This window comes from Streptomyces sp. NPDC093097, assembly GCF_044754325.1.
In the GTDB taxonomy this organism is placed as follows: Bacteria; Actinomycetota; Actinomycetes; order Streptomycetales; family Streptomycetaceae; genus Streptomyces.
Genome location: NZ_JBIVOW010000005.1, coordinates 169,632 through 226,639, shown reverse-complemented (window position 1 = coordinate 226,639; position 57,008 = coordinate 169,632). Strand labels below are relative to the sequence as shown.

Sequence of the window (57,008 nt, the reverse complement as noted above, 5' to 3'; positions counted from 1 at the left end):
CTGGTCGGACAGGCCGAGGGTGACAACGCCTTCACTGCCGCAGACCTCGGCGGCGACACCGCATCCGCCTACTGCGCGCGCGACGCGCACCGCATCCCCGCCGAGGACACCGCACAGAACTTCTCCTTCAGTTCCGCCGCCAGCCTCCGCGTCCAGCAGACGGTCAAGGACTCGCCCTCCAGGGCACCGCTGCTGAGGCAGTCCCGGACGCCCGCGATGCTGATGATCGCCGAGTGCTCCTCCCAGGTCCGTCAGTGGGAAACCACCGTCCTTGCCGATGACCCCGCCATCCAGCGCACGCAGTACATGCCCGGAGTCGGACACCACATGTGGAACGGCCTCGACGACAACAACGACCGAGCCGCCGCTGTCATCACCGCGTTCCTTCAGAACAAGCCGGCGCCCCTGCCGAACTACCCGACCCGCGGCGAGATCCCTGCCTTCCTGCGCGACCACAAATGAAGGCGTTGCGGCCCGTCACCGGTAACGGCTGGTTGGACGCCGACGGTCGTGAAGTCGGGGACGGGTGAACGGAGTTCGCGGGTGGTGTCGCGCAGCATGCCTCCGTGGGTGACGGGGACGTAGACGATGCCGTTGGCGGGGCCCGCTTCCGCACGGGCCGTCGGCTCGCCGGGGCCGCGGCCTGAGCATCGGACCCGGTGAACCTTCCGGGTTCAGAGCCGAATTACGCGTCAGGCGTTGGAATGGACACCGATGCCGCCGGAGACGGTGAGGTTGTCGCCGGTGATGTAACCGGCGGCGTCCGAGGCGAGGAAGGCCACGGCTTCGGCGATGTCGGCGGGAGCGCCGATGCGGCCGAGCGGGACGTCCCGGGCCCAGGAGTCGATCATTTCCTGGGAGATGCCCAGCTTGCTGTAGACGGGAGTGTTGGTGATTCCCGGGCTGACCGCGTTGACGCGGATGCGGCGGGGGGCGAGTTCGAGCGCGAGGGACCGCATGAGGGGCAGCAGGGCGCCCTTGGCCGCTGTCATCGCGGCCCCGAGCCCTTCGGCGGCGCCCACGGTGAACACGACCGAGGCGCCCTCGTTGAGGAGCGGCAGCGCCTTTTGCAGGGTGAAGAAGTTTCCCTTGACGTTGATGTCGAACAGGGCGTCGAAGGCGTCTTCGTCGGTTGATTCGATCGGGCCGGGGCGGGAGATGCCCGCGTTGAGGAAGAGCAGGTCGAGGGAGCCGAGTTGCCGGCGCGCCTGGTCCATCGCCTGGTCGAGGTCCGGCAGGGACCGTGCGTCGGCCCGGACAGCCGTGACGCCTTCGGGAAGTCCGGCGTCGGCGACCTCGCCGATGCCGGTGACCATGACGCGGTAGCCGCGGGAGTGGAGTAGTTCGGCGGTCGCCTTGCCGATGCCGCTGGTTCCACCGGTGATCAAAGCTGTAGGTGCAGGCATGATGCGCTCCTTTGCGTACTTCTGGGCGAGGTGAGCGGCTCTGCCCGCGGGGCAGTGGGCAGAGCCGCGCCACCACTCCTGGCACCGTACGACAGTTTGGCAGCGACTGCCAAGGGTGAGGTGACTGTCGACCTGGCAGTGCTGGGCTAGCCTGGTGACATGAAGCAGGAAGCCAAGTCAGCAACGGACGCACCGGCCACGCTGTGGGACCGGACACGGCAGCTGGCTTCCCAAGAGATCCTCAAGACGGCGCTGCGCCTGTTCACCGAGCAGGGCTACGACGAGACGACCATCGCCCAGATCGCCCGAGAGGCCGGCGTCTCCCAGCGCACCCTCTTCCGCTACTTCGGCGGCAAGGAGGACCTGCTCGGCGGCGGCCAGGACCGGTTCGGGCAGGTCCTGATGGACACGATCGGTGAACAGCCCGCCGATGCCGGTGTCTGGGAGGCCCTGCGCGCAGGGGTTGCCGCCGTACTGGCCTTGCACGACAGCCGAGAGCAGGCCCTGGAGCGGTTCCGCCTCCTGCACAACACCGCCTCGCTGCGCGCCGGTTGGCTCGAAAAGCGACTGCGGTTCCAGGAGAACCTGCTGCCGCTCATCGAGCCCCGTATAGGCGCGGCTACCGGCAAAGAGGGCGTGAAGGCCCGCGCGGTGATCGCGACGGCGTTCGCATGCCTGGATGCCGCATCGATGGCTTGGGTCGCCAACGGCGGCGAGGGTGAAATCATGGACCTGTACGACGAGTGCATGGCTGCGGTGCGCGGCTGACCCGCAGCGGCCGACCAGCCCGGAAGCCGTGGACGGAGACCGGGCGCATCCGCTGCCTGAGCTTGTCCCGCTTTGACGGACGCCATTGGTGTGGTGGTGATGCCGAGAGGACGGCTTTGTGCTCGGCGGGGCTGCGGTGGCCGAGGTTGCTGTGAAGAAGGACTCGGCGAGTGCATTGTCCCAGTGCTGGCCGGTGCGGCCCTCCGATAGGTAGATGCCGAACGCGCGGGCGGCGTAGGTGAATTCACGGCTGGTGTATTGGCAGGCGCGGTCGGATGTCGCGTCACTTGGACGGCGGCGGGACGCAAGACAGCCCCCGTTTCCCGACTTTCCTCGGGACGGGGGCTGTTCGTCGTTCCGCGACGCTAGGTGGAGATGAGCTGTACGCCCTCCGGCCTTTCTGACACGCGGAGATTCTTCAGTAGTTGGGACAGGGGGAGGTCGGTGAATTCTCCGGGCACCTCCGCCTCGGCCACGCTCTGGCCGTCTCCGGGGAGTGGCCGGCAGGCGATACCGCCGGTCGGATTCTCTTCGATTTCCGCGAGCGCGACGATGCTGCCGTCCTGCTCGTAGGCTACGTGGACGCGCATGAGTGCCGGCCTTTCGTCAGTCGACCTGGATGGAGTTGAAGATGAAGTCGGCCGTGCCGTTCGTCACCTGCAACGTGAGGTCCCAGGAATGTGAAATCCCATCGGGCCGGTCGAGGTTGAACGCGGATTTGTGCTCGGTGACTTCGACGCGGGTGCCGTTGTCGCTGAAATTGACGAGGGCGACTTCGAACCGGTTGAAGGTGGTTGCCTGAACGACCGGCTGGTTGTTGTACCACAAGTTCCAGAACGCGGGCTTACCCGGTTGCTGAGTTGCTCTGGGGCCCGAGCGGTGTGTGACTGCCATGGCGAGGAGCATTCCATTTCCGCGGGGGCAGGGGAATCTTCTTCAGTCGAATCGGTGAAAGGTATCTCGATCCGACAAATGTCGTCCGCATGTGTCGCTCGGTATGGCGTCCGACGGTCCCGGCGGTGACGGGCAAGGGCGGCGGGCGGCATGTCGCGGGAGCCGCGTCAGGCGTCGGCGACGGCCCGCAGGGGGCTCAGGGCGGCGGCCCGTCGGGCGGGCAGGGCGGCCGCGGCCGCGCCGACGGCGAGGGAGAGCAGGACCACGAGGGCCAGGGTGGGCCAGGGCGGCGAGAAGGAGTACTGCGGGATCGCGCCGTTGGCCAGTCCGCTGACCTTCCATGCGCCGAACAGCCCGCCGGCCAGTCCGAGCAGGGTGCCGAAGGCGGCGACGCAGACGGCCTCCAGGAGGATCATGCGGCGGATGCCGGAGCGGTCCATGCCGATGGCGCGCAGGACACCGATCTCACGGGTGCGTTCCGAGACCGACATGGCAAGGGTGTTGACCATGCCGAGGGCGGAGATCAGTACGCCGATGGCGAGCAGCCCGAACACCATGGTCATCAGGTCGCCGGCGACACCGGCCTGCTCCTGGACGAGTTGGGCGCGGTTTTGGACCTTCAGCAGCGGGCTGTTGCTCACGGCGGCGCGCAGCTGCTTCTCCAGGTCCGCGGAGACCGCGCCGTCGGTGGTGCGGACCAGGATGCGCTGTACGGAGTCGCGCAGGTAGCTGTGTTGTTGCACCTCGGTGCGGTAGCCGAGGACGTCCTGGGCGGTGGGGTTGTCCTGGTAGACGCCGACGACGGTGTAGGGCTTGTCGCGGTCGCCGGTTCCGGGGCCGATGCTCGCCTGGATCTGCTCGCCCGTGGTGACGCGGTGGTCGCGGGCGAAGCTGTCGGAGACGGCGATCCTGCCGGGGCCGAGGTCCTTGGCGGAACCGCTGCGGAAGCTGAGCTTCATCACGTCGTCCACGGTCTTCGGGTCGGCCCCGGAGATCGACTTGATGGTGGGGCCCGCACTGAGGGTGGAGTCGGCCACGGCGGAGGCGGTCCGCACACCGGGCACGTCGGCGACGCGCCCGACGGCGCCGGCGTCGATGGCGGTGGTGGTGTTGCGGGTGCTGATGACGTAGTCGGCGCTCAGTCCGGCGGCTGCCTGGGCGTCCAGGGCCTGACGGGCGGACTGGTCGATGACTGCGAGACCGGAGACCAGCGCGGTGCTGATCACCAGGGTGGCGGCGGTGGCGGCGGTACGGCGGGGGGCGCGCAGGGTGTTCTCGCGGGCGAGCTCGCCCACGATGCCGATGCGGGCGGTGAGCCGGCCGAGGAGGCGGATGACCGGGCCGGCGAGCAGGGGGGCCAGCACGATCAGGCCGACCACGAGGATGCCGGCCCCGAACATGGCGGTCTGCAGGTTGTCGTCGGTGGCGCTGGTCGCGTCGCTCAGCGAGAACAGCAGCCCCGTGCCCAGGATGATCAGGGCCAGGCCGATGAGGCCGCGGATGCGGGAGACCGTGGCGGACGCCGGCTGCTCGGCCGTGCGCATCGCCTCGATCGGGGCGATCCGTGCCGCGCGGCGCGTCGGCAGCCAGGCGGAGAGCACGGTGACGCCGACGCCCACGGCGAGCGCGGCGAGGATCGTGGTCGGGCGGATCACCAGTGGCCCGCCGGGCAGCCGGTCGCCGGAGGTGTCCAGCACGCTCGGCAGCACCGTGGCCACTCCCAGCCCCAGCAGGAAGCCGAGAACGGACGCGGCGAGACCGACCAGGGCCGCCTCGGCGAGAACCGAGCGGACCACCTGGCGGCGGGTGGCGCCGATCGCCCGCAGCAGGGCGATCTCGCGGCGGCGGCGTGCCACGAGCATGGTGAAGGTGTTGATGACGAGGAAGCTGCCGATGAACAGCGAGACGGCGGCGAAGAGCAGGGGCAGCCGCTCGTAGCTGTGGGTCGTGGCGTTGATGAAGACGGACTGCTGGTCGGCCTGGGCGGTACCGGTGGTGGCCTCGGCGCGGTCGGGGGGCAGGACGGCGCTGACCTGGTCGGCGAGTTGGGGCTGGCCGGTGCCTGGCACGGCGGTCAGATCGATCTGGTTGTAGTGCCCCGGGGCGGCGAACAGCCTCTGGGCGGTGGCCTTGTCGAACACCGCCAGGGTGCCGCCGGCGTTCACCCGGCTGTCCGTGGTGGTCACCAGGCCCACCAGGCGCAGCTTGAGGACCGGTCTGTCCGTGGCGAGGGTGACGGTGTCGCCCAGTGCGTAGCCGGCGGCCGCCGCGGTGCCGCGGTCCAGTGCCAGCTCACCGCCGTTGCGGGGGGCGCGGCCGGCCGTCAGCGGGTAGCGGCTGTCCTTGCCGTCGGGGCCCGGAAGGTAGGAGACACCGAACTTTCCGCTCATGCTGTCGGCCCGCATCGGTGTGCCGTCCTTGGCGGACAGGGTGACCGAACCGTTCGCGGCCGGGCGGGCGGAGGCGACGCCGGGGAGGGTGGACAGCTTGTGTACCAGGGTGTCGTCCAGTGCGCCGTACTGCTCGCCGGCGGGGGCGCCCGGACGGTATTGCGGCGTCACGCTCACGGCGATGTCCGCGTAGCTCCGGGACATGGCGGCGCGGTGGGCGGCGGTGGTGGAGTCGGCGAAGACCAGGGAGCCGGAGATGAATCCGACGCCGAGGCAGACCGCGAGCACGGTCATGAGCAGACGGGCCTTGTGCGCAAGGACGTTGCGCAGGGCTGTTCGCAGCATGGTGAGCTTTCGACGGGGGAGAGAAGGACGACGGCGGGCTGACGGATTCGGTCAGGAGGCGCGGCCCTGGGCCTCGAACGCGAGCATCCGGTCGAGGACGGCGTCGGCGGTCGGGTCGTTCAGCTCGTCCACGAGCCGGCCGTCGGCGAGGAAGACCACCCGGTCCGCGTAGGCGGCGGCCACCGGGTCGTGGGTCACCATCACCGCGGTCTGGCCCAGTTCCCGCACCGAGTCGCGCAGGAAGCCCAGTACCTCCGCACCGGAGCGGGAGTCGAGGTTGCCGGTCGGCTCGTCGGCGAAGACGATCTCCGGCCGGGAGATCAGGGCACGGGCCACGGCCACGCGCTGCTGCTGGCCGCCGGAGAGCTGGGCCGGGCGGTGCGCAAGCCGTCCCGCGAGGCCGACGGTGGCGACGACGGTGTCCAGCCACGCCTGCTCGGGCCGCCGGCCGGCCAGCCGCAGCGGCAGGGTGATGTTCTCCAGCGCGGTCAGGGTGGGCAGCAGGTTGAAGCCCTGGAAGACGAAGCCGACCTTCTCCCGCCGTAGTTCGGTGAGCTGTCGGTCGTTCAGGGCGGACAGTTCGACGCCGCCGATCCGGGCCGAGCCGGAGGTGACCGGTTCCAGGCCGGCCATGCAGTGCATCAGCGTGGACTTGCCGGAGCCGGAGGGGCCCATGACGGCGGTGAACCGGCCCCGTGCGAACTCCACGGTCACCGCGTCCAGTGCGGTGACCCGGGTCTCGCCCGTGCCGTACGTCTTGGCCAGGCCGGACGCGCGGGCGGCCGGCTCGGCGAGGGGTGTGCTGGAGGAAGGGGACGCATGTGTCATGAAGAACTCCGCCTGGGATGCAACGACTCGCCAGGAGTGCCGCGAGTCGGGGACGGATCCATCCTCACGGCCCTGAACTGTGCAAACGTCGTTCTGGAGGCGGGAGTTGGCCTCTGTCGAAGGTCCAGCACCGGCCGGCCGCTCTCTGTCGGAGGTCAGAGATCCGGCCGGGGGGCCTCTGCCTTGGGGGAGGCGACAGAGCGGGAGGGCCGCCTGTGCCCGGGCGGCTGCGTCAGGAGGCCAGGCCGGTGCGGTGCGCCAGCAGCGCGGCCTGGACGCGGCTCGCCGAACCGGTCTTGTCCAGGATGGCGCCCACGTGGGTCTTCACCGTGCCGACCCCGATGCCCAGCCGCCCGGCGATGTCCTGGTTCGACATGCCCTGACCGAGCATCGCCAGGACCTCCCGCTCCCGGCCGGTGAGCCGGGCGATCCGCTCGTCCGCCGGCGAACTCCCGGCGTTCTGCGGGGCGTTGGAACGCAGCATCCGGGAGACCACCGCCCCGGTCACGCCCGGCGAGAGCACCGCGTCGCCGGCGGCGGCCGCCCGTACCGCGCTGATCAACTCCTGCGGCCCCTCGTCCTTCAGCAGGAACCCGGCCGCGCCCTCCCGCAGCGCCCGCACCACGTTGTCGTCGTCGCCGAAGGTCGTCAGCATCACCACGCGCGGCGCGGGGTCGAGGGCGAGCAGCGGCGCGATCGCGGCCAGCCCGTCGCACACCGGCATCCGGATGTCCACCAGCGCCACATCCGGATGGTGCGCGGCGGCCTCCTCGACCGCCGTACGGCCGTCTGCGGCCTCGGCGACCACGTCGATGCCCTCGGCATGGCGCAGGATCAGGCGGACCCCGTGCCGGATCATCGCCTCGTCGTCGGCGAGCAGGACACGGATCGGCGCGGTGGGCCGGGTCATCGGTTCTCCCAGGGCGGGGCGTCCCGTACGGACGGGACGGTGAAGCGGTCGATGGAGATGAGGCGCTGTGCGGCGTTGAAGCAGTAGCGCGTGAGGGCGAAGACGCCGGGCCGGGGGCCGCGACCGGCCTGGGGGTAGACACAGCCCACCGTGCCGGCGGGGCGCGGCGGTTCGTGTCCGGTGGCCGCGGCGCGCTCGGCCGGACTGTCGAAGATCCCCGGCAGGTCCTGGTACGCCATGCCCAGGCGCGGCTCCGGAGGCCGGACCGTGCTCCTCGGCTGGCTGTGGACCAGGCCGATCGCGAGCGTCATCAGCACCCACAGGGCCGCCGCACCGAGGACGAACGTCCACGCCCTGGCGGTTCGCGGGGCGCGTGGCAGCGCCACCGCGCCATCGTCCACCCCGCCTCGTGGGGAGGCCGCGATGTCGCCTGCGGCCGATCTCCTCGTGACGGCCTCGGCCGGCTCCGTCGGGATCGCCGCGACCACCTGGAACCCGCCGGACGGCAGCGCGCCGGCCTCGAAGGTGCCGCCGAGCAGCTCGACCCGTTCCCGCAGGCCCGGCAGGCCGCGCCCGGTCCCGGCCTCGGCCGGTGTCGCCGTCGACGCGCCGTTGCGGACCGTGACGCGTACCGTCCGCTCGTCGTGCTCGACCCGCACGGTGACATGGGCGGCCGCCGCGTACCGGTGCACGTTCGTCAGCCCCTCCCGCACCACCCGATGCACCGCGCGCCGCACCTGTGCCGGGCGGACGTCGAGGTCGGAACCGCTCCACTCCAGCCGTACGGCGATCCCGCCGTCGCGGGACTCCGCGACCAGGGCCTCGACATCGGCCCGGGTGCCGGTGGCGTCGGTGAGCGCATCCGGTCCGGTGTCCCGGCCGAGCGGACCGAGCACCCCGAGCGTCTGCCGCAGTTCGCGCATCGCGTCCCGGGTGGTGCGCCGGACCAGGACGGCCTCCTCGCGGAGTTCGGAGTCGGCCTGGCCGAGGGCGAGTTCCAGGCCGCCGGCGTGCAGGGAGATGAGGCTGAGCCGATGGCCGACCAGGTCGTGCATCTCGGCGGCGATCCGGGCCCGCTCGTGGGTGCGGGCCTCGCTGTCCGCGGACCGGCGGGCCCGCTCGGCCGCGTCCCCGCGTTCGCGCAGTGCGCGCAGCAGCCGGGTCTGCTGTCCGTACACCGTCCCGACCAGGCCGGGTACCACCACGGCGGTCACCGCCAGCACCAGCCCGAGCTCCACGCCGTATACGGCCGTGCCGGCGCCGAGTGAGGGGCCGGTCGCGGTCGCGGACGCCATGAGGAGCAGACTCGCGCCGCCGAGCAGCCGGGCGCGATGGCGCGGACGGACCGTACCGAGCGCCACCGTGTACGCGGCGGCGGCCGTCACCGGGCCGATGACGGCCGCCAGCCCGGTAAGGACGGCGAGGACGAGGAGCACGGCACCGGGCCGGCGCCGCCGCAGCGGGAAGAGCGCGACGGCGATCGGGACCACGCCCAACTGGAATCCGGCGTGCGGCAGATGCCACAGCCGCAGGGCGACTGCCCACAGACCCAGTGCGGCCACCGCCACACCGGCCGTCTCCGCAACGACCCGACGAACCCCTCCCGGACGCGCCGGAGCATCCGGCCCGGGGCGGGCACCCTGACGGAAACGGCTGATGAGCAACACATCGCCCAGTATCGATCGCCCCGGGGGAGGAGGCGTGGACCTCAGGACCGATCCGGGCCTCTGCCTTTAGACAGAGGCCCACACATGTCTGGCCGCCCTCGCCGGGCAGTCGTGCTCCGCCCCTGGACGAGCCGAGGGCTGCGACCATGCGGCGGCGAGCCGAGCCGAAGCGAGGCGACTGGCTCCCGGACCTCGCCTGAACTGGCCATGCTGCCGCAGCCATGGGGCCTTCGTCGGCCGCACCGTCACCGGGCGATACCCGCCGCAGTCGGCCCCGCGACTCCGGAATGCCGCCCACGGCATCTGTGGAAACATGGAACATATGGCGCTTGGTGCTGAAGACAGGCAAGAGGAGCGCATCATGATTGCCAGGCTGCTCAGCAAGCTTTCCTTCACCCGCCACTACGGTGCGTACGGGGAACACGACTGGACCTGACCGCACTGCCTCGGGCGCCCTCGGGCGCCCGCCGGCTCCCGGCCGCGCTGCCGACGATATGGGCCTGGCCAGGTGCGGGAGTCAGGGACGCTCTCATGGACCGCAGGAAGGAGCCGCCGCGGTTGCCCGAAGGCGGCTTCGCAGCCTGGAACCGCGACCGGCTGGCACTGGCGCGCCGCGGCGCTGACGAGTGCGGGGACGTATGGCAGCTGGAGCCGGGTGTCTACGTCGCTGCTACGGCCGGGCCGTGTGAAACGGTCCTGTGCCGCGCGCAGGACTTCCTCAAAGTACCCTCGCCGCTCTTCCCGCCGTTGAAGCGGTCGAGCGGAGCGCCGACGCCTGAAGAGCGCGCGCACGCTCACGCCGCCCGCATGCGCGGACTACGCCCGCATGCGGTTGCGGCCCGGATCGGTGAGATCGCACCCGGGACCGCTCGGTTTGCCGACCAGTGGCCCACGGGGCAGGACGTCGAGATTCTGCCCCCGGTCCGGCAGGCCCTGGCAGAGGTCGGCGTGCGCTACGTCTTCTCCGAAGACGCTCCCACCCTGCTGCCCTTTGCCCCACAGCTCTTCCTGGCGCGGGAGGTGCTCGTACAGCCCTCACGCTGGGTATGGCCGCGCTGGGTCCCCACACCGGCACGGCGGTTCCGCACCCGGCAGCAAGTCGCCTTCACCGATGCGCTGCGGTCCGTCATCCTCCGGCGCCGTTCCTCGGGCCGGCTCGGTGATGACGTGCTGGGGCAGATGCTCCGGCCCTCCGCCCGCTACGGCCTGCTGCCGGAAGAGGCCATCCTCGACTCTCTCCCCGGAATCACCGTCGCCACCTTCGAGACTCCTTCCCGGGCGGCCGGATGGATCCTGCTCGACCTGGCCCGGTATCCCCAGGCAGCGGACCGCGTCGCGGCCGAGGCCGCCGTGCTGCCCGCGGACCCGGCCGCAACGACCAGCAGCCACCTCGACAGCCTGCAATACACCCAGGCACTGGTGCGCGAGGTGCTCAGGCTGCACCCTCCGAGCTGGCTGCTGACCCGGCGCGCCACGCGACGGACTCAGCTCGCCGGCTACACCATCGACGCCGGGTCCACCGTCCTCGTCTGCCCCTACACCAGTCACCGCGACGCACGGGAATACTCCGAGCCGGACCGGTTCCAGCCCGAACGCTGGCTCGACGATTCGGGCTCGTCAGCGAAACCCGGGGTCTTCCTCTCCTTCGGTACCGGGCCGCATGGCTGCGAGGGGGCCGCTCTGGCCATGGCGGTGCTGACGCTCCTGACTGCGCAGACCGCCCGCTGCTACCACGTGAGCGAGCCGCCCGGACCGGAACCCGGCTACCGGCTCACCACCTTCGGAGGGCTGGCAACCGACGGCTTGCGCCTGCGTGCCACCTTGCGCAGCTGAGGGCGGTCCTGCTTTCGGTGACGGGCTGTCTCCACCCGCGATCGGCGCAGCCAACCTGCCTCCCACTCCAACCACCGCTGGTTATCTAGTGCTGTCAAGCGAAAGTGCAGGTACACCGGCTAGAAGCTGTTCTGGCAAGTAAGGCAAGCTCCTCAGTGGCCGTCTGCTCCAGACGGGGTGTAGGTGGTAACCCTGGTCTGCGATACGCGTTGGGTGTGTCGTGCCACAGTCTGCATCCAGCTCCAGCGCTGCCCTGGTCGGCAAGCCTCAGCAGTTGCCTTTCCTCTTGACTTCCAGTCAAGGTGAGGCGGCGCGCACATTGTTGAGCTACGTGGTCTCGCTGGACCTGCCCGGCCCCGAAGCGCAGCTCGTCGCTGTGGTGGTGGCCATCCGGGCTGCACATGGCGGTGTCGGCAACCTCACTGGGACGGACCTGTCCGCTTTGCGGCTGGAGGATGCACGCGGAGCCGTTGATACCCTTCGCGGCCTGGGCTGGCAGGTGAACGATTCGCTCTTCGACGGCGATCCTGCAACGCCGGTCCCCATCACCGTCCCCGGCCTGGCCCAGGAGACGGACCCCCCTCTGGCCTTTGGGAAGAACACCCGCTCACGGGTGTCCGGATGGACCACACGGGCCTTGTCCGCCAAGCCGGTCAAGAAGCTCCCTCCCGCCGCACGGCTGGCCGGTCTGTTCCTCGCCCCACACAGCACGTCCAAGCTTGTCGGACAGATTCCGCCCGATCTTCCCGCAGCCTGCCGGGCCACCTTGCCCGACCTCCTGTGTAAGGGCTTCCTTGCTGAGCTGTGCGCGGACCGCTTCCGCCTCGATGGCGCAGTGCGCCACTTGTCGGGCATGCGCCCTCCCACCGAAGAGGACAAGGCGGCGGAGCCCCCGAAGGGCGAAAGCAAGGCCGTACCCGCTTCAACTCCGAGGTTCCGGTTCAGCGCAGATGCATGGACGCGATGGAAGAGCCCGGCCAGCCCTGCGCTGCGACGGCACGTTGAGGCCGTTGAGTACTGCGCCGTGTGCGCTCGGCCTCCGGAGCGGGTCGCGCAGGCGTTCATGGATCCCAGTCGCCCTCAGTTCTTCTCCAAGGACGTCAGGGCCGCCTACGGCGCGTGGAAGGACATGCACCCGGACCGCGGCCGGCTGGCGGCCGAGTTCACTGTGGCCTTTCGGGGCGAGCACGGACACGGCCCCTCGTACGCCCAGCTGTGCTCGGGCTTGGGCTGGGACCTGAAAGGTCCGCTGCGGGGCTTTGTCGTGAAGCGTCTGCTGGCGAATGAGTGGCTGGCAGAAACGGGCTCTGTTCCATGGACGTTGCGCCCGGGGCAGGCCGCTCAGGCCCAGGGCATCACTCTGCCCAAGGCACGAGGCACGGATGCCGCCGCCCACGCCCGGCCGTAGCCAGGCAGGGGGCTGGGCAGCGGGCGACGAGGCCCCGGTCACCGGCAGTGCCCACACCGCCTTGGCCCCCTTCTGGTCGGCCCGCTTCGGCCGTGACAAGCTGACCGGACTGCAGGCGTCCGCACGGCCCGGTCTGGTCCGCACCTCGCTGCGCGGTGACCGTACGCTGCTGACGGCATAGCCGTGACGGTGATCGACGGTGAGCTGCTCACGGCATAGGCCACCCCACCTTCCCCGCCAGCAGCGCGTATCCGACGAACGCCCCGATGTCGAGCAGCGTGTGTGCGGCCACCAGCGGGCCGACGCGCCCCCAACGCCGGTACAGCAGCACGAAGACCACACCCATCACCACGTTGCCGATGAAGCCGCCGATCCCCTGATACAGGTGGTACGAGCCGCGCAGCACCGAACTCGCCGCCAGGGCGGCCATCGGCGACCACCCCAACTGCCCGAGCCGGCGCAGCAGATACCCGACGACGATCACTTCCTCGAGCACGGAGTTCTGGAGCGCGGACAGGATCAGGACGGGAAACTTCCACCACACATCGGGGAGTGATTCCGGAACCACGGTGAGATTGAAACCGGTGGCCCGCGCCACCAGATAGAAGGCGAGCCCGGCACTGCCGATCCCCGCCGCGACCGCCGTGCCGCGACCCAGATCCGGCCACGGCCGGCTCCGGTCGAAGCCGATGGCGCGAAGCCCAGCGCCTTCCCTGATCAACAGATGGGCGACGAGCGCGACAGGCACCAGGACCGTAGCGATATTGAAGAGCTGCCAGGTCAGATCCAGCCATGGACGCCCCGGCGCGTACGAGCCGTTGATCGTTGCGACCTGTTCCTTCAGTCCCCCTGGTTTCGTCAGTGATCCGACAAAACTGATCAGGGCAGACACTCCGCTGGCCCCCAGCGAGAGGGCCAGTACCAATGCCGTTTCGGACCGCAGGATCCGCCGTGAATCCGTTTCCTGAGAAAGAGGATCGACCATGTATATTGCCTCCACCTGTACACCTGCCTTGAGTTGTGCGTTCACGTCCCACCCCCCTCACCGTCCCGCCATGGTCTCGAATGCAGGTACGAAGATCAGGTGCGACAACTCGAAGGACGGCCATCATCGGCGATGGCGTGGTTCCCCTTTTTCCTTGTTCATCGCCAAGGAGGGGCACCACCGACATGCAAGGTCACAGCTTGCCCGACGACCATGCGGCCGCTGGACGCGGGGGGTGCCCCTATCTGTTTCGTCAACCCTGGCGGGGTTGGTTCGTAGGAGTTCGTACTGGTTTCCGGGAACGTGCCGCGAAGCGGGACGTTCCCGGCGGATCGGGATGTTCCCGGCGGATCGGGTGCGGTGTGGGCAGCCCGGTGGCCGGCGTGGCGGGGGGTGGCCGTGCCGGTGACGGGGTGAAGCGGGCTAGTGCGGCCTTGGTACTGGTGGGCTTGATCCGGTCCAGGGCCGAAGCCCTCCACCAGTCCCTTGACGGCCGCCCCCGAGACCTCCTCGGCCAGGCTCTCACCTGACAGAGGCTCTGCGAGAGCTGACCTGGGTGCATCTAGGACGGTGCATGATGCCGTGTCACCGGCACGAGTGAAACCCCGTCATGACTTGACGTCCCAACTGTGCTGATCGGCGCCGGTGAGCGTCAACACGGCACATCTCAAAGCACCATGGAAGATCAAACGGTACGCGTTCATCTGATTACTCTGTGCGCTCGCCTTATCGGTTCAGTGAGGAATCCGTATGAGCTACACAGACCAGGACGTGTGCGAGGGCCGTCGGCTGATGGACGACGGCCGCGAGAACCGGTTAGTGATCGGCGACAAGCTGCTGTCCGTCACGGTCGCGGGACAGGACAGTGCCTTCGACCGGTACTGCGATGAGATCAGCCTGAACACGCGGACCGCCCGCCAGTACCGCCACACTGCCCGCATGTGCACCCCGCCGGTGCGGCAGCTCGTGGCCGACAGCGGCGTCCACGTCAGCTACAGCGCGCTTCGCGAGGGGGCCCGCCTGGCGCCGTCCGGCAAGCCGTACGACGAGGGCTACAGCACGCTCCGCTCGCTGCTGGAGCAAGCGCGCGAGGCGGGTGCGGGCCGCGTCAGCGTGCCCCAGTACCGCCGTGCCCTGGGGACGGAGCCGGCCTTGCAGGACCTGCTGGATCCCTCCAGCGGCACAACCCTGGGCGACTATCTCGGCTCCCTGCCACCCCAGGAGCGTGACCAGGCTCTTCGGGACCTGGTGGAGAAGAAGGCTGAGGTGCACGACGCCCTCAAGCGGGTCATGGACGAAAAGCGCCGCCGGGACCGCGAGACCCGCGGCCCGGGGCGCAGCGGAGGCAGGCCCGACAAGGCCGCGGCCGTGGCCCGCGACCTGGTACGGCTCAGCGACCAGGGAGCCGCCTTCATGAGCCGCTACCCGCCCTCCGCCTCGCTGGCCTTCACCGAAGAACAGAAGGCCGCCTCCAAGGAAGTCCTGGGGACCTTGGACGTCCTCGCCACGTGGATCAGGGTCAGGGTCCTCGACGACGAGCCGGCTGCCGCTGGCCGGGCCGAGACCCGCGATCTGGTGGGTGTGTGATGGAGCCGGCCGCAGACGACGGCGAAGACCGCCTCAACGCTGACATTGAGGAGTTCGCCACCCACGACCGCAAAGGGGGCTGGGCCCGAGCGCTCTTGATCGCCCGCCGCGTCGAGCCGCGCGAGGGACAGGGCGAACGGACGGACCTGCAACCTCGTTTCGGCCGAAACAAAGTCTTCCGACGCATCAGTGCACGGGAGTTCGCTCGCAGGTCGAGGAGCTCCGCCAAGCGGATCATGGCCTTTCACGAGGCATGGAAGCGTGCGGCTGCGGACGGCGTTGTTCCGCCGGTCCACGACCTCACGCCCGGCGTCCACGTCGAGCTGCCGGACGAGGAGGAGGTGCCGTTCTTCGGCGAGCACGGCTACTACCGCAGCTACGAGGCCCGCATGAACAACGGCGAGCGACGGCAGGCGATCGAGCAGGAGGCCGAACGGGCGGGCATCAAGCCCGGCTCCCCGGTCTACGTAGCTCAGCAGCCGAAAGCTCTGAAGACCGCGATCCTGGCCGATCCCACCGCCCGAGCTGCTGCCAAGGAGGCCATCGAGGAGTTCGAGCGCCGCGAGACACAGGCGGACCTCGAAGACCGTGCCGCAGCCCGCCAGACGGCCGAGGAAAGCGACCGCGAGTTCGATGCCGAGGAAGCGCACGCCGAGGCCCGGGACCCGGAAGCCCTCGAAGTCGAGCGGGCGGTCCGCACCACATCGCGGGAACAGCCCGACCCGGATGTGGCTCTGCAGGTCTTCACCGAGATGACCGAGGTCCGCCTCGCCACGCTGCGGGCGTTGTCGTTGCTGCAGCGTCACCAGATCCACTTCACCGGCGACCGCAGCCGAGCCATCACAGACCTGTGCACCTCTTCAGAGGCGGCCATCGCCTTCATCCGCGACCTGGCCGCCAGCCCTTATACGGCGCTGAACGACGACGCTCTGCAAGTGTTCCTGGACGAGAGTGAGAAGAAGCTTCGGTGAGCCCCAAACTCGACAGCGACGCCCCCTCCCGGCTGGAGCAGGACGCCATCGATGTCCTGCTGTGGCTCGGGCCCAACGCGGGCCGTGAACTGTCCTACGCGGACATCTCCCGCGGCACCGGCATCCCCGACCGCCGCCTGCGGCGTGCGGTGCCAAAGGCCCGCGCAGCGGCCCACGAACTCGGCCACCGGCTGGAGCAGTTCATGCCGTCGCGCGATCCGCTCAAGCGCGGTGCGAGGGTGACCCGGTTCCACAAGTCCGGCCAGGGCGACGAGTTCGGCGCCCGTGACGCGTTGCTCGCCTGCCGCAAGGCCGTCGCGTACATGGGCGACATGCACCGGGCCTGCACCTTCGAGGCCCACAACCCCAACAGCCTCGACCGTGAAGCGTTCGGGCAGATGGCGGATGCCGCCGAAGGCGGCATCCGCACCTTCAGCGGCGTGGAGAGGCTGGGCAGCAAGGTCGTCCAAAACCAGGGAACCATGCGCCGCCAGGCCGAGCGGATCGCGGACCTGGAGGCCCAGATCGCCGAGCTGACCTCGGGCCCCTCCGCCGCCTCGGCCTGACCTTCCCCGGTGTGCCCAACGGCCCGGCGGCTCTCGCCGCCGGGCCGCGTCGTATCGCGCCGGGTCAGGTGCGGTTGATCCGCTTGAACATCTCCTTGCCCGCGGCCCGAGCGGCGGCCAGATCGTCCTCGGCCTCGGTGAGCTTGCGCTTGAGCTCGTCCCGTTCGGCGCGTATCTCGTCGCGTTCCAGAGCGGTCCGTTCCACCGCCGCCAGAAGCTCGTTGACCCGCGCGGTCAGCTCCTTGGTCCCAGCCTGGTCGAGCTGGGTGCCCAGCGAGCGCTGGACGGCCTTCTTGAGGCGGTCGCGCTCCTCGCGCAGGGCCTTGTTCTCCTCGCGGACCAGGGCCAGGTCGGTGGCCAGGCTCGCCGCGGAGGCGTCCCGGCCGGCCTGCTTCGTGCGGCGGCCGGCCCTGGCCTGGCTCTTCATTGCGGCCTCGACGTGCTCACGCACCCCTTCGGCGTAGACGAGCCACCTGGACACGCCGGCGGTGCGGGCGACGGCGAGGAAGGTGACCGTCTCGCCCCTGGCCTTCATCGCGTCCACCGTGGCCAGCACCGTGGCCCGCTTGGTCAGGCTGTCCTTCTTGCGGGTCTCGCGCAGCACGTCGCCGGGGGTGCGTTTCGCCTCGCTCATGCCGTGCTCCCGCCCCGCTGGCCGGGGAAACCGGGCATGGGCAGCGACACTGTGCCGTGCCCGTGGACGGCCCTCACCTTGCGCAGGACGGCCGATGCCTCCTCGACCTCGTCCCGCTCGTCCTGCCCCATGGTTTCCATCAGCTTCCGCAATGTCTCGACGGTCCCCTTGAAGGCCGTGATCTGGTCGTCCAGGTTCCTCACCACGAACTCGTCCGCCTCCATCATGACCGCCATCTCCTTGTCGGCCTTCAGCGAGTGGATGTGGTCCTCGATGACGGGCAGATAGGACGGGTCCGGCCGGTAGAAGGGGCAGGCGGCGCACTGGAAGCGGATCGGGCATGCCTTTCCGCCCGCCTTGACGTTGGACGGTTCGGTACAGTTGCCAAACGGAACCGCCACCGAGCGGGCCTCATACGCGGTCGCCGAGGCCATCGGCGCCGACTTGCCCCTGCGGTCCACGGTGTGCAGGCGCATCACATTGACCGCCTCCCGCTTCCGCTTGTGACTGATCCTGTAGTACCGCTGAGTGGTTTGCATGGATTTGTGGTCCATCAGCTCGCGCAGCACCTCAATACGCACCCCCGCGTCCGCGTACCGCTGGCAGAACGAGTGACGGAAGGCGTACGGGTAGATCAGCGAGCGGTCGAACGGCACCCGGTCGCCGTCCCGGTCGAACTCCTCGGACAGCAGGACGGGGACACTGTCGGCCCACTTGCGGATCATCGGCGCGATCTGCTCAGGTCCCAGGTGACGGATCTTGCCGTTCTCGCCGGCTGGCGGGAACAGGAACCCTTCGCTGCCCGTGGGCAGGTCGAGCGTGTCACGCACGGCCCGCCAGGTGCGGATGGTCTCCACGGTGCCGCGCTCAAGCTCCAGGCGCCGGTTCAGGCGCCGCCCCTTGCGGTTGTCCCAGATCAGCAGCCATTCACCATCGGCGTGTTCGAGGCAGTCCGTCCGCAGCTCGGCGATCTCATAAGGGCGCCGGCCGGTGTCCCGCAGCAGCTCGTAGACCGCGCGGGCCATGGCGCGGACTTGCTCAGACGTCATCTTCCCGTGCGTCACTCCCTGCCCCAGCAGGTCCACACAGTCGTCGAGTTGGGCAATGAGCGACTCAGGCAGGGCCTTGCCGACATCATCCTCATCGACCTCCTCGGCCTTGACGACGTGGCTGGAGTGCCTCGCGAAGCTCGCGGACATGCCGTCCAGATGCCCCGCGGCCCGGCTGTAGTCGAGAATCTTGAAGAAGAACGACAGCAGGGCACCGCGCTGCTTGCTCGACATGGCCCCGCCGTCCAGCTTGGGCAGCACGCGGAAGGTGTCGACCACGGCGTTCATATCGGCGAACACCAGCTTGGCCGGGTCCACGCCACCACCCGGCCGGGCATCCAGGGCCCGGGAGACCGCCGCACACACCCGCAGCCCCCGTCTCGCCTCGGTGGTGTTCGGCTTCGTCTCGGCGATGAAGGTGACCAGGATCTCCCGGAGCCACGGCTGGCGGATGCCTGTCACGTCCAGGCCGAGCGGCCGATGAGTGGTGCCACCACGCAGGCTCTTGACCCCGAGTTCAGACATGTCCAGCACGTCCCTGCTGGTCGGGTCGACACCCTCGAAACGCTCGAACGCCGAGCGCAGGACACGGTGCGTCTCGCGCACCAGAGCGTCCACATTCGCCTGCGTCCCGCTCGGCAACTGTTCCGTGGTCGCGGTGGCGATGGAATCGACCCGCTCCACGAGGTGCGCGACAGCCTGCCGGACGGCCACCGGGTCGATCTTCTGGCCGCGCTCGTCGCGCAGTTGCAGCGCGTACAGCATCTCCAGACGGACCACCGGATGCAGCGGAGCCAGAGAGAACTGGTGGACGTTCAGGAACGGTGCCTGCCGCTCCAGCCACGCCGAGTTCGGCGCGGACCGCCGTCCTCGGAAGACAGACGCGGCCTTCTTCCAACGGCTGTGGTGTATGCCGCAAAGCCCCCAAGTGGCCCTCGCGTCGTAGCGACAGCCCGCAACAAGGCAGGCGGGCGCCGGCGGGTACGGCGTCTGCCGCTCGATCCACGTCTCCAGCCCGGAGTCGGGGTCACGCTGCAGGTCCCTGTGCCGCAGCGTGCCGTGCGCATTGCACAGGCCCCACAGGACCGAGTCCCGCGGACACCCCTGAACGCGGCAGTCGGCCCGTTCGCCGGAGACCGCCCGATTGCGGTCCGGCACGTAGGCGGCCTTGAACTCCTTCAGCCCCGAGCTACTGTCGCGGCGGGCCTTTTCGCAGGTGGCGCACAGGCCCCGCCGGGTGCGGGTGAGCGCGTCACAGGCGGCCACATCGCACCGGTAGACGGCCGTGCCCGCGTGGTCGACATCGCCGCTGAACAGGTGGGCGTCGCGGTCCCATTCGCCGGGCCGCCAGCCCGTTTCGATCCGTTCGCGCAGCCACGCGCTCCACTCGGTAAGGACCTTCGGCGGCAGAGCGTTGGCTGCCTGGTCAGCATCCCGCCGGGGCTGGTGGAACGGGACGACGTTGCCGGACACCGTCACTGACAGGCTTCCTTCCGCTTGGCGGCCACCAGCTTGACGGCATCGCGCTTGTCCTGGTCGGTTGCGTGGGTGTAGGGGTCCATCGACTGCGGCGGCTGATGTCCGGCCATGTTCTGGGCCACATCCCGCGGCACCCCCGAACGCAGCCACCGGGTGATCGCCGAATGCCGCAGCATGTGGGGGCGGGCACGGAAACCAGCGCGAGCGGCGAGCCGCTTGAACAGCTCATACGTGCTGGGGTACTTCATCGGCTCGCCGAGCGGGGTACGGAACAGGTTCACGAACACCATGTCGCAGCCCTCGGCCTCCGGTACCGCGTCGCGCTCGTAGCGGTAGGCGGCGTACAGCTCCACAGTGTCGGCCTCCACCGGAATCCACCGCGGATAGTGCGACTTGGCATAGGCGTTGTTGCTGTTCAGACGGCGCCGCACATGCACGTGCGGCCCGGCGACCCGGCAGCCCAGCAAGGTCGAGTCGGGCAGGAAGTGCATGTCCTCGCGACGCAGCCCCAGGCCCTCGCCGATGCGCATGCCAGTGACCGCCAGAAGGGCCACCAGGAACCGGTCGCGGGCGTGCGTCGTGCAGCCGAGGACCTTCTCGATCTGGTCATCGGAGAGCCACTCGTAACCCGGCACCGCGACGCGGTACTTGATCCGTCGGGCCTGGATCGTGCGGTGCTGGCCGTCCTCGCCCGGATCGAACCCGGACGGGGCGTAGTGCAGGAACTTCGGCTGGACGAGCTGGCTCACCACACTCGCCGGCACCCAGCCCTGAAGCGCGGACCACGTCAGGAACTCCCCGACCGACCCCATGACCTTGTTCGCCGTGCCCTTGTCACGAAAGCGCGGAACAGCAGCCGGGCGACGGCCCTTCGGCGGCAGCGGCTCATCGACCAACCACCGCATCAACGCCATCAGTTGAGCCAAGGAGGGGCGCGTCCAGTCGATCGCGCTCTCGGTGCAGTACGACAGATACAGGGCGATCCGGCCCGCATACGTGCGTTGGGTGTTGTAGGCCCGGTCGTTGCTCTTGAGCCCTGCCAGCCAGGCACACGCCTCGATGTGCAGCTCAAAGGCTTCGTTGACGACGACCCAGTGCGTGGATCCGTCCCCCGATATTGCCCGCTCAGCTCGGTAAGGCCGGCACAGGACAGCAGACGTAGCCAACGTGCCTAACACCCCTTGGATACCGTTAAGGCAAGTACAGAACTATCTTACTTGCCTTACATGCCTGACACTATTCAGGTACCCAAGATAACCAACCCACCCGGCGGGTTGGAAAGTGCCAACCGGCGGAGAGGCCGGGAGAGATGACCGGACGCCATAGGAACTCCCTATGGCGCCTGCTGACATTTCGTCTTTGCCTCGCGCTCTTTTCCGGACCTACCGTGAAACAGCTCGATGAGGCGCGCACCGCGAATTCTCGGAAGATTCGCGCTCTGCGGATATTGACCCTTCTTCCGTCGAGCGGACAATGACGCAATCGAAAGGACCGGTGGCATGACCACGATCGAGAACGGATCGGGAGCGCGGGAACTCGCGGGAAAGCGGGCGCTGGTCACGGGCGGTTCGCGCGGAATCGGAGCGGCCGTCGTGCGCCAACTCCTGGACGCGGGCGCCGAGGTGCTCACGACCGCCAGGTCGGCGACGACCGCGGTGCCGGAGGGGGCCACGTTCGTCGAGGCCGACGTGCGGACCCGGGCCGGAGCGGAGGCGCTCGCCGCGGCCGTGCAGGAGGAACTCGGCGGGGTGGACATCCTGGTCCACAACGTGGGTGGGGCGCGACCGTACAAGGACGCCTCGGCCATTCCCGACGAGGAGTGGCAGGAGGCGCTGGAACTGAACTTCCTGGCGTCGGTGCGGCTGGACTCACTGCTGGTACCGGGGATGCGGGACCGGCGATCGGGGATGATCGTGCACGTCTCCTCGGCCGCGGTCCTCACCCCCATGGGGCCGTTCCTGCATTACACGACGGCGAAGGCGGCGCTGGAGAACTACAGCCGGGGACTGTCCCTGGAACTGGCCCCGCACGGAATCCGGGTCAACACCGTGAGCCCCGGCAGGACCGCGACCCCCGGCGGCGAAACCACACGGGAGCAGTGGGCGCGCCTGTCCGTGGCGCCGGGCCAGACCAACGCCGACGACACCCCGCCGTTGGGGCGCGAGGGTCAGCCCGACGACATCGCCCAGGCGGTGCTGTTCCTCGTGTCCGACCGGGCGAGTTGGCTGACCGGGAGCAATCTCGTCGTGGACGGCGGTGAATTCCCCAGGGGGTGACGCCGGCTGCATTCCGGAACGCCGTTGTCGGCAAAAGGAATTCAGCGGCGCCCGCTTTCTTCTCGCCGGCCCCTCAGGGCACCGGTGAGAAGAAAGCGGAATCGGACCAGGTTTCCTTGCGCAGGAGTTCGAGCAGGGCCGTCTCCGCCGGGCCCGCGCCCCGCCGGACCACGGCGATGACGGGCTGGGACACGACCGGGAACACCGGGCGCGCGAGGTGCTCGTAACCGTGGGGCACCGTGGAGGCAGGGACGAGCGTCACCCCCAGCCCTTGCGCGGCCCAGCGCACGGCCGTCGCCGTCTGGGTCACCCGGGCGGCCGTGGTCGGGGTCGGATCGTGCTCCCGCAGCACGTTCAGCAGCACGCCGTCGAGCGCGCTGTCGCGGTCGAACCTCACCCACGGCTCGCCCTCCAGTGCGCGCAACTCGACACGGTCAGCGGCGAGTTGCGGGTGCTCGGCGCCCACCACCACGACGAACTCCTCGTCGCCGAGGTGGTGGGCGTCGGCGGGGCTCCGCTCGCAGGCCGCCATCAGGGCGAGGTCCAGCACGCCGCGGCGGCACAGCCGCTCCAGTTCGGCGGAGCTCGGCTCCTCGAAGACGGTGACCTCCAGCCGCGGGGAGCGGCGACGCAGCGCGCCCAGCGCGCCGGGCAGTTGCCGTGTGCCGAAGCCCATCTGCACCGCGATCGCCAGCTCGCCCACCAGCTCGTCGGCGCCGGCCCGCGCGGTCGCCCGCGCCCGCCGCGCCGCGCTCACCGCGGCCTCCGCGTCCCGCAGGAACGCGCGGCCGACCACGGTGGGCACCAGTCCGGTCGGTGTGCGGGCGAACAGTTCCACGCCGAGTTCCCGCTCCAGGCCGCGGATCTGCTGGGACACCGAGGGCTGAGCGACGTGCAGCAGCTCCGCCGCCGCCGTCACCGAGCCCTCCTCGGCAACGGCCAGGGCGTACTCGAACTGGCGAAGGCTCATCGGCTCCGGTCCCCTTCCCGCGGCGGACCGCGGTCCCCGTCGTCATCGTTGACGTGGCAGGTAACTCAGTTCCGCCGGCGGAGATTCCCGAGCGACCGCTGAGGCTCGGCGCGAAGATTCCGGCCCATCGTCGTCGAAGGGCCAGGCATCGTCGGGGAACTCGCGCGCGCACCATGGCGGTTGGAGGTGCCGCAGTCGCAGCATGACGCCACCCGGCCGCGCGGAGGGCATGACGGGCGAGTTCAGGAACTTCTGTTTCCCCGGCGCCACCACCGTGGCCTCGGCGACGCCTGGGACGCCTCAGTCGACGATTCGTGCTGCTGCTGGCGGATGCGCTCGCGCTCGGTCTCCTCGGCCTCGTGGACCTGGACGCGCTGGGTCTCCGCCTGGATCTCAAGACGCCTGGTCTCCGCCTCGATCTCGGCCTTGCGCACCTCGGCCCGCTTCTCGATCCGCGCCTTGGCCACGACGCCGGCCGCCGTGGCCATCGCCCCCGCGCTTGCGGCGAGTTCGACGACGCCGCCGGGCGCGCTGCCTGCGATGGGTCCGCGGGTGCCGTCGGTGTCACCCGTGACGACAGTTCCCTCGGTGCCGCCCTGGGTGTTGACCGTCGGGCTCGGTCGATCATCAGGACTTGCCTCAGAGGATGCTTCCGACCCGGACGACTCGGACTCAGGTTCGCTGGACACCACGTCAGATTAGTGCCACGCACCAGTCCGCCGATAGGCGGTGAAGAAGTGGCCGGCGCGGCTCCCGTTGAGTCGGGTGGGGCGGCTGGTTCACCGGGGCGGGGTGTAGCCGCGCCTGCGGACGAGGTCGTGCGTGAGGTCGGTGAAGGCGCGGGTGGCGGCGCTTCGGTAGGCGCCCTCGCGGTGGAGGAGGGTGACGGTGCGGGTCGGGAGGGGCGGGTCGAGGGGGACGGGGCTGAGGTGGGGGTGGTCGTGGGTGAGGGCGTCGGGCAGGACGGTGACGAGCGGGGTGCGCTGGACGATTTCGGTGAGGGCCTGGATGGAGTTGGCCTCGACCGTGATGCGGGGGGCGGCCCGGTGGTGGGTGAAGTAGTCGTCGATGTGGCCACGGGTGGCGAAGTCGGCGCTGAGCAAGGCGAGTTGCTTGTCCTTGAGGGCGCGGACCGGTAGGAGATCCGGCATCGCCTGGGCGTGTGAGGCGCCGGCGACCAGGGTGAGGGTCTCGGTGAACAGCGCGGTGGGGGTGATGCCGGACAGGTGGGTGCCGGCGAAGGCGATGCCGAGGTCGAGGTCGTCGGCGAGCAGGGCCGCTTCGATGCGGTCCTGGGTCATCTCCACCAGGGTGAGGCCGATGCCGGGGTGGCGGGTGTGGAGCTCGGCGGTGAGGGGGCCGACGAGGTAGGCGGTGAAGGTGGGGGTGACGCCGAGGCGCAGATGGCCGCGGGAGAGGTCCTGGACGTCGTGGACGGCGCGTTCGGCAGTGGCCAGGTCGCGCAGTGCGCGCTGCGCGTGGTCGGCGTAGACGGCACCGGCGTCGGTGAGCCGTACCGTGCGGCCGGTGCGGTCCAGTAGCTGCACGCCCAGGGTCCGCTCCAGCTGTTTGATCTGCTGGGAGAGCGTGGGCTGGGAGATGTGCAGTTCCTCGGCGGCGCGGGTGAAGTTGCCGTGTTCGGCCACGGCGAGCAGATAGCGCAGGTGACGCAGTTCGGGAGCGGACATGGGAGCAACTATAGATGCGGTCGATGGCTTATATGGTCAGCAACTCTTGGACTCTATAGGTCCAGGTCATGCATGGTGGATCTCACCAGCCCACAGGGGCTGATCACCACCGAGAGGAGTGACCATGCAGGACCTCGTTGAGGGCGTCACCCGTTTCCAGCGGGACGTCTTCCCGGACAAGGCGGAGCTCTTCGCCCGTCTGGCCACGCATCACACGCCGGACACGCTGTTCATCAGCTGCTCTGATGCCCGCGTCGTCCCGGAGTTGATCACCGGCACGGAGCCGGGCGACCTGTTCGTCATCCGCACCGCAGGCAACCTGGTGCCCGCCTACACCGCCGGGACCGACGGCGTCGCGGCGAGTATCGAGTACGCCGTTGCCGCACTGGGCGTGAAGGACATCGTCGTCTGCGGTCACTCCGCGTGCGGTGCGATGACCGCTCTGGCCGAGGGCCACGACCTCAGCGGCGCCCCGGCGGTCGCCGACTGGCTGCGGCTCGCGGACGCCTCGGTGGCCCGGACCGCCGGCGACGGTGACGTTCCCGCCCTGGTGCGGCAGAACGTGCTCGCCCAGCTGACGAACCTGGCCACCCACCCCTCGGTCGCCAAGGCCCTGGCGGAGGGCACGGTCGCCCTGCACGGCTGGGTCTTCGACATCCCCACCGGTCGCGTCGAAAACCTCACCGCCACCGGCTCCGGGCTCGGGGCTTGACCCACCCGGCTCGCCCGCCCAGGCCGGCCTGCCGGGAGCCCCTTCCCACCCCACCCGCCACTCCACCCCACGTCGTGAAGTGGCCCACCTGAGAAAAGGACGTACTGATCATGGTGCACGCCCAGTTCAACCAGAGCGCTCGCGAGGCGCTGGCCGACGCCGCCGTCGAGGCCAAGATCCGCAAGAACCTGTCCTGGAAGCAGATCGCCGAGGTCTCGGGCCTGTCGGTGGCCTTCACCACCGCCGCCGTTCTCGGCCAGCACCCGCTGCCGGAGGAGTCCGCCAAGGCGGTCGCCGAGCTGCTGGGCCTGGATGACGATGCGGTGATGCTGCTGCAGACCGTCCCGGTCCGTGGCTCGATGCCGAACCGGATTCCGACCGACCCGACGATGTACCGCTTCTACGAGATGCTCCAGGTCTACGGCACGACCCTCAAGGCCCTGGTCCACGAGGAGTTCGGCGACGGCATCATCTCCGCGATCAACTTCAAGCTGGACGTGAAGAAGGTCGCCGACCCCGAGGGCGGCGAGCGCGCCGTCATCACCCTGGACGGCAAGTACCTGCCGACCAAGCCCTTCTGACGATCCGGCGCCGATACGGCGTCGTAGACGGACGGCAGCGGGGCGGGCCGGAGACAGTCTCCCAGCCCGCCCCGCTTCGTTCCCGACCCCCGCGAAGCCGCCCGCCGGCGGCCTCGCATCTCCCCTTCCTTCTTTGGAGGTTCTTTCATGGACTTCGCCCAGCGCACCATCGACATCGCCCGTCAGAACGTCGCCGAGGGCGGCCGCCCGTTCGCGACCGTCATCGTCAAGGACGGCGAGATCCTCGCCGAGAGCCCCAACAAGGTCGCCCAGACCAATGACCCCACCGCCCACGCGGAGATCCTCGCCATCCGCGAGGCCTGCATGAAGCTGGGCACCGAGCACCTGACCGACACCACCATCTACGTCCTGGCCCACCCCTGCCCGATGTGCCTGGGCTCGCTGTACTACTGCTCGCCGGCCGAGGTCGTCTTCCTGACCACCCGCGACGCCTACGAGCCCCACTACGTCGACGACCGCAAGTACTTCGAACTGAACACCTTCTACGACGAGTTCGCCAAGCCCTGGCAGGACCGCCGGATGCCGATGCGCTACGAGGAGCGCGAGGACGCCGTCGAGGTGTACCGGTTCTGGCAGGAGCGCAACGGCGGCGAGCGCCGCGTCGCGGGTGTCCCGGCCGCCGGCTGAGGCCCCGGCCGACGGCAAGCCCGCCGGGACGATCATGCGCACGGTGTGCCGCACCGCCGCACCCACCGGCACCCCACCCCGTGCGGGGAGACCGAGGAGATCGCCCACTTCCACCACGGCGACCGCTCCCGCGCCGGCGCCACCGCCCGTGACGTCCTCGACCACCTCGCAGCCACCGGCCAACTCCTGCGCCGGTCAACCCCGGCGGTGCACCGATCCCACGCCTTGCGGCCAGGGACCGGTGCACCGCCGCCGTCTCCCGTCTGTTCCCTGTCCGCTCCCACGATCCGTCCCGAACCCGTCCCGACGTGTTCCTTCCCAAGGTGGTGCTGTGTCCGAGTTGTCCCCGAGGCGGCGGCTTCTGGTCCTTGCCGTGTGCTGTTCAGCCCTGTTCCTCGTCAGCCTCGACAACACGGCCCTGAACACCGCACTGCCGGCCATCCGGCGCGACTTCGGCGCCTCCACCGCCGGACTGCAGTGGATCGTCGACGCCTACCTCGTCGTGCTCTCCGCCCTGCTGCTGCTCGCCGGTTCGACCGGTGACCGCATAGGCCGCCGCCGCGTCTTCCGCGCCGGGCTCGCCCTGTTCACCACCGCCTCCCTGCTGTGCTCCCTGGCTCCCACCCTCGGCTGGCTCATCGCCTTCCGCGCTCTCCAGGCCGTCGGCGGCTGCATGCTGACCCCCGTCGCCATGGCCCTCCTCACCAATGTCTTCACCGACCGCCGCGAACGCGCCCGCGCCATCGGCATCTGGAGCGCGGTCCAGGGCATCACCATGGCTGTCGGGCCCCTGCTCGGCGGGCTACTGGTCGACACGGCCGGCTGGCGCTGGATCTTCCTGATCAACCTGCCCGTCGGCCTCCTCGCACTGGCCCTGACCGGCCAGGTGCCCGAGTCCCGCGCCCCGCGGCCCCGCCGTCCGGACGCACTCGGCCAGCTGCTGGTCATCGTGCTGCTGGCCACGACCGTCTACGCGGTCATCCAGGGCCCGGTCTCCGGCTGGACCTCAGCCCAGGTCCTGGCCTGCGCCGTCACCGCCGCCGTGGCACTGCCCGCACTGATCGCCGCCGAGCTCGCCCAGCGCGAGCCGCTGATCGAACTGCGCTTCTTCCGCCAGCCCCCGTTCACCGCGTCCGCCCTCAGCGCGGTGTGCGCCTTCGCGGCCCTGAGCGGCTTCCTCTTCCTCGCTGCCCTCGACCTCCAGGACGCCCGCGGCCTGGATGCCTGGCAGGCCGGCAGCTACCTGCTGCCCATGGCCGCCATGACCATCGCCTGCCCGCCCCTGGCCGGACACCTCACCGCCACCCGTGGCTCCCACCTGCCGCTGATGCTCTCCGGCACCGCCACCACCCTCGCCGGGCTCCTGGCCCTCCTCGGCGCTCAGCGGCACACCCCGCTCCTGCTGGCCTGCTACCTCCTCTTCGGCATCGGCTTCGGGCTCGTCAACGCCCCCATCACCCACACCGCCATCTCGGGCATGCCCCGCGGCCAGGCCGGCGTGGCCTCCGCGATCACCACCACCAGCCGTCAGATCGGCAGCGCCCTCGGTGTCGCCGTCATCGGCGCCACCCTCCCCGCCACCGGCTTCGCCGCCGCCACGTTCGACCACGCGAGCCGCCCCGCCTGGTGGATCATCACCGGCTGCGGCCTCACCATCGCCGCCCTGGCCACCCTCACCCGGCACCACGCCCACCGGAGCACCCCGCCGGGCACGGCACCGAGCATGACCGGCCGACACCGACGGCAGGCTTCGCGGGTGAGTGCGTGACCGGTACCGGCTGAGGGGGAGCGCGCGTCGAACTCGCTCTGGAGCCGCCGCTGTCGGGGAGTGGCTCAGCCGGGCAGCTGCTGCAAGGTCCAGCCGTTGCCGTCCGGGTCGGTGAACGCCGCGTAGGAGACGGCCGGTTTGCCAGGCGCGCCCATGGTCTCCACCTCGGCGACCTCGACTCCGTTGCCGACCAGCTCGGCCCGGGCGGCGTGGATGTCGTCGACGACGAGGTGCAGGCCCTGGACCGAGCCCGGGGGAGTGCCGACGATGCCGGAGCCGATGGAGATCGAGCAGGCCGATCCCGGCGGCGTCAGCTGGACGACGCGGAACGCCTCGTTCGGGCTGAAGTCGAGGTCGACCTTGAAGCCGAGCCGGTCGGCGTAGAAGGCCTTGGCGCGGTCGACGTCGGCGACCGGGAGCGGGATCAGTTCGAGGCGGTAGTCCACGGCGGCGGTTCCCTTCACGAGGTGGGGTGGTCAGTCTTCACCGAGACGTCCAGCGGCGCAGGCGGGAATCGAAAGTGGTGGCGAGCGCTTCGCGGAACGCCGTGAGATTTCCTTGGCCGGCGCGGCGGTCCGCAACCGCGAAGGCGACGCGTTCAACGCATGCTTCCGCCCCGGCTTTCCGCTCCTGCGTCCGGAGATGGCCGCCAAGGCTGAGGTCCCCGCCATCCCGACAGCCGCGGACTCGTCGCGTTCGGATTCCTCATGGGGCGGGAGCGAAGCGCGTCGTACTGCCGTACACCAGTGCCCAGTTGGGATGCTCGCTCCGGCGCGCGGTTCGGGAAATACGCTCGAATGCGCCGACCTTGTGACGTCCGGGACGCTTCGTGGTCCCACTGTCCTGGGTATTCCGGTATCGGTGACCAGTGGCCGGTGACCGGTGAGCGGCAAGGGGGCCTCGCGTGATCGAGTTGGCCAGTGTGATCAGGGATCTGCGGACGGAGTTGGCGCAGGCGATCAGTGAGGCGGAAGGCGAGGCGCTGCGCTTCGAGTTGGGGCCGATCGAGCTAGAGGTGGCGGTCGAGCTGGAGCGCGGCGGGAACGCGGGGGCGAAGGTGCGGTTCTGGGTGGTGGAGTCGGGTGCGGAGGGCAAGGTGAGTTCCCAGTCGACCCAGCGCATCAAGTTGTCCTTGCAGCCGACCCTTGCGGGGTCGGGCGAGCCGCCGTTCGTCCACGGCGCGGCTGACGGTCACGAGCAGTGAGTCCCGCCACGGGCGGGGCGTGGGAACCGCAGGGGCTCGACACCCGGCGGGCGGTCCAGATCGTCACCACGCGCCGGGCGAGCGCGGGCCGGCGCGGTTCGGGCTACCAGGTGACCGGGGACGTGGTGCTCACGGCCGCACATGTGGTGAGCGGCGCCGTGTCGGTCCGGGTGCGGTTCGTCACCGAGGACGGCGTGACGTGGGACGTGGACGCCGAGACGGTCTGGGACGACTCCGACGTGGACGTCGCCCTGCTCAGGATCTCCAACGACCCGTATTTCGCCCGGCAGTACACCGACGAGGTCCCGCCGGTGCGCTTCGGCCGCCCCGAACAGCCGGTGGCCTGCGAGGCGTTGGGATTCCCAAGATTCCGGTTGCGTCGCGACACGGCGTCGCCGGACCACGGTGCCCCCCGTACGTATCGGGACACCCAGCATGCGCTCGGGCAGGCCGTCCCCGCGGCGGGCCTGCGCCAAGGCACCCTGGAGATCTCCGGCTTGGAAGCTCCGCGGGACGACCCCGACCCGAAGCGTTCCCCGTGGGAGGGGATGTCGGGGGCCGCGGTGTGGAGCGGCGGGTGCCTGATCGGGATCATCAGTGAGCACCATCCCGGCGACGGACTCGGCAGGCTCACGGCGCGCCCGGTGAACCGCTGGTACACCTCCCTGTCCCGGGCCCGGATCGACGAGCTCGGCGCGCTGATCGACCTGCCGGTCGACCGCGACCGACTGGACCGACTGCCGCGGTCGTCACCCCCGCCCCCCGACATCTCGGCGGGGCTGCGCGGGGCGGCCAGGAAGCTCGCCGCCACCGTCCAAAGCCAGTGGGACAGGGAGGAGCGGCGGCGGAAGGTGCACGATCCGATGCCGCTCGCCGTGCGGTTCCGGACCGCCGAGCGGGGGCTGTTCGACCACTGGGCCAATATCCGTCGGGCGCCGGCCGGAGCGGACCCCGGCCCGCTCCCACTGGCCGGCCGGCTCGACCGCATCGTGCGCGTGTACCGCTCCCTTCCCTCCCGTCGGTTGGTGGTGCTCGGTGCGGCCGGATCGGGCAAGACGATCCTGACCCTGCGCTTCGTCCTCGACTGGCTGGGCGACCGCACACCCGGTGCCCCCGTCCCGGTCATCTTCGGCCTGGGCTCGTGGAACCCGGCGACCACCTCGCTGCGGGACTGGATGTGCGACCAGCTGATACAGGACTACGGTCTGGCGGGCCGGGACCCGGAATCGCCCGGACGCAATCTGGCCGGGGCCCTGCTCGACGCGGGCTGCATCCTGCCGGTCCTCGACGGGTTCGACGAGATCGCCGGCGGTCTGCAGGGCGAAGCGCTCAGAAAGCTCAACGCGACGACGACGGGCCTGCTGCTGACCAGCCGTCCCGAGCAGTACGCCGCTGCCGTGGCGGACAACGACGTGCTCAGCGCCGCCGCCGTCATCGAGCTGGACGGCCTCACCCTGACCGACCTCGCCGACTACCTGCCCCGCGCCAGCCGCCCCGGCCCGGATGGCAGTCTGCACGACACGGTGTGGCGCCCCGTCCTCGCCGCACTGCGTCAACGGCCGCGCACCGAGGGCGCGGAGCACCTCGCCGCCGTGCTCACCACCCCGCTGATGGTGGCCATGGCGCGCGCCATCTACAGCGACCGTCCCAACCGGCGGCCCACCGAACTCCTGGACACCAGCCGGTTCGCGGACCCCGACGCCCTGCGCAAACACCTCCTCGCGGCGTTCACCCCCGCCGTCTACGAGCGCCCGCCGACCGAGAGCGAAAGCGACAGCGAGGAGGACGGCGACACCGGCCGGCGCCGTCCGCGGCACTGGGACCCGGACCGTGCCCAACTCTGGCTGGGCTACCTCGCCGAGCACCTGACCCGACTCGGCACCACCGACCTCGCCTGGTGGCAACTGGGCATCACCTTGCGCCGCTCCACCCGCATACTCGTGATCGGATTCCTGGCCGCGCTCTCGCTCGGGCTGACGACAGCCGTCGGCAACCTCCCCGTGGACCTGGTCGCCACCTCGTTCGGACTCGGGTTCGCGCTCGAACGAGGGCTCGTCGTCGGGCTCCTCCACGGCCTGGTGGCCGGGCTCGGCTTCGGGCTCGGGTACGGATTCGTCTCCCGGGGCGCGGCGAAGCCCGCACGCGTCCGCGTACAGCTCTTCGGCAGAACGGGGGAGAAGCGCGGGAGATTCCTCCCCCGGTTCAAGGTGGGACTCGCGCTCGGTGCCCCGGCGGCGCTCACCTTGGTCCTCGTGGACCGGAGCGTGGTCGAGCACATCGGGCTCGGGGACGGGCTCGACGGCGGGCTCATGGGCGCGATCGAGTTCGTGCCCGGGGTCGGACTGGGCATCGGTCTGGTGCTGGGGATCACCGCCTGGCTGGAAGTGCCCAGTGACATCGATTCCGCCGCCCGCCCCTCGGCCCTGCTGCACGACAACCGCAAGAACGTGGCCTTCCACATGCTGGTGTGGGCGCTGGTCTTCGGCCTCGCGGCCGGGTTCGCCAGCGGGCTCAGCAGCGATCCGGTCGGCAGGATCACCAACGGGCCGGTGCGCGGGATCCTGACCGGTCTCGTCTTCGGGGGCGAGACGGCCTTCGGCGGCGGGCTCGGCTACGGACTCTGTTTCACCGCCTGGGGCCAATGGGTGGCCCTCTCCCGCATATGGCTGCCGTTGACTGGGCGATTGCCCTGGGCCCTCGTCGCTTTCCTCGACGACGCCTGCGAACGCGGGGTGTTGCGTCAGGCCGGTGCGGTCTACCAATTCCGCCACGCGGCACTCCGAGATCACCTGACCCAGGAATTCACAAAGCAATCAACGCGATGCGATCAACACCCCACCGATTCCCGATGAGTTGACCCGACTCCTGACCTGGCGACCGATCCGGTGACGATCTGCTTCCGGACCGTGACACGCCTATGACATGGCGGAACCACCCTTACCACATACGTTCACATGCCTTATGGGGGAGGCGACATGACGAATGACCAATACAGGAACGAGCGGCGCGGAGGAACCCGCGGCGGCCCTCGAAGCCCAGCCACCCGCCGCGCCATGGGGCGGGCGACGACCGTAGCGATTGCCGGCGGAATTACAGGGATCACGGGAGTTGCGGGAGCCGGACCCGCGGCCGCGGAGCCGACGCCGATCACGCTGAAATACACCTGCTCGGTGCAGTCGTTCTCGCAGACCGCCGTGGTGAAGATCGACGCGGATGTTCCCGCAACGGCCGTGGTCGGCAAGCCCACTTCGCGATTCGCCCTTCACGCGCGGGCACAGGTGGACTCGACCATCGCGAGCGGGCTGCGGTTGATCGGCGTGAAGTCCGTCGAGGGCACGGCGGACGGCACGGTGCATGTGACCGCACCGCGGGGCGGGAGCGACACCACTGTGCCCTTCACCGTGCCCAAGACCGCGGTCCCGGGATCCGGAGGCTTCTCCGTCGTCGCGACCGGCACCGCGCCGACGCGCACCTTCAAACGACCGGGCAAAGCGTCGATCTCCGTCGGCGACCTCACCCTGCACGTCGTCCCGCGGGACGCCAACGGCAAAGTGCACCCGGGCAAGACCGAAGTCCCGTGCAAACTGAAGCCCGGACAGCACAACACGGTGGCGACCTTCCGCATCATCGGGAGCAGCGCGCCGACCGGCTCGCCGACCTCCCGGCGTACCGGCACGACCGACCCGGGCACCACGCCACCCACGCCTGCCGAGGGCTCCGGCCCCGCGGCGAGCCCCACGCCCCAGGCGCCCACCTCCGCCGCGTCGGCCTCCGCCACCGGCGCGAACCCCACCGAAGCGACGCCGAGTTCGGCACAGCATCCAAAGGGCGCCGCGGCACGGGAGAACGCCACCGCGCACGGCGCGGCCGACCCCGCCGGCAGCACCGCAACCACCGGCGCCCAGCACATCATCACCATCATCCTGCTGGCCCTGGGCACGCTCGCCGTAGGCGGTGTCGCCGTCGCCGCCGCGATCCGCCTCCGGTCGCGCGGCAGGTGACCCCGACGGGGCCTGGCCGTGGCATCCGTTGCGCCGTCGCGGGTGCCCGGCCATGCGGCTCCGGGGATCGTGTGCGTCGTCACGCGAGGCCGCAGGCGAGGTCGCAAGCGAGGTGAATCCTGCTGGTCTTGGTGCTCCTGGTGGTCCTGGTGGCCAGTCCGCCTCGGGATCGGTCGAGGGCGTGGTCGTCCGGTCCCTCCGGCCGGAGCTCAGTGCAGGAAGAACCCGCTGAATATGAGGGCGAGGGGGAGACCCAAGAGTCCGGCAGCCATGAGCCAGCCGAACCGTTGCGACGTCTTGGCCGCTACCTTGCGGCAGAGCCACGCAGCGGGCACCAAGTAGAGAAGGAGGAAGAAGGCGACGACGAAACCGGCTCCCGAACCCATGGCAGCACCTGCTTTCTCCTTCGTGACCGACGCCCGCCGCCACTTCACCCTGACGTGCGGGCCTTCGCCTCTGAGGGCCGCTCCGAAGCGTGCAGGCGACCCCAAATCGGAGGTTGAGGCCCGTCGTTGCAGCGCGTGGTTCTGACCGTGGCGGACTCGCACCGGGCACGGAGCGCAGCTTCGTCGTCATGGACGATGGACAGCGGCATACGGGCCTTCCTGGTATCAGCCGTCACCGAGATTGATGTCGAGCTCGGCTACCAGGGCCTGTGCGAGGTCCGCTTGCTGCCCGGGATCGATACGTACCTTCGTGAGATTCGTGAGGCCGCGGATGGAGGACAAGTCGTTGCCCCTCAGGTCCGTCTCCTTGTATCGGCCCTTGCCGAATTCGGTCATGCGCAGCACGCAGTCGGAGAAGACGGTGCCGCTCAGGTCGCAGTCGTGGAACTCGGCTTCGACCAAGGAGCACTTCGAGAACATGACAGGGCCGGCGGTCCGGATCTTCTCGAACGTGCTGTAGTCGAGCTTGCAGTTCTCGAAGAGGACGTCTTCGACGGTGAGGCCGGCGAGGGCCCCGCCCATGATCTTGCAGTTGCGGAACACCACGCGGGACAGCTTGCTGTTGGTCCACTGAGCGCTGCCGAGGTCGACGCTGTCGAACTCGACCGAGTTGAGGCGTACTTCGTCGAGTCGGGACTGCGCGGTTCGAAGGTGGGCGATGCGGCCGGTGATGAGCCGAGTGTTGTCCAACTCCAGGGAGCGGAGTTGGGCATCGGCGTACTGGAAGTCCTGAACGACGCCGCGACTGCTCACCAGCGTTTGGACGTTCGACAGGTAGAGGCCAGGCTCATCGAGGCCGGGGAGAGTAAGCGTGACTCGGCCGAAGGCGAGGGTGTCCATGGTGCTCCTTACCGAAGACGTGCCGTCGCCACATGCACCTTGAACGCGCAGGGGACACGCCCGTTTGATGTTGTGAGCTCTCTCGCCTCAGCGAAGAAGGACTTACGCAACTCTTCGACGGTTGCCTGGTCGAGGGGGCCAAGGTCATAGAGGCCGGAAACGGAAGCCCATACCTGTTGTACCGGGCCACTGAGGTCGATGGGAACGGTCTCCCACTCCACCTCTGCAAAACCGACTGGCCCGAGGATTTCGTCAAGCCCATCACGGCTGCGGGTCCTCCTGTCTCCCAGTCTCGGGATGCGCTGTGAGCTGGGCATTCCCTCAAGCGTGGAGAGCAACAGCCCAAGGAAACGGTCGTATGCTTCACCGCCGACCGCCCCACCTCCCACTACGCATGCCAGCACACCTCCCGGAGACAGCACCCGGGAAACCTCCGCAGCGACCTGCTCGATCTCACCCATGAGCATCAGCGCCATGTGGGAGACGCAGGCATCGAAGGTGTCATCAGGGAAGGGAAGTGCCTGAGCTCGGCCCTGCTCCAACCTTGCCCCGGACAGCGGGAGTCGGTCTCGCGCCAGCATCAGCGATTCGGCAGACAGATCCAGCCCCGCCAGCTGCCTTCCGTTCGTCTGGGCCAGCAGTTCCAGCAGCAGACCATCACCGCATCCAACGTCCAGCACGTGCCTGCTTCCGGCGACCCGATCACGCAAGATCTCATAACTGGACCGACCGTCCGGAGCGCGGCCACGGCTGAACGCCTCCGCCGTCACCGCCGGGTGCTCGGCATGGAAAGTTCGCAGGAATGCTTCTTGCGAAGCAGTAGTCGCCATGCGCCTCAACTTATGACGTCGCCTTCCGCGTTGACTGCGTTTAATCCGGAAAAGTCTCGCCAGGATGTACGGGTGGCAGAACGCGTACGCATCCGCGAGATCGATGACGATCAAGGGCAGCGACTGCTGCGGATCATCCGAGAGGACGGCCTGCCATTCTCAGCCTGAAGCCTGGCCAAGCCGGCCGACTTCCTGGTCGCCGAGGGAGTCATCGACGACATCAGCCACGGGGGCCTGCGCATCCTGCTCCGCGAGGAAGGCGTCTCTTTTCCACGCATAAAGACCTGGAGGAAGGCATCCCGCGCCCCCGACTACGCCGCCAAGAAGGCCCGCGTCGAACACCTCTACGCGATCGCTTGATGCGGCACCAGGGAGCAGGCGTATCCGTCCGGCTACGGCACGGGCGTCGTTCCCAAGTCTCGACGAACGGTGCGAACGCCCCTGCCGGAGCACGTGTTTCGGATCCGCCACCGCCAGCCCGCCAAACCGGAGGACCGACATGACACAGACCATCCAGACCAGCGGCGGCCGAGTCCGCGGCATCGAGACCGCCGACGGCGTGCTCACCTGGCGCGGGATCCCCTACGCGGCTCCGCCGGTCGGGCCCCTGCGCTGGCAGCTCCCGCAGCCCGCCGGCCCCTGGACCGAGGTGCGCGACGGCTCCCGGCCCGGCAACCCGGCGATGCAGCCCCCGGCGCCCATGCCCGAGGGCCTGTCCGGGGCGATGGATCCGGTCGGCCCCGAGCTGCCGCCGCCGTCCGAGGACTGCCTCTACCTCAACGTCACCGCTCCCGCCGATGCCAGGCAGGCTCCCGTCGTCGTATGGGTCCATGGTGGCGGCTACTCCACGGGAAGCGGTTTCGACATGGTGGGCGACGGTGTCGCCTTCGCTCGCGACCACGGCGCCGTCGTGGTCGGCTTCAACTACCGCCTCGGCGCCTTCGGGTTCCTCTCGCTGCTCGGCGAGAAGCACACCGGGGCCTACGGGACCCACGACCAGATCGCCGCCCTGCGCTGGGTCCATGACAACATCGCGGCCTTCGGCGGGGATCCCGCCCGGGTCACCGTCTACGGCCTCTCCGCCGGTGCCAAGTCCGTCTCCAACCTGATGGCCTCCCCGCTCACCCGGGGCCTCATCCAGCAGGCCGCCTCCAGCAGCGGCGGCGACCACGTCGCCAGCCCGGACCAGAGCCGGGCCCTCGCCGCCCGCCTCCGCAAGGAACTCGGCGCCGACCCCGAACGGCTGCGCGACATCCCCGCAGCCGACCTCCTCCAGGCGCAGAACGCGATCGCCCAGGGCCCGCACGCCACCTGGGTCTGGCGCCCGGCCATCGACGGACTCGCCATCCCCCGCCGTCCGACGGAGGCCATCGCCGACGGAGCCGCCGCGGGGATTCCCCTCCTCGCCCAGCACTGCGTCAGCGAGTGCCTGCTCTACCAGTCGAGCGCACCCGACTCGGCCGCCCAGACCGATCGCGTTCTGGAGGAGTGCTTCGGGCCAGAGGGACGGGACGAGATCCTCGCCGCCTACGCCGCGAGCGCCCCCGGCGAGGACCCGACCGACCTGCGCGTCGACATCATGACCGCCGAGCGCTACGCCATCCCCACCACCCGCCTCGCCGACGCCCAGAGCGCCCACGCCCCTGTCTGGCGTTCCCGCTACGACGGCCCCCTCACGGGCTTCCCCCCGCAGTTCGCCCCCGGTGGCGAGCTCCCGGCCATGCACGGCACCGACGGCTCGGTCGTCTGGCAGGGCGGCACCGGCGTGGGGGGACAACTCCATGCCGCCTGGGGCGCGTTCGTCACCACCGGAACGCCCGCGACGCCGCAGGTCCCCGAGTGGCCCCGCTACGTCCTTCCCAACCGTTCCACCATGGTCTTCGGCTCCACCGGGACCCGGCTGGAGAGCGACCCGGACGCCGCCCGCCGTGCCGTATGGGAGGGCCGTGACTGGCAGGCCGGTGTCTGGTACCGGATCGACGGCGTTTTCTGACCGGGCGTCGTATGAGGTGGCAGCCGGTTCGGCATGGGCGCGGCCGAAGACCGGCGCGGTGCCGGGCTGCGACCTGCTCGGCGCCGAACGGCGCCGGCCGTCTCCCCGTCCCCTCCCGCATCGCCGTCCAGTGCTGTTCGGTGTCGGTGCCGGTGACATCGTCGGCGGCAGGCGCGCTGCGGTGCTCCGCGGCACCGCATTAGCCACCCGTTAGCAGAACGCCAACCCGCTCTCCGAAGCTGGATGTTGTCCGGAGCGAGACGTCTGAACAGACCAACGGGAGACCTGATGAACACCTTCGCCAACCGCCTTCGCGGCCGCTCCGGCCGCCGCATCGCCGCCGCCCTCGTCGCCGCCGCGGCGCTGGGCCTGGGGGCCACGGCCTGCGGGCCGGACTCCGGGACGGCGGGCGCCCCTGGCGCCCCCGGCGCCTCGGCCTCCACCCAGCCCCCGGGCGCCCCGTCCTCGGACGGCTCCGGCCCGCAGGGCCAGAACGGCGGCCAGTCCTCGGCGGCGCCGTCCGAGCCCGCCGCCCCCGGTTCGGGCACCGGTGGGGGTTCCGGGACCGGCGGCCAAACTGGCGGTCACACCGGCGGCCACTCCGGGGGCCGCACCGGCGGCGGGTCCGCGCCCGTCGGGGGCGGCACTGCCCAGGCGGGCAACCACCGCACGTTCGTCGGCACGCTGGGCTACCTCGCGCCCGGCAAGCTGACCGTCAAGCCCCAAGGCGGCGGCATGGAGCAGGCGTTCTACGTCGCCACCGACACGCGCATCCTCGGCGCCGCCGCGATCTGCTCCACCGACGACGGCAGCGTGACCATCGGCAAGGACGGCTACGGCAACCGCAGGTGCACCTTGGAGGACCTGGAGAAGGCCGCGAAGACCAACAGCGTCACCGTCCGTCTCGTCCTGGACCGCAAGTCCGGCGCGGCCGAGACCGTCGAAGAGAAGTACCACCCGTAAGCCGCACACCCCGCACCCACGCCATGCGCGCCCGGAGGGCCTTGACGCCCCGCCGGGCGCGCAGGCGCGTTGTGCGTGACCTCCTCTGGCCGCTGGGGCGGGGCCGATGTTGAGGCCGTGGCGGGCCTTGTCGTCCCGCCAGCTCGTCAACAGGGGTTCGACCGGGGCCCATCGGGCGTCGGGCAAGTCGCCGGGACAGCGGCGGCGTTCGCTCGTACTCCCCAGGCAGGCCCGGCCATGAACGAGCGTCGTACGTCTGCCGGTCGGCTGTCACGGCCGACAAAACCGCTGTGCTCTTCAGGCAGGCATCCTGGCATCCTGGCATCCAGGCATCCAGGCATCCGCGCAGAGTGCCGCACCTTCTCCTACGCGTCCGCGCCATCAATCGCGCCCGCCACTGCCGACACCCCGCCACTCCCGCCCCCGCCGCTGCCGACACCCCGGCGCTCCTCGGCGCCCGCCCGGGCATCGTCGCGGTGCATGCCGGTCGTCAACCGTTTCATGGGCATTCAACTAACTGCTCCTGATGACCGTTGTGCGTTTCCTCTACGGTCCGTGAGGCTTTCCAAGGAAGGGACTCATGGACGCACTCCTCGCTGTCCGGGCTCGCGGGATCACCAAGGGGTTCGGCGATGTCGTCGCGCTCGACGGCGTCGACCTGGATGTGACGCAGGGGCAGATTCACGGCCTGGTCGGCCCGAACGGCGCAGGCAAGACGACCTTGCTCGGCCTCCTGCTGGGTCTGGCCGTCGCCGACGGCGGCAGTCTCGATATGTGGGGCACACCGGTCGGGCGGGCGCTCGAAGCTCCCGACGGTGTCGCCGGCTTCGTGGACGGCCCCGGTCTCTACCCCTCGCTCACCGCCCGGCAGAACCTCGCCGCGCTGGCCGCTCTCCGCGGTGACGACGCGCGGACGACGGCGATCGACGACGCGCTCGCGCAGGTCGGGCTCACCGACGTTGCCGACGAACGGGCCCGCGGCTTCTCCCTCGGCATGCGACAGCGGCTGGGACTGGCCGCGGCGCTGCTCACCAAGCCCCGGCTGCTGGTGCTCGACGAGCCGTCCAACGGTCTGGACCCGGCGGGCAAAAGGCACGTACACGGTGTCCTGACCCGGCTCGCGGCAGACGGCACCAGCGTCGTGCTCTCCAGCCACCGCATGGACGACCTCGAGGCCCTGTGCTCCGACGTCACCATCCTCGCCACCGGGCGGGTCGTCTTCTCCGGGCCGCTGAGCAAGCTGGCCGCCGAGGAGCAGGAACTCGACTACCGGGTACGCACCTCTGATGCGTCCGCAGCCCGCCGACTGGCTGCCGAAACGGCCGGGATCCGCCTGGTCGACGACGCCGGGGCGCGGCACGGCGCGCAGGTGCTCGTCGTGCGCGCGCTGACGCCTGCCCTCGACGAACTGGTGGTGCGGCTGGTGCAGGCGGGCGTCGCGGTACGCGAGCTCTCCCCCGTGACATCACCGCTTGAGGCAGCGTTCCTCGCCCTCACCGAACCGGAGGAGGCCGGACGATGACCGCGACCCTCACCCACGCCCAGCCGCACGGTGCCGCTACCCGCCGCACCTCGGTGGCGCGTTGCTACCGCTTCGAGCTGGTCAAGCTGGTCTCGCAGTGGCGGATCCGCGTGCTGGTTCTTGCCTGCTGGATCGCGCCGGCGCTCTTCGTCGTCGCGGTGAGCCAACAGAGCACGCTCCCCGTCGACACCCTTTTCGGCCGCTGGATGCACGCCACGGGATGGGCCGGACCGCTGGTGCTGCTCGGCTTCGCGGGCACCTGGGTGCTTCCGCTGCTGACCTCGGTGGTCGCCGGCGACGTGTTCGCCGCGGAGGACCGGCTCGGCACCTGGCGCCACCTGCTCGTGGTGGTCCGGTCGCCCCGGCGGATCTTCGCCGCGAAGGCGTTCGCCAGCCTCACCGTCCTGATGCTGCTCGTGGCCGGGCTGGCCTGTTCCAGCGCGGCCGGTGGGGTCGTGGCGGTCGGCGACCAGCCGCTGGTCGGCCTTGACGGCCACCTGCTCACGCCGGCGGACGCCGCCGTCAAGGTCCTGCTCGCCTGGGTCTGCGTCCTCGCTCCGACCCTCGCCCTCGCCGGGATCGGACTGCTCGGGTCCGTCGCGCTGGGGCGCTCTCCGATGGGACTGCTGCTGCCCGTGCTCGTCGCCCTCGCGATGCAGCTCGCCCAGATGATGCCGCTGCCCGTCGCCGTACGCCTGGCCCTGCCCAGCTACGCCTTCATCGCCTGGAACGGCCTGTTCACCGGCCCTTCCCAGCTCGCCCCGCTCCTGATCGGCATCGGTGTCAGTCTGGCGTGGGCCGTGCTGGCGACGGCGCTGGCCTACCTGCTGTTCCTGCGGCGCGACTTCACGAACCTGAGCTATGACGGCTCGGGGCGCCGCGCGGTCACGGTCGGGGCGCTGCCGCTGGCCGGGCTGGTCGCCGTGACGGTGGCGGTCCTCACCACGTCGGCCACGGCCACCGGCTCCGGGATCGAGCAGGACAAGGTGCAGCGCTCGGTCGCCACGGCATTCGCCCACCTGTACCGCATGCAGACCGAGCAGCTCCACCGGCCCCACGTCACCGAGGCCCAGCTCAAAGCCGAGGCGGCGTGCACCAAGGGCGGGCTCCGGACTGCCGCGCAAGGGGCGGGCAACGACTGGCGCTGCGTCGTCTCCTGGCACCTCCCCGGCGTCGACGTCGCCGGCCAGGCCGTCTATCAGCTCGATGTGACCCCGGACGGGCGGTTCATGGCCGATGGCGATGGACCGAAGGAAGTCAACGGCTACTTCCTGGTGCGGACGCCGCAGGGCGACGCACCCAACCCGCTGTGGCAGTTCGACGGCAATGTCGCGCTGCTCGCCACCTCGAAGGGATAACTCCATGCAGGTCATACGCCGCCGTCGGCATGACGAGAACGACCGTGCCGGCACTCTCCGCAGACGTTTCAGCCGCCGCGGCACCCTGGCCACGGCCACCGCGGTCGTCCTCGCCGCCACCGCCGGCATCGGTTACGCCCAGACGCACCAGTTCGGCACCGTCCAGGTCGGCCAGAAGACGGCTGATGGCCAGGTCGTCTCCAGCGACCAGTACATCGCCCCGTACGGCGACCGCCTCGTCATCGACAACGGCAAGATCATGTCGTCCTCGGTCAGTCCGGACGGCACCCACGTCGCGGCCTCGCTGACCGACGGCGGAGCGGCGCTGGCCATCGTCGACCGCAAGAACTGGAAGGTGCAGCAGCTCGTCGGCACCTCCGCATCGTCGACCCCGCGCCTCAGCGGCAACTCCGTGGGCCAGGAAGGCCCCACGTACTCGCCCGACGGCAAGCAGCTGTGGCTGGGACAGACCGACGGCTACACCAAGTTCACGGTGAATCCGGACGGCAGCGTCAGCGACCCGGCGTTCGTCAAGATCCCGGCGGACGGCACCAAGCACGCGCTGGTGGGGGAGCCGGTGTTCTCGTCCGACGGCGCCACCGTGTACGCCGCGGTCAACGGCCAGAACAAGGTGGTCGCCCTCGACGCGGCGACCGGGGCGGTCAAGCACAGCTGGGCCGTGGGCAACGCCCCGCGGGACATGGTCAAGGTCGGCGACAAGCTCTACGTCAGCAACGAGGGCGGCCGTCCGGCCAAGCCCGGCGACACCACGATCAACTCCTACGACACCCAGGTGCCGGCCGACCCGAAGACCGGTGCCACCACCACCGGCACGGTCAGCGTCATCGACCTGGCGAAGCCGGATGCCGCCGTCAGGAGCATCGGCGTCGGTCTGCACCCGACCGCCCTGTACGCCAAGGGCGGGGCACTGTTCGTCACCAACACCGTCTCCGACGACGTGTCGGTCATCAGCACCGCCAAGGACAAGGTCGTGCAGACCATCGCCACCCGCCCGTGGCCGGAGGCGTCGGTGGGTTACGAGCCCAACGCGGTGACGCTCACCGGTGACGGTCGTCTGCTGGTGACGCTCGGCCGCGCCAACGCGGTCGCCGTGTACAAGTACAAGAGCCCGCAGGAGCCGGTCAGTTACGTCGGCCTGCTCCCCACGGACTACTTCCCCTCGGAGATCGCCACCGTCGGCAAGCAGGTGCTGGTCTCCAACACCCGTGGTATCGACGCCCGCCGCCCCAGCACCAGCGGCGCGCACGGCACCCACGACACCACCTCCAGCCTGCAGCGGTTCACCCTGCCGGACGACAGCGTCATCAGGTCCCAGACGGCCAAGGTCTTCAAGCAGAACGGCTGGACGGGCGGCGCGGTCAAGAAGGCCGACGGCAAGAGCCACGCGAAGCCGACGGCGGTCCCGAAGCGGCTCGGCGACCCCTCGACGATCAAGCACGTCTTCCTGATCGTCAAGGAGAACCGGACCTACGACCAGGTCTTCGGTGACATCCCGCAGGGCAACGGCGATGCGAAGCTGGCGCAGTTCGGCGAGAACGTGACGCCGAACCAGCATGCGATGGCCAGGCAGTTCGGGCTGTACGACAACACCTATGACATCGGCACGAACTCCGCCGAGGGCCACAACTGGCTGATGCAGAGCGACAATCCGGAGTACACCGAGTCCTCGGCTGGTGAGTACCAGCGCAGTTACGACACCGAGAACGACGCTCTCGGCCACCAGAAGTCCGGTTTTCTGTGGACCGGTGCGCAGGCGGCAGGCAAGTCCGTCAAGGACTTCGGTGAGTTCCAGTCGGTGGAGAGCAAGCCGTCCGGAGCGTCCTGGCAGAACCTGTACTGCGACGCCAAGACCATGGACGCAACCGGGAAGCCGACGGCCTACCCCATCAAGACCGGGTCGGCGATCCCCTCGCTCAACGACGTGTCGGTGCCCGGCTTCCCGATGTTCGACCTCGACGTCCCGGACGTCTACAAGTACCAGGTCTGGAAGCAGGACTTCGAGAAGCACGGGCCGGCGAACCTGAACATGTTCTGGTTCTCCAACGACCACACCGGTGGTCCCGCGAGCCCGTCCGCCCAGGTCGCGGACAACGACCTCGCGGTCGGCAAGATGGTCGACAAGATCTCGCACAGCAAGTACTGGAAGGACTCGGCCATCTTCGTCGTCGAGGACGACTCCCAGGCCGGCCTCGACCACGTCGACGGGCACCGGGCCCCGATCCAGATCATCAGTCCCTGGGCACAGCACGGCAGGACCGACAGTCACTACTACACCCAGATCACGATGATCCGGACCATCGAGCAGATCCTTGGGATCCACCCGATGAACCAGAAGGACAGCGCGGCCAGCCCCATGAGCGGCGCCTTCACCGCCCACCCGGACACCACCGCGTTCAAGGCGCAGCCCAACCGCGTCCCCCTCACCGACGGTCTGAAGACCCAGCCGTCCTGCGGCTCGGACAACCCGGCACCGCAGAGCCCCAAGGCGGCGGCCGTCTCGCCCGCGAAGGTACCGGCGGACAAGCAGGGCCTGGCGGCAACCTGGGACACGTGGAAGTCCAAGCAGCGGCTGACCGGCCCCCACGCCGTCCCCGACTACGCCAACCCCGCCCAGATGAACCACCTCACCTGGTACGAGACGCACAACTGGAACACGCCGTACCCGGGCGAGAACAAGATCTTCGCGCCGCAGGATGTGCCGGGGGCGTACATTCCTTCCTCGGAGAACGACGGTTGATGTCTGCCGGCGGCTGAGGGGCGCATGGCTTCACCGCGGCCCGGACATCGGCGAGGCGCTGTCGTCAACGGGCTTCGGCGCATGGCTGGTTGGCAGGTGAGTGCGCCGCAGCGTCGTGGCGCGGCGGCACGGTGTCCCGCGCCGTCGTCCGGCGGCGACCGGGTGGCGTGGGCTCAGCGCGTGGCGCCGCGCCTCCGCTTCCCGGTGTCCTTGGCCGGCGTCCGGTCCTGTTCTCCCTCGGCCCACAGGGTGCGTACATGCCCCAGGTGGCGGGTCATGCACTTCTCGGCGCCCTTGGCGTCCCCGGTCAGCATCAGGCCGAGAAGCTCCAGGTGCTCCTCGGCCGACGGGAGCAGCTCGCCGCGCTCGTCCAGAGCGGTCAGGCCGTACAGGCGCGAGCGCTTGCGCAGATCGCCGACGGTTTCCACCAGGCGGTCGTTGCCCGACAGGGCGAGCAGCGAGAGGTGGAAGCGGCGGTCGGCCTCCAGATAGCCGATGAGATCGTGCGCACGGGCGGCGCGCACGATCTCCTCGGCGATCGGGCGCAGCGCCTCCAGGTCCTCCTGGGCCGCACTGCGGGCGATCCGGCCGATCATGGGCACTTCGATCAGGGTCCGGATCTCCGTGTACTGGTCGAGGTCGCGTGCATCGACCTCGGTGACCCGGAAGCCCTTGTTGCGGACCGGCTCGACCATGCCCTCGCGCGCGAGATCGAGCATCGCCTCGCGCACCGGCGTCGCCGAGACCCCGAGGTCTTCGGCGAGTGCCGGTGCGGAGTAGACCTCGCCGGGCTTGAGTTCGCCGGAGATCAGTGCCGCGTGCAGTGCGTGGGCCACCTGGTCGCGCAGCCGCTCGCGCGCGGTGATGAGGCCGTGCTGTGTCAGATGGCCCATGGCGGTGGTGTTCCCTTCGTGCCTGCCGCCGCGCCTTCCCGGCCGAGCGGATCACCAGCGTACAATGGCCCGTTGCTCACGTGGACGGGTGCGCGGGCCGTGCACGGCGGGGCCGGGCGGTGCGAGTCCGCCAAGTCGCCGGCCCCCTGCTTCTCTTCGGGGAGTGTGCGGACATCCCTCCTCACGTCTCCAGAAGGGCGCCCATCCAGTCCTCGATCGCGTCCGGAGTCCGGGGTGGCGCCGGCATGAGTTGTGCCCCCTCGGCCGTGATGACCAGGTCGTCCTCGATGCGGACGCCGATGCCGCGCAGTTCGGGCGGCAGCGTCTCGTCGTCCGGTTGGAAGTACAGGCCGGGCTCCACGGTCAGGACGTTTCCCTCGGACAGCACGCCGTCCAGATAGGTCTCGGCGCGCGCCTGTGCGCAGTCGTGCACATCCAGCCCCAGCATGTGGCCGCTGCTGCAGAGCGTGTAACGGCGGTACAGGTCGCCGTCGGGGGACTTGAGGATGCCCCACTCGGCCAGGCCCTCGGCGATGACCCGCATCCCCGCCCGGTGGAAGTCGCGGAAGCTCGCCCCGGGGCGCAGGGCGGCGATGCCTGCCTCCTGTGCGGCCAGGACGAGCGCGTAGACCTCGCGTTGAACGGGGGAGAACCGGCCGGAGAGCGGGAGGGTGCGGGTGATGTCGGCGGTGTAGAGGGTGTCGGTCTCGACTCCCGCGTCGAGCAGGAGGAGTTGGCCGGCGTCGAGGGCGCCGTCGTTGCGGATCCAGTGCAGGACGCAGGCGTGGGCCCCGGAGGCGGCGATGGTGTCGTAGCCGGTGCCGTTGCCCTCCGCGCGGGCCCGAAGGTTGAACACGCCCTCGATCCACCGCTCGCCGCGCGGGTGGGCGAGGGCTGTGGGCAGCGACCGGACCACGTCCTCGAAACCGGCGGTGGTGTGCTCGACGGCGAGTTGCAGTTGACCCACCTCCCAGGCGTCCTTGACCAGGCGCAGTTCGCTGAGTGCCGCGCGCAGTTCGGGGTCGTCGGCGGCGTTGCGGCCGGGCGGCAGGGGAGCGGCGTCGTCGAGCGGTACGCAGCGGACGCCGGTCATGCGCGCGGCCTCGTCGAGATCGGGGCGGCGTCCCACCCAGAACTCGCCGTGGCGGCGGTCGCGGTAGAACTCCGCGCTGCCGGCCGTGCGGGGGGAGCGGGGGCGAAGGTGGAGGACCGCCTCGTGCCTTGAGGGGCCGCTCGGCTCCAGGACGAGGGCGTGACCGGCCTGGTCCTCGCCGGTCAGCCCCGTGAGGTGGGCGTACGCGCTGTGGGGGCGGAACCGGTGGTCGCAGTCGTTGGAGCGGACGTGGAGATCGCCCGCCGGGACGATCAGCCGTTCGCCGGGGAAGCGGGCCGACAGGCGCTCCCGGCGGCCGGCCGTCAGGTCCGCCGCGGGGAGGCGCAGCTCTCCGACGAGCGGACTCTTCGCCCAGCTGGATGCCAGGAAGGCGGCCAGTTCCGGCGAGACGGCGAGGTCGTGGCTCGTGGTGTGGAGTCGTTCGGTTCCCGGGCGTGCGGGAGAGTCGGTCACGAGATCTCCAGGTGTCGGGTGGGGTGAACAGCCGGTTTGCTGGTGGTAGTTGGGGCCGGAGACTCAGCCCGCGAGCGAGTGCAATTTCACATTGCTATGTTACGTACCACCCTGGAGAAGCGACCCCGTCGATCCGCGGGCAATCCCGGTCGACAGCCTCACCGGCGAGCAGCTCGCCGCTACGTTCGCGTACGTCACCGGCGTTCCCGGCACCCGCATCCCGATGTCGCGCGCCGAGCTGCGCTCCGTCGTGACCGGCTTCGGTCGGGACTGCGCCGCCAGGTTTCCGTTCCTCGCCGACCGGGACCTCTACGCCCGCGACCGCTTATGACAACGGCATTGACGTGTAACGGAGCCGCCGGTTTCATGACTCGCACTTCCCCCACCCCCCACCCCCACGAGCGAGGCGGTGATCCGTTGGCGTCGACGGTGAAGGACATGCGATCCGGTCCGAGAACGGGCGCGGACCACGGCGCGATGCGCCAGTCCATCGGCCTGCTGGACGGCGCGGCGATCGCCGCCTCCAGTACGGCCGCCACCAGCAGCATCGGCATCGGCCTGGGCCTGATGGCCGGGATCGTCGGCCTGCACCTGCCCGCGATCATGCTGCTGGCCTTCCTGCCCGTGCTCGCCATCGCGGGCGGCTACGGGCGGCTGAACGCCGTCGAGCCGGACGCCGGCAGCAGCTACCGCTGGGTCGGCCGCACCCTCAGCCCCTGGCTGGGCTTTCTCACCGGCTGGGTGAACACCGTCGGCACGGTGGTCTTCATGGCGTACACCACCACCGTCACCGGCTCGGCGATCATCCAACTCCTTGCCGAGGCACACCTGCGCAGCGTCGCCGGCCTGCGGCTGGACGCCGACTCGACCGTGCAGTGCACCCTGCTCGGGCTCGTCGTCCTGATCGGCGCCGCACTGGTCGCCGTGCAGGGCCTCGACCTCGCCGCCCGGCTGCAGAAGGCACTGCTGGTGTTCGAGTACCTGGTGCTGCTCGGCTTCTGCGGGTACGGGCTGTTCGCGGGGGACCAGCCGTTCTCGCTCCAGTGGTTCAACCCCTTCGACATCCCCTCCTTGGGCGCGGTGGCGCAGGGCATGGTGCTGGCGGTGTTCTGCTACTGGGGTTTCGAGTCGGTGTTCAGCGTCGGCGAGGAGGTGCGCGATCCACGCGACGCCTCCCGGGGCGGTTTTCTCGCGCTGGTGGTGATGCTGTTGCTCTTCCTGCTGGCCGGCACGGCCTTCCAACGGGTGCTCCCGCTGGAGGAGTTGGCCGACAACGGCGCGCACGGACTGACCTACTTCGGCGCCAGGCTCGCTCATCAGCCGCTGGCCGCACTGCCGTTGATCGCGTTGATGTTCTCCGCCGTGGCCTCGTTGCAGTCCTCGGTGATCCCGACCGCGCGCGGGATGTACGCGATGGGCCGCGACGGCGTACTCGGGCCGATCTGGACCCGGCTGCACCCGCGGTACGCCACTCCCGCGGTCGGCACCCTGCTGATCACCGGCGGCGCCGTGCTCCTCGCCCTCGCCTCGCTCGTCATCCCCACTGTCAACGACCTCATCTCGGCAGCCGTCAACGCGATCGGCGTCATCGTCGCGCTGTACTACGCGCTCACCGCCGTCGCGGCCGCCGTCCGCTTCCGCCGCCTGCTCCGTACCGACCTGCTGCAGGGTCTGCGCGCCGTGGTCGCGCCGCTGCTCGGCGCCGCGGCGCTGCTCGCCGTCGGCGGCTACCTGGCCTGGACCTTCTACGACTCCACCGACCACTTCGAACTGGCCGCCGACAACGGGTGGTTCGAACTGGCCGTGGTGGCGCTGATGGTCGTCACCGGACTGCCGTCGGCGGCCTGGGCCCGCTGGCGGCGGCGCTCGCCGTACTTCCTCCATCCCACTGACTGACACCGCAAGAACGGAGCCCCACCATGACCGAGGCCGATCTGGTCTTCACCCACGGTCCCGTCCACACCGGCGACGCCGCCCGCACCCGGGCGAGCAGCCTGGCCGTGACCGGTGAGCGGATCACCGCCGTCGGGCACGACGAGGTCCGCGAGTTGATCGGGCCGCACACGGAGGTCGTGGACCTCACCGGCAAGCTGCTGCTGCCGGGCTTCCAGGACGCCCACGTCCACGCGGTCTTCGGCGGCGTCGAGTTGGCCGCCTGCGACCTCACCGGCACGGTGGGCGTGGCCGAGTACCTGGAGCGGATCCGCGCCTACGCCGAGGCCGACCCCGACCGGGTGTGGATCACCGGCAGCGGCTGGTCGCTGGAGAGCTTCGACGGCGGGCTGCCGACACGGCAGTTGCTCGACTCCGTCGTCCCGGACCGCCCGGTCTACCTCACCAACCGCGACCATCACGGCGCCTGGGTCAACACCCGCGCCCTGGAACTGGCCGGCCTCACCCGCGACACCCCCGACCCGGCCGACGGCCGGATCGAGCGCGAGGCCGACGGCACTCCGAGCGGCACGCTCCAGGAGGGCGCCACCGGCCTGGTCGCCCGGCTGGTGCCGGTTCCCACCGCCGCAGAACGGCTGGCCGGCCTGTTGTGGGCGCAGAGCCTGCTGCACTCGCTCGGCATCACCGGCTGGCAGGACGCGCTGCTCGGTGTGTTCAACGGCCAGCCCGACCCTTCCGACGCCTATCTGGCCGCCGCCCGCTCCGGCGCGTTGACCGCCCGGGTGACCGGCGCGCTGTGGTGGGACCGCGACCGTGGCGCCGAGCAGATCCCCGAACTGGTCGAGCGCCGCGCCGAGTTGAGCCATGGACGGTTCCGGGCCGGCTCGGTGAAGATCATGCAGGACGGTATCGCGGAGAACTTCACCGCCGCGATGACCAGCCCCTACCTGGACGGCTGCGGCTGCGCCACGGCGAACTCGGGCCTCAGCTTCGTCGATCCGAAGGCCCTGTGCGGGTACGTCTGCGCACTGGACGCGCTCGGCTTCCAGGTGCACTTCCATGCCCTCGGCGACCGGGCGGTCCGCGAGGCGCTGGACGCGGTCGAGGCCGCTCGGACGGCCAACGGGCGGCGCGACACCCGCCACCACCTCGCCCACCTCCAGGTGGTCCACCCGGACGACATCCGGCGCTTCGCCGAGCTCGGCGCGATCGCCAACATCCAGCCGCTGTGGGCCGCGCACGAGCCGCAGATGGACGAACTGACCATCCCGTTCCTCGGCCCCGAACGCGCCGCCTGGCAGTACCCGTTCGGCGCGCTCCAGCGCGCGGGCGCCACCCTGGCGGCGGGCAGCGACTGGCCGGTGAGCAGCCCGGACCCGCTGGCCGGGCTGCACGTCGCGGTCAACCGGAGGGAGCCGGAGGCCACCGACAGTCGGGTCTTCCTGCCCGAGCAGCGCCTGGACCTGGCCTCCGCCCTCGCCGCGTACACGGCGGGATCCGCCCATGTGAACGGCCACGACGACGCGGGCGGGCTGGCCGTCGGACACCTCGCCGACCTGGTCGTCCTCGACCGCGACATCCTGACCCGCCCCGCCGAGGAGATCGCCGACGCCCGCGTGCTGCGCACCTACGTCGGCGGGGAACTCGTCCACGCGGTGGACTGAACGCCTCGCAGGTCGTCGCCGCCGTGCAGCGCCGTGAGGCGGGCCTCGGCGGCGTCGAGGAGGAGGTCGAGGGCGTACGGGTAGCCGCTGCGGCGCATGTCGGAGGTGAGCAGGTGGGCGGTGGCGGCGATGTGCGGGTGGGTGGTGGCGTCGAGGCGGGCGTAGGAGGCCGGCCAGACCTGCAGGTCCGCCGTCTGGGCCGCGGCGGGGAGGGTGAGGGCGGCGGCGTCCAGCGCGGCGAAGCCCAGGCTCTGGTCGACGAAGGCGTGGTAGATGCGGACGGCCTCCAGGTCGGGGAAGCCCGCCCCGCGCAGGACGCCGAGGATCGCCTCGACGGCGGCGATCTCGTGGAGGCGCCCGGTGGTGCGGTGGGCGGCGAGCAGAGCGGCCTGGGGGTGGGCCTGGTAGCTGGCGTGGATGCGCAGGCCGATGGCACGCAGGTCGGCACGCCAGTCTCCGGTGGGCTCCCAGGCGTACTGGGCACGGCCGATGAGCTCGTCTGCGATGGCGAGCAGGAGGTCGTCGGTGCTGTGGAAGTAGCGGTAGACGGCGCTGGGGTCGGCGCCGAGCGTGGCGCCGAGCCGCCGGACGGTGAGCGCGTCGGCGCCGTGCTGGCCGATCAGGCGCAGAGCCGTGTCGACGATCAGTTCCTGGGAGAGCACGACGCCCTGCTTGGTGGGCCGACGGCGTCGCCGCCGGGGCTCGGGGACCACACGTTCGCTCATGCCCGGCAGAGTACGTCAACGGCATTGGCGTAGGACAGATCAAGAGCGGAACTCCAGCCGGGGCGGGACGAGCGCGCCGATCGGCTCCCGGCTGCCGCTCTCCAGGCCGCCGTCAGCGCTCGATGCCCCGCTCGGCGACGAGCGCGGAGTCACGCCCCGGAGGAGCCCAGCGCGATGTCCGTGTCCTGTCCGCCCCATCCTTGAGGGGTTCGCCAGATGATGTGGACATGGAAGATGTCGCGGACGGTGTCCGCAGACCACTCCTCGGCCGGGGGCTCGCAGAGGACGAGATAGAGACCGTCGGCCGGCGTGGGCAGGGTGTGGTTGATTTCGAGAAGCCGGGTCGCGCCCGAGCGGAGGGCTGCGTAGGTGGAGCAGCCTGTGCCCAGTGCCTCGTAGAGGAAGAGGCCGCGCTCGGTGACGCAACTGACGTCGACGACCGCTGAGTCGGCCGGCTGGAGGTCCGCCCAGAGGAGCGACGATTTCAGTGCATGGCGGACCGCCTCGTGCTTCTTGCACATGCGGTCGGCGTCGGCGGCCGCCTCCAGCGCGCGAAGGAAGCCCTCGTTCGCGGTGGGGGCCGGTGCGGCGGAGGTGGTGTCCGCGACGGTCATCTGGACTTCTTCCTTCTGTTCGGGTTGCCGTGGGGTGACGGGTGCCGTGCGGTCGGAGTCGTGCTCCGCCTCGCTGGCGAAGCGGGTCCGAAGGGCCCGTTGCGCTTCGGCGAGGGGCGCTGCCCAACCGGAGGCAGTCAGCTCTTCCTTGAGGCGGCTCGCGTCCAAACTGCCGTCCTTGAACCTGCGTTGGGTGGTCGCGGCCAGATCCCGCAGCGCGACCAGCTCCTCGCGGTCCGGCTCGCCGAACAGGTGCAGTACGTCGACCCAGTCGGCCTGGTCCCGTCGGAGGATGCGGGTGGCCATGCCCTGGAGCTCGGCGAGGCGACTGCGGGCGTCCGGCACCTCGCCGTTGTTCTCGGCCAGCTCACCGAGCACCGTCAGTGCCGCGCGATAGCGTCCCGCCATCCGCTCCGTGATGGGCGACCGTCCGCGCTGGTCCGCGGCGAGCACGGTCTGGTTCGTCTCGTTCGCGAACACCCAGCAGTTCAGCTTCTCGCCGCGTTCCGGGAGGGCCGATCCATGGCGAACGGTGAGGACCAGCGGGCGGTCGACCACGGGGGACAGCGGCTTGACCTTGTAGCGACCGCCCGGGGCCCGGCCCACGACCGAGACCCTGACATCGGTGCCGATCCGGGGAAGCCGTTCCGTTGCCTTGTCCGGCCGGGCACCGGATGCCGCAGGTTCCCGCCTCTCCCCGGAGTCAACGAGTGCTTCCGGGAGCGGGGCGGTGTGCAGGATGGTCAGGCTCTGGGTGCTGCGGGTCAGGGCCACGTACAGCTGCCGCAGACCGGCGGGTCCTCGGTCGGCGATGGTGGCGGGCTCGATGACCAGGACATGGTCGTATTCCATGCCCTTGGCCTGGGCAGCGGCCAGGACGGACACCGCCTCGCGGTGCTGGTCGCCGATGTCGCCGCCCGCATCGATCCGTTGGCCGATCGCGGCCAGCCAGTCCGAGTCGTCGGGGACGATGACGGCGACGGAGCGGAGCGTGCTGCCGTCACTGGTACCGACCAGACGGGTCACCTGCGCGACCGTGTCGTCGAGAAGCTTCCACGGTTCGGTCGCCACCGTCCGGACGGCGTCTTCGCCTGCCTCCCGCACCGCCTGCGGGTAGGGCAGGGTCGGCGCGACCGCCTGCGCGAGCGGGGCGACGAACTCCATGATCTCGGCGGGGACGCGATAACTCGTGTTCAGTTCGGCCACGCGCCAGTCACCGTGGTCGGACAGGAGCACCCCGATGCGGTCCCAACTCGTCGGGATGTGAGGACCGGTCGCCTGCGCCAGGTCGCCCAGGACGGTCATGGAGCCGCCCACGGCACAGCGCCGCCGCAGGGCCCGGGCCTGCATGGGGGAGAGGTCCTGCGCCTCGTCGACGACGATATGGCCGTAACGCTGTGGAGTGTCCCCGCTGATGAGTACCTGGAGCTCTTCGAGGCAGACGTGGTCGTCCAGCGTCCACGGATCGGCGTCGGCGCTGGCGGCGCGGGCACGCAGCAGGGCCGCCTGTTCGTCCCCGTCGAGGATGCCGTCGGCGCAGACGCGAAGGAGCTCGGGCGAGTCGTAGAGGCTGCGCAGGGCCTCGCGGGGGCCCGGTGACGGCCAGACACGTTCGATGAGGCGCTCGACCCGGCGGTTGCGTTCCAGATCACGGCGGATCGTGCCGGCCTGCCCGCGCCGGGGTGCGACGACGGCGAGTTCTTGGAGGAGCCGGTCGACGAGCAACCCCCGGAAACGGTCCCGGCGTTGCCGGTAGGAGCCGTCGCCTCCCTGGGCCTGATCGAGGAGGGCGAGGACCTCGGACCGCGGTACGCGCAGGGACGTGCTCCCCGCGGTGACGACGATCGCGGGCTCGTCGCCGTCGAAGGCGGGAGCGACGGTCAGGCCGTCGAGAGCATCGGGGTGGTAGTCGTTCTCGACCCGGCGCCGCAGGACTTCCGCCATCCGTTCGTCCGACTTCACCAGCCGGGTCCGCGGGGAGTCGGTTCCGAGTGTCTCGCCCTCCCACAGGCGGTTCAACTGGACCACGTTGACGTTCCGCGTGCCGAGGGTGGGGAGGACCCGGCCGACGTAGTCGAGGAACCGCTGGTGGGGGCCGATGACCAGGATGTCCTGGGCCTTGAAGTGGTCGTTGTTGACCAACCAGGTGACGCGATGAAGCCCCACCGCGGACTTGCCGGTGCCGGGTCCGCCCTGCACGACGAGGACATCCGAGGGAGATCCGGTGACCAGGTCCATCTGGTCACGGCGGATGGTCTCGACGATGTCCCGCATCCGGCCGCTGCGCGAGCGTTGGAGCTCACGCAGCAGGAAGTCGTCCGGCTGGAGCGGCTTCCGCCGCGGCCGCCGGGCGACACCGCCGCGGGCGGGGGCCGGCGCGATGCGCTCCGCCCGCGCCGGAGCGGGGGCCTGACGCGGAGCCTCCGTGCCGGTGTCCTCGGTGGTCTGCCGAGGCTCCGGGACGACAGCGGGAGAAGGCTCGGCTGCCGGCGGAGCGATCTCGTCGAAATAATCCTCAACGACCCGCTGCACACACCGCAGTTGGCGCCGCAGGACCACCTCGTCCGCGTCCTCGGGACGGGCCTCCGCCCACTTCTTCGCCAGCGGGCTGGTCCACAGCAGGACCACGGGCTCGTTCGAGGCGTCCCGCACACCCCGACGCCCGATGTACCAGGGGCGGGCCTCCGTGCCCGGTTCCTCCGGCGCGTCGACGCGGGTGAAGACAAGGGCCTCGTCGCCGAGCCCTCCGTACGCGGCGGCGCGCTCCTCCGCGCCGATGCGGTTGGCGATGCCGTCCTTGCCGCTCGCCGACGCCATGGCGGCCGACTTTCCGCTCATTTCGGCCAGCCGTGCCGTGTAGCAGTCGTACGCGTGGTCCACCGCCTTCTGCTCGACGGCGAGGACCTTGTCCCGAGTGGTGGTGCCCATCTGCGTCCTCCCTGCGGCGCCGAAGGGACACCGCTACAGGCCTGCGCCCGTACCCCACCGAAATAACTATCAGAGACCGAACGGTGCCGCACAGTCATTGCGTCACTTTCCGGAAGGGGGCCGAACTGCGCCCATAGGGCGTGTACTTGACCTTATGCGGGCCCCAACTCGCACTGCTGGTGCGGGCATTCCATACTCGACTGGGACCGGACAGTCTCGGAGAGTGGTGTCCGGTCACGGCACGCACAGGTCTTCCCGCCCTGTGCGCGTCGCGGCAGAGTACGGCTGAACACCGTTGCAGAGGAGGCCGCATGGCCGGCACCAGTACCCCGCGCCGTGCGGAGCGTCGCCGATCCCACGGGCGCTCCCCGTCCCGACGGGAACGCCGAGGCGCAGCCGCCGTCCTGGTCAGGGCCGGTCAGCTGTTCACCCTCGTACTCGTCAGCCTGCTGATCATCGGGGTCGTCTTCTCGGTGCTCGGGGGAGTGGCGCTGCTCATCTACAGCGCTACGAAGTAGCCGGCAGCCACGGCGCGGTGGCGTGGGGAGGGGCGGCGGGGGCGGTCTGAGGTGGAAGGCGGCGCCGCCACCGGGTGCGTCGCCGACCGTCGGTGTCCCGCCATGCCGTTGTGCGACGTGGCGGGCGATCGCCAGGCGGCGACAGACTGCCCTTCCGGGCACGGATGCTCAAGGGCTGCGAGATCTACACCAGTGGCGCGCCCTGCCCGATGTGCCTGAGCGCCATCTACTGGTCGCGCTTTCGCGCCGTGTACTTCAGCTGCGACCTGGAGGCCACCGAGAGCATCGGCTTCTGCGACGCGTACCAGTACGAGGAGTTCAAGAAGCCGCTGCACGAGCGGATGATCAAGACGAAGCAGATCTACCCGAAACTCGGCCTCACGTCGTACAAGGCGTGGGAGGACCGGCCCAACCGTCACCCCTACTGAGGGGAAGTCCCGTTCTGCCGCGGGTTGTTGGGTTCGGCTTGAGCGACGCGTTCGGGCTTCGTACCCTCGCCTGATGGGACATGACGACCTTCCGACTCTTGAACTCGCCTTTCCCGGTCCGGAACGTGACCGTGGTGTGGCGGCGATCCTGAGTGGTCAGAAGACCGCGCTCACCGGCCTCCTGGAGATCTACGAGCACGCCGGAGGGGCCGTGCCGACGGCCGGTCAGCGATTCTCCGTGCTTGATTCAGAAGGCCGTCCGGCGGTCACCATCGAGCTTGTCGACGTGCGCGTCGTTCCCATGAAGGAGATCGACGACGACTTCGCGCGAGCCGAGGGGCGCGGCTACTCCGATGTGGGGCAGTGGCGGACGGCCCACGAGGAGTTCTTCCGGAGCGAGGGCGTCAGTGAGTTCCTGGGGCGCACCCCGGTCATCGATGACGACACTCTCGTCGTCGCCGAACGGTTCCGGGTGGTCGAGCGTGACGACCCGCGGGTCCCGTGACGTCACGTCAGTCCTGGTGCGCATTCCGGAGGATGGGGCGGGCCGACCTGTGACCGCCCGGCGACCTCGCTGCCGCCGGGCCCCGGGCTGATCACCGAACGGCACCTCACTACTGGGGCAGCTGCCCCCGACGCCCGCCCGTGCCCGAACCCCTCACCAGGGGACGGGTGTTCCGTCCCAGGAGAAGAAGCCGCCGGTGGGGCCGTCGTCGGGCAGCAGAGCCAGGCGGAGGGCGCCTTGCGCGGCTTCGGCCGGGTCGCCGCCGGCAGCGGCGGCCCGGGGGTTGAGATCGGTGGCCCGCAGGCCGGGGGCGAGCGCGTTGACCTTGAAGCCGTCCTCGGCCAGCGTCTGGGCGTAGAGGACGGTGAGGGCGTTGAGGGCGGCCTTGGACGACCGGTAGGCGGCGGCGCCACCGCTTCCCGGGGTGAATTGGGGGTTGGGGTTGGCGCTCCAGGTCAACGACGCGGTGCCACTGGAGATGTTGACGATGCGAGGGTGCGGGGACCGGCGCAGGGCGGGCAGGAAGGCATTGGTCACCGCCGCCACTGCGAACACGTTGGTCTCGTACGTACGCCGGTATTCCTCGACGTGGGTGAGGGCGGGTGGGGCGAGTGAGGGGGAGATGCCGGCGTTGTTGACCAGCACATCCAGGAGGTTCACCTGAGCTGCGGCGTGTGCGATGCCGTCGGGATCCGTCACGTCGAGGACCAGTAGCCGGGCGCCGGCACCGATCTCCTCGACGGCCTGCCGCCCGCGCCCCGGATCGCGGGCGCCCACGTACACGGTGAGGCCCTCGGCCGCGAGCAGCCGGGCGATGTGCTTGCCGATTCCCTTGCCGGCACCGGTGACCAGTGCTGTGCGATCGTTCATGGGAACCACGGTTCCCTGGCGCTGGGCGTCCTGCCAGGGACAGTCTGTACCAGGCAAGCGGGGGAGGTGGCATGGCGCGTCAGGAGTTGGCCCGCTTTCTGCGCGACCGTCGGGCGGGCCTTGGT

49 protein-coding genes and 2 pseudogenes (2 of these 51 cut by a window edge) are annotated in these 57,008 nt (G+C 70.2%); 29 read left to right on the top strand and 22 right to left on the bottom strand.

Annotated elements, in window-relative coordinates:
- Positions 1-462, top strand: partial view of an alpha/beta fold hydrolase gene (locus ACIQE0_RS11085; RefSeq protein ID WP_402330732.1) — the 3' portion only. Its footprint begins 873 nt before the window's first position; 462 of the gene's 1,335 nt are visible here — the last part of the coding sequence; its start codon lies beyond the left edge, outside the window; the stop codon is at positions 460-462.
- A 230-nt stretch (positions 463-692) separates the two neighbouring features.
- On the opposite strand, the gene ACIQE0_RS11080 is transcribed toward ACIQE0_RS11085, so the two are convergent.
- On the bottom strand, positions 693-1,406 hold the full coding sequence (locus tag ACIQE0_RS11080) for an SDR family NAD(P)-dependent oxidoreductase (protein ID WP_402330730.1): 714 nt from the start codon (positions 1,404-1,406) through the stop codon (positions 693-695).
- Positions 1,407-1,565: 159 nt separating this feature from the next.
- On the opposite strand from ACIQE0_RS11080, the gene ACIQE0_RS11075 reads away from it, so the two are divergent.
- Positions 1,566-2,174, top strand: coding sequence for a TetR/AcrR family transcriptional regulator (locus ACIQE0_RS11075; protein ID WP_402330728.1), 609 nt, complete (start codon positions 1,566-1,568; stop codon positions 2,172-2,174).
- A 365-nt stretch (positions 2,175-2,539) separates the two neighbouring features.
- Here ACIQE0_RS11075 and ACIQE0_RS11070 read toward each other — a convergent pair whose 3' ends face one another.
- The 6 genes from ACIQE0_RS11070 to ACIQE0_RS11045 all read right to left on the bottom strand — a co-directional run bounded on the left by ACIQE0_RS11070 (position 2,540) and on the right by ACIQE0_RS11045 (position 9,109).
- Complete coding sequence (locus ACIQE0_RS11070) at positions 2,540-2,764, bottom strand: hypothetical protein (protein ID WP_402330726.1); 225 nt, start codon at positions 2,762-2,764, stop codon at positions 2,540-2,542.
- Between the two features lie 16 nt (positions 2,765-2,780).
- Positions 2,781-3,068, bottom strand: coding sequence for a hypothetical protein (locus ACIQE0_RS11065; RefSeq protein ID WP_402330724.1), 288 nt, complete (start codon positions 3,066-3,068; stop codon positions 2,781-2,783).
- A 167-nt stretch (positions 3,069-3,235) separates the two neighbouring features.
- Entirely contained in the window at positions 3,236-5,803 is a 2,568-nt protein-coding gene (locus tag ACIQE0_RS11060) for an ABC transporter permease (protein ID WP_402330722.1), read from the bottom strand.
- 51 nt (positions 5,804-5,854) lie between these two features.
- Entirely contained in the window at positions 5,855-6,631 is a 777-nt protein-coding gene (locus tag ACIQE0_RS11055) for an ABC transporter ATP-binding protein (RefSeq protein ID WP_402330720.1), read from the bottom strand.
- Positions 6,632-6,863: 232 nt separating this feature from the next.
- Positions 6,864-7,541, bottom strand: coding sequence for a response regulator (locus tag ACIQE0_RS11050; protein ID WP_402330718.1), 678 nt, complete (start codon positions 7,539-7,541; stop codon positions 6,864-6,866).
- Positions 7,538-9,109 carry a sensor histidine kinase gene (locus ACIQE0_RS11045; RefSeq protein WP_402330716.1) on the bottom strand — a complete coding sequence of 524 codons (1,572 nt, stop codon included), beginning with the start codon at positions 9,107-9,109 and terminating at the stop codon, positions 7,538-7,540. Before ACIQE0_RS11045 ends, ACIQE0_RS11050 begins: the two co-directional genes overlap by 4 nt.
- 657 nt (positions 9,110-9,766) lie before the next feature.
- On the opposite strand from ACIQE0_RS11045, the gene ACIQE0_RS11040 reads away from it, so the two are divergent.
- The 3 genes and pseudogenes from ACIQE0_RS11040 to ACIQE0_RS11030 form a co-directional block, all read left to right on the top strand.
- On the top strand, positions 9,767-11,041 hold the full coding sequence (locus ACIQE0_RS11040; RefSeq protein WP_402330715.1) for a cytochrome P450: 1,275 nt from the start codon (positions 9,767-9,769) through the stop codon (positions 11,039-11,041).
- Between the two features lie 286 nt (positions 11,042-11,327).
- Positions 11,328-12,449, top strand: coding sequence for a hypothetical protein (locus ACIQE0_RS11035; protein ID WP_402330713.1), 1,122 nt, complete (start codon positions 11,328-11,330; stop codon positions 12,447-12,449).
- A 25-nt stretch (positions 12,450-12,474) separates the two neighbouring features.
- A pseudogene (locus ACIQE0_RS11030) lies at positions 12,475-12,668 on the top strand (oxidoreductase); the annotation flags it as partial.
- On the opposite strand, the gene ACIQE0_RS11025 reads toward ACIQE0_RS11030, so the two are convergent.
- On the bottom strand, positions 12,658-13,434 hold the full coding sequence (locus ACIQE0_RS11025; RefSeq protein ID WP_402331055.1) for a CPBP family intramembrane glutamic endopeptidase: 777 nt from the start codon (positions 13,432-13,434) through the stop codon (positions 12,658-12,660). The pseudogene ACIQE0_RS11030 and the gene ACIQE0_RS11025 overlap by 11 nt on opposite strands.
- Positions 13,435-14,184: 750 nt before the next feature.
- On the opposite strand from ACIQE0_RS11025, the gene ACIQE0_RS11020 reads away from it, so the two are divergent.
- From ACIQE0_RS11020 to ACIQE0_RS11010, 3 genes are read left to right on the top strand one after another with little or no spacing between them, the layout of a single operon-like run.
- Positions 14,185-15,021 (top strand): hypothetical protein, encoded by an 837-nt coding sequence (locus ACIQE0_RS11020; protein WP_402330711.1) that lies wholly within the window; start codon positions 14,185-14,187, stop codon positions 15,019-15,021.
- On the top strand, positions 15,021-15,992 hold the full coding sequence (locus ACIQE0_RS11015; RefSeq protein ID WP_402330709.1) for a hypothetical protein: 972 nt from the start codon (positions 15,021-15,023) through the stop codon (positions 15,990-15,992). Before ACIQE0_RS11020 ends, ACIQE0_RS11015 begins: the two co-directional genes overlap by 1 nt.
- Positions 15,989-16,558: a hypothetical protein gene (locus tag ACIQE0_RS11010; protein ID WP_402330708.1), complete on the top strand. Its 570-nt coding sequence runs from the start codon at positions 15,989-15,991 to the stop codon at positions 16,556-16,558. The genes ACIQE0_RS11015 and ACIQE0_RS11010 overlap by 4 nt, the downstream gene beginning before the upstream one ends.
- Positions 16,559-16,622: 64 nt before the next feature.
- Here ACIQE0_RS11010 and ACIQE0_RS11005 read toward each other — a convergent pair whose 3' ends face one another.
- From ACIQE0_RS11005 to ACIQE0_RS10995, 3 genes are read right to left on the bottom strand one after another with little or no spacing between them, the layout of a single operon-like run.
- A complete protein-coding gene (locus ACIQE0_RS11005) occupies positions 16,623-17,192 on the bottom strand; it encodes a DUF6262 family protein (protein ID WP_402330706.1) in 570 nt (189 codons plus the stop codon).
- Complete coding sequence (locus tag ACIQE0_RS11000) at positions 17,189-19,720, bottom strand: tyrosine-type recombinase/integrase (RefSeq protein ID WP_402330704.1); 2,532 nt, start codon at positions 19,718-19,720, stop codon at positions 17,189-17,191. The genes ACIQE0_RS11005 and ACIQE0_RS11000 overlap by 4 nt, the downstream gene beginning before the upstream one ends.
- Complete coding sequence (locus ACIQE0_RS10995; RefSeq protein WP_402331053.1) at positions 19,717-20,763, bottom strand: tyrosine-type recombinase/integrase; 1,047 nt, start codon at positions 20,761-20,763, stop codon at positions 19,717-19,719. The genes ACIQE0_RS11000 and ACIQE0_RS10995 overlap by 4 nt, the downstream gene beginning before the upstream one ends.
- A 456-nt stretch (positions 20,764-21,219) precedes the next feature.
- Between ACIQE0_RS10995 and ACIQE0_RS10990 the strand changes: the two genes are divergently transcribed.
- Entirely contained in the window at positions 21,220-21,996 is a 777-nt protein-coding gene (locus ACIQE0_RS10990) for an SDR family oxidoreductase (protein ID WP_402330702.1), read from the top strand.
- A 73-nt stretch (positions 21,997-22,069) separates the two neighbouring features.
- Here the strand turns inward: ACIQE0_RS10990 and ACIQE0_RS10985 are convergent, their stop codons facing one another.
- From ACIQE0_RS10985 to cynR, 3 genes are all read right to left on the bottom strand, one after another.
- A complete protein-coding gene (locus tag ACIQE0_RS10985; protein WP_402330700.1) occupies positions 22,070-22,966 on the bottom strand; it encodes a LysR family transcriptional regulator in 897 nt (298 codons plus the stop codon).
- Between the two features lie 242 nt (positions 22,967-23,208).
- Positions 23,209-23,655 (bottom strand): hypothetical protein, encoded by a 447-nt coding sequence (locus ACIQE0_RS10980; protein ID WP_402330698.1) that lies wholly within the window; start codon positions 23,653-23,655, stop codon positions 23,209-23,211.
- Positions 23,656-23,745: 90 nt separating this feature from the next.
- The gene (gene cynR / locus ACIQE0_RS10975; protein WP_402330696.1) at positions 23,746-24,654 is read right to left on the bottom strand and encodes a transcriptional regulator CynR; all 909 of its coding nucleotides are present in this window, start codon (positions 24,652-24,654) and stop codon (positions 23,746-23,748) included.
- A gap of 124 nt (positions 24,655-24,778) precedes the next feature.
- On the opposite strand from cynR, the gene ACIQE0_RS10970 reads away from it, so the two are divergent.
- The 4 genes from ACIQE0_RS10970 (at position 24,779) to ACIQE0_RS10955 (ending at position 28,363) form a co-directional block, all read left to right on the top strand.
- Positions 24,779-25,366: a carbonic anhydrase gene (locus tag ACIQE0_RS10970; protein ID WP_402330694.1), complete on the top strand. Its 588-nt coding sequence runs from the start codon at positions 24,779-24,781 to the stop codon at positions 25,364-25,366.
- Positions 25,367-25,476: 110 nt separating this feature from the next.
- On the top strand, positions 25,477-25,947 hold the full coding sequence (gene cynS, locus ACIQE0_RS10965; protein WP_366335703.1) for a cyanase: 471 nt from the start codon (positions 25,477-25,479) through the stop codon (positions 25,945-25,947).
- A gap of 147 nt (positions 25,948-26,094) precedes the next feature.
- Positions 26,095-26,595 (top strand): nucleoside deaminase, encoded by a 501-nt coding sequence (locus ACIQE0_RS10960; protein WP_402330692.1) that lies wholly within the window; start codon positions 26,095-26,097, stop codon positions 26,593-26,595.
- A gap of 373 nt (positions 26,596-26,968) precedes the next feature.
- A complete protein-coding gene (locus ACIQE0_RS10955; RefSeq protein WP_402330690.1) occupies positions 26,969-28,363 on the top strand; it encodes an MFS transporter in 1,395 nt (464 codons plus the stop codon).
- Positions 28,364-28,428: 65 nt separating this feature from the next.
- Here the strand turns inward: ACIQE0_RS10955 and ACIQE0_RS10950 are convergent, their stop codons facing one another.
- Positions 28,429-28,809: a VOC family protein gene (locus ACIQE0_RS10950; protein ID WP_402330688.1), complete on the bottom strand. Its 381-nt coding sequence runs from the start codon at positions 28,807-28,809 to the stop codon at positions 28,429-28,431.
- 458 nt (positions 28,810-29,267) lie between these two features.
- Between ACIQE0_RS10950 and ACIQE0_RS10945 the strand changes: the two genes are divergently transcribed.
- The 3 genes from ACIQE0_RS10945 (at position 29,268) to ACIQE0_RS10935 (ending at position 33,568) form a co-directional block, all read left to right on the top strand.
- On the top strand, positions 29,268-29,567 hold the full coding sequence (locus tag ACIQE0_RS10945) for a trypco2 family protein (protein WP_402330686.1): 300 nt from the start codon (positions 29,268-29,270) through the stop codon (positions 29,565-29,567).
- Positions 29,564-32,419 carry an NACHT domain-containing protein gene (locus ACIQE0_RS10940; protein WP_402330685.1) on the top strand — a complete coding sequence of 952 codons (2,856 nt, stop codon included), beginning with the start codon at positions 29,564-29,566 and terminating at the stop codon, positions 32,417-32,419. Before ACIQE0_RS10945 ends, ACIQE0_RS10940 begins: the two co-directional genes overlap by 4 nt.
- Positions 32,420-32,521: 102 nt before the next feature.
- Positions 32,522-33,568 (top strand): DUF6801 domain-containing protein, encoded by a 1,047-nt coding sequence (locus ACIQE0_RS10935; protein WP_402330684.1) that lies wholly within the window; start codon positions 32,522-32,524, stop codon positions 33,566-33,568.
- A gap of 611 nt (positions 33,569-34,179) precedes the next feature.
- Here ACIQE0_RS10935 and ACIQE0_RS10930 read toward each other — a convergent pair.
- Together ACIQE0_RS10930 and ACIQE0_RS10925 are read right to left on the bottom strand one after the other, a co-directional pair.
- Positions 34,180-34,854, bottom strand: a complete 675-nt coding sequence (locus ACIQE0_RS10930) for a pentapeptide repeat-containing protein (protein WP_402330683.1) — start codon at positions 34,852-34,854, stop codon at positions 34,180-34,182.
- Positions 34,855-34,862: 8 nt separating this feature from the next.
- The gene (locus tag ACIQE0_RS10925; protein WP_402330682.1) at positions 34,863-35,684 is read right to left on the bottom strand and encodes a class I SAM-dependent methyltransferase; all 822 of its coding nucleotides are present in this window, start codon (positions 35,682-35,684) and stop codon (positions 34,863-34,865) included.
- A gap of 12 nt (positions 35,685-35,696) precedes the next feature.
- Here ACIQE0_RS10925 and ACIQE0_RS10920 point away from each other — a divergent pair.
- From ACIQE0_RS10920 to ACIQE0_RS10895, 6 genes and pseudogenes are all read left to right on the top strand, one after another.
- A pseudogene (locus ACIQE0_RS10920) lies at positions 35,697-36,041 on the top strand (hypothetical protein); the annotation flags it as partial.
- Positions 36,042-36,183: 142 nt separating this feature from the next.
- Positions 36,184-37,677 carry a carboxylesterase/lipase family protein gene (locus ACIQE0_RS10915; protein WP_402330681.1) on the top strand — a complete coding sequence of 498 codons (1,494 nt, stop codon included), beginning with the start codon at positions 36,184-36,186 and terminating at the stop codon, positions 37,675-37,677.
- 288 nt (positions 37,678-37,965) lie between these two features.
- A complete protein-coding gene (locus ACIQE0_RS10910; protein WP_402330680.1) occupies positions 37,966-38,640 on the top strand; it encodes a hypothetical protein in 675 nt (224 codons plus the stop codon).
- Positions 38,641-39,220: 580 nt separating this feature from the next.
- Complete coding sequence (locus ACIQE0_RS10905) at positions 39,221-40,162, top strand: ABC transporter ATP-binding protein (protein ID WP_402330679.1); 942 nt, start codon at positions 39,221-39,223, stop codon at positions 40,160-40,162.
- Positions 40,159-41,520 carry an ABC transporter permease gene (locus ACIQE0_RS10900; protein ID WP_402330677.1) on the top strand — a complete coding sequence of 454 codons (1,362 nt, stop codon included), beginning with the start codon at positions 40,159-40,161 and terminating at the stop codon, positions 41,518-41,520. Before ACIQE0_RS10905 ends, ACIQE0_RS10900 begins: the two co-directional genes overlap by 4 nt.
- A gap of 4 nt (positions 41,521-41,524) precedes the next feature.
- Positions 41,525-44,278 (top strand): alkaline phosphatase family protein, encoded by a 2,754-nt coding sequence (locus ACIQE0_RS10895; RefSeq protein ID WP_402330676.1) that lies wholly within the window; start codon positions 41,525-41,527, stop codon positions 44,276-44,278.
- A 173-nt stretch (positions 44,279-44,451) separates the two neighbouring features.
- Here ACIQE0_RS10895 and ACIQE0_RS10890 read toward each other — a convergent pair whose 3' ends face one another.
- Together ACIQE0_RS10890 and ACIQE0_RS10885 are read right to left on the bottom strand one after the other, a co-directional pair.
- Positions 44,452-45,171: a GntR family transcriptional regulator gene (locus tag ACIQE0_RS10890; protein ID WP_402330674.1), complete on the bottom strand. Its 720-nt coding sequence runs from the start codon at positions 45,169-45,171 to the stop codon at positions 44,452-44,454.
- Positions 45,172-45,352: 181 nt separating this feature from the next.
- Positions 45,353-46,738, bottom strand: coding sequence for an aminopeptidase P family protein (locus ACIQE0_RS10885; protein WP_402330672.1), 1,386 nt, complete (start codon positions 46,736-46,738; stop codon positions 45,353-45,355).
- Positions 46,739-46,829: 91 nt separating this feature from the next.
- On the opposite strand from ACIQE0_RS10885, the gene ACIQE0_RS10880 reads away from it, so the two are divergent.
- Genes ACIQE0_RS10880 through ACIQE0_RS10870 form a run of 3 tightly spaced genes read left to right on the top strand, consistent with a single transcriptional unit; the run spans position 46,830 to position 50,295 of the window.
- Entirely contained in the window at positions 46,830-47,069 is a 240-nt protein-coding gene (locus tag ACIQE0_RS10880) for a hypothetical protein (protein ID WP_402330671.1), read from the top strand.
- Between the two features lie 35 nt (positions 47,070-47,104).
- The gene (locus ACIQE0_RS10875; protein ID WP_402330669.1) at positions 47,105-48,634 is read left to right on the top strand and encodes an APC family permease; all 1,530 of its coding nucleotides are present in this window, start codon (positions 47,105-47,107) and stop codon (positions 48,632-48,634) included.
- Positions 48,635-48,657: 23 nt separating this feature from the next.
- Complete coding sequence (locus ACIQE0_RS10870) at positions 48,658-50,295, top strand: amidohydrolase (protein WP_402330667.1); 1,638 nt, start codon at positions 48,658-48,660, stop codon at positions 50,293-50,295.
- Here ACIQE0_RS10870 and ACIQE0_RS10865 read toward each other — a convergent pair.
- Positions 50,259-51,020 carry a TetR/AcrR family transcriptional regulator gene (locus ACIQE0_RS10865; protein WP_402330664.1) on the bottom strand — a complete coding sequence of 254 codons (762 nt, stop codon included), beginning with the start codon at positions 51,018-51,020 and terminating at the stop codon, positions 50,259-50,261. The genes ACIQE0_RS10870 and ACIQE0_RS10865 overlap by 37 nt on opposite strands.
- A gap of 149 nt (positions 51,021-51,169) precedes the next feature.
- Positions 51,170-54,562, bottom strand: coding sequence for a HelD family protein (locus ACIQE0_RS10860; protein WP_402330661.1), 3,393 nt, complete (start codon positions 54,560-54,562; stop codon positions 51,170-51,172).
- 311 nt (positions 54,563-54,873) lie between these two features.
- Between ACIQE0_RS10860 and ACIQE0_RS10855 the strand changes: the two genes are divergently transcribed.
- The 3 genes from ACIQE0_RS10855 (at position 54,874) to ACIQE0_RS10845 (ending at position 56,013) form a co-directional block, all read left to right on the top strand.
- Positions 54,874-55,080 carry a hypothetical protein gene (locus ACIQE0_RS10855; protein ID WP_402330657.1) on the top strand — a complete coding sequence of 69 codons (207 nt, stop codon included), beginning with the start codon at positions 54,874-54,876 and terminating at the stop codon, positions 55,078-55,080.
- Between the two features lie 164 nt (positions 55,081-55,244).
- Positions 55,245-55,508 (top strand): hypothetical protein, encoded by a 264-nt coding sequence (locus ACIQE0_RS10850; protein WP_402330655.1) that lies wholly within the window; start codon positions 55,245-55,247, stop codon positions 55,506-55,508.
- A 73-nt stretch (positions 55,509-55,581) separates the two neighbouring features.
- The gene (locus tag ACIQE0_RS10845; protein WP_402330652.1) at positions 55,582-56,013 is read left to right on the top strand and encodes an ASCH domain-containing protein; all 432 of its coding nucleotides are present in this window, start codon (positions 55,582-55,584) and stop codon (positions 56,011-56,013) included.
- A gap of 153 nt (positions 56,014-56,166) precedes the next feature.
- Here ACIQE0_RS10845 and ACIQE0_RS10840 read toward each other — a convergent pair whose 3' ends face one another.
- Positions 56,167-56,883: an SDR family oxidoreductase gene (locus ACIQE0_RS10840; protein WP_402330649.1), complete on the bottom strand. Its 717-nt coding sequence runs from the start codon at positions 56,881-56,883 to the stop codon at positions 56,167-56,169.
- A gap of 71 nt (positions 56,884-56,954) precedes the next feature.
- Between ACIQE0_RS10840 and ACIQE0_RS10835 the strand changes: the two genes are divergently transcribed.
- Positions 56,955-57,008, top strand: the beginning of a protein-coding gene (locus tag ACIQE0_RS10835) for a helix-turn-helix transcriptional regulator (protein WP_402330646.1). Its footprint extends 762 nt past the window's final position; 54 of the gene's 816 nt are visible here — the first part of the coding sequence; the start codon lies at positions 56,955-56,957; the stop codon falls past the right edge of the window.

Coding starts and splice junctions, on each gene's coding strand:
- ACIQE0_RS11080 (WP_402330730.1), bottom strand. CDS start 1,406: ATGCCTGCACCTACAGCTTTGATCACCGGTGGAACCAGCGGCATCGGC.
- ACIQE0_RS11075 (WP_402330728.1), top strand. CDS start 1,566: ATGAAGCAGGAAGCCAAGTCAGCAACGGACGCACCGGCCACGCTGTGG.
- ACIQE0_RS11070 (WP_402330726.1), bottom strand. CDS start 2,764: ATGCGCGTCCACGTAGCCTACGAGCAGGACGGCAGCATCGTCGCGCTC.
- ACIQE0_RS11065 (WP_402330724.1), bottom strand. CDS start 3,068: ATGGCAGTCACACACCGCTCGGGCCCCAGAGCAACTCAGCAACCGGGT.
- ACIQE0_RS11060 (WP_402330722.1), bottom strand. CDS start 5,803: ATGCTGCGAACAGCCCTGCGCAACGTCCTTGCGCACAAGGCCCGTCTG.
- ACIQE0_RS11055 (WP_402330720.1), bottom strand. CDS start 6,631: ATGACACATGCGTCCCCTTCCTCCAGCACACCCCTCGCCGAGCCGGCC.
- ACIQE0_RS11050 (WP_402330718.1), bottom strand. CDS start 7,541: ATGACCCGGCCCACCGCGCCGATCCGTGTCCTGCTCGCCGACGACGAG.
- ACIQE0_RS11025 (WP_402331055.1), bottom strand. CDS start 13,434: ATGGTCGATCCTCTTTCTCAGGAAACGGATTCACGGCGGATCCTGCGG.
- ACIQE0_RS11020 (WP_402330711.1), top strand. CDS start 14,185: ATGAGCTACACAGACCAGGACGTGTGCGAGGGCCGTCGGCTGATGGAC.
- ACIQE0_RS11015 (WP_402330709.1), top strand. CDS start 15,021: ATGGAGCCGGCCGCAGACGACGGCGAAGACCGCCTCAACGCTGACATT.
- ACIQE0_RS11005 (WP_402330706.1), bottom strand. CDS start 17,192: ATGAGCGAGGCGAAACGCACCCCCGGCGACGTGCTGCGCGAGACCCGC.
- ACIQE0_RS10990 (WP_402330702.1), top strand. CDS start 21,220: ATGACCACGATCGAGAACGGATCGGGAGCGCGGGAACTCGCGGGAAAG.
- ACIQE0_RS10985 (WP_402330700.1), bottom strand. CDS start 22,966: ATGAGCCTTCGCCAGTTCGAGTACGCCCTGGCCGTTGCCGAGGAGGGC.
- cynR (WP_402330696.1), bottom strand. CDS start 24,654: ATGTCCGCTCCCGAACTGCGTCACCTGCGCTATCTGCTCGCCGTGGCC.
- ACIQE0_RS10970 (WP_402330694.1), top strand. CDS start 24,779: ATGCAGGACCTCGTTGAGGGCGTCACCCGTTTCCAGCGGGACGTCTTC.
- cynS (WP_366335703.1), top strand. CDS start 25,477: ATGGTGCACGCCCAGTTCAACCAGAGCGCTCGCGAGGCGCTGGCCGAC.
- ACIQE0_RS10960 (WP_402330692.1), top strand. CDS start 26,095: ATGGACTTCGCCCAGCGCACCATCGACATCGCCCGTCAGAACGTCGCC.
- ACIQE0_RS10935 (WP_402330684.1), top strand. CDS start 32,522: ATGCCTTATGGGGGAGGCGACATGACGAATGACCAATACAGGAACGAG.
- ACIQE0_RS10930 (WP_402330683.1), bottom strand. CDS start 34,854: ATGGACACCCTCGCCTTCGGCCGAGTCACGCTTACTCTCCCCGGCCTC.
- ACIQE0_RS10925 (WP_402330682.1), bottom strand. CDS start 35,684: ATGGCGACTACTGCTTCGCAAGAAGCATTCCTGCGAACTTTCCATGCC.
- ACIQE0_RS10915 (WP_402330681.1), top strand. CDS start 36,184: ATGACACAGACCATCCAGACCAGCGGCGGCCGAGTCCGCGGCATCGAG.
- ACIQE0_RS10910 (WP_402330680.1), top strand. CDS start 37,966: ATGAACACCTTCGCCAACCGCCTTCGCGGCCGCTCCGGCCGCCGCATC.
- ACIQE0_RS10905 (WP_402330679.1), top strand. CDS start 39,221: ATGGACGCACTCCTCGCTGTCCGGGCTCGCGGGATCACCAAGGGGTTC.
- ACIQE0_RS10900 (WP_402330677.1), top strand. CDS start 40,159: ATGACCGCGACCCTCACCCACGCCCAGCCGCACGGTGCCGCTACCCGC.
- ACIQE0_RS10895 (WP_402330676.1), top strand. CDS start 41,525: ATGCAGGTCATACGCCGCCGTCGGCATGACGAGAACGACCGTGCCGGC.
- ACIQE0_RS10890 (WP_402330674.1), bottom strand. CDS start 45,171: ATGGGCCATCTGACACAGCACGGCCTCATCACCGCGCGCGAGCGGCTG.
- ACIQE0_RS10875 (WP_402330669.1), top strand. CDS start 47,105: ATGACTCGCACTTCCCCCACCCCCCACCCCCACGAGCGAGGCGGTGAT.
- ACIQE0_RS10870 (WP_402330667.1), top strand. CDS start 48,658: ATGACCGAGGCCGATCTGGTCTTCACCCACGGTCCCGTCCACACCGGC.
- ACIQE0_RS10865 (WP_402330664.1), bottom strand. CDS start 51,020: ATGAGCGAACGTGTGGTCCCCGAGCCCCGGCGGCGACGCCGTCGGCCC.
- ACIQE0_RS10860 (WP_402330661.1), bottom strand. CDS start 54,562: ATGGGCACCACCACTCGGGACAAGGTCCTCGCCGTCGAGCAGAAGGCG.
- ACIQE0_RS10855 (WP_402330657.1), top strand. CDS start 54,874: ATGGCCGGCACCAGTACCCCGCGCCGTGCGGAGCGTCGCCGATCCCAC.
- ACIQE0_RS10850 (WP_402330655.1), top strand. CDS start 55,245: ATGCTCAAGGGCTGCGAGATCTACACCAGTGGCGCGCCCTGCCCGATG.
- ACIQE0_RS10845 (WP_402330652.1), top strand. CDS start 55,582: ATGGGACATGACGACCTTCCGACTCTTGAACTCGCCTTTCCCGGTCCG.
- ACIQE0_RS10840 (WP_402330649.1), bottom strand. CDS start 56,883: ATGAACGATCGCACAGCACTGGTCACCGGTGCCGGCAAGGGAATCGGC.